This is a genomic window from Neptuniibacter sp. CAU 1671 (assembly GCF_029222905.1).
Taxonomy (GTDB): Bacteria; Pseudomonadota; Gammaproteobacteria; order Pseudomonadales; family Balneatricaceae; genus Neptuniibacter.
Window position 1 is genome coordinate 115343 of record NZ_JARHUE010000006.1, and the last position, 50056, is coordinate 165398.

At 51.7% G+C, this 50056-nt stretch carries 61 protein-coding genes and 5 tRNA genes (1 of these 66 only partly in view); 60 read left to right on the plus strand and 6 right to left on the minus strand.

The annotated features are described in order from the left end of the window. A protein-coding gene (locus tag P2G53_RS11460; RefSeq protein ID WP_275817340.1) for an NRDE family protein crosses the window boundary here: on the minus strand, nucleotides 1–20 show its start. It extends 787 nt beyond the left edge of the window; only the first 20 of its 807 coding nucleotides appear in the window; the start codon lies at nucleotides 18–20; its stop codon lies off the left edge, out of view. 90 nt (nucleotides 21–110) lie between these two features. Between P2G53_RS11460 and P2G53_RS11465 the strand changes: the two genes are divergently transcribed. After that, nucleotides 111–908: a sulfite exporter TauE/SafE family protein gene (locus P2G53_RS11465; RefSeq protein WP_275817342.1), complete on the plus strand. Its 798-nt coding sequence runs from the start codon at nucleotides 111–113 to the stop codon at nucleotides 906–908. Between the two features lie 18 nt (nucleotides 909–926). Next, complete coding sequence (lgt, locus tag P2G53_RS11470; RefSeq protein ID WP_275817344.1) at nucleotides 927–1721, plus strand: prolipoprotein diacylglyceryl transferase; 795 nt, start codon at nucleotides 927–929, stop codon at nucleotides 1719–1721. 26 nt (nucleotides 1722–1747) lie between these two features. On the opposite strand, the gene P2G53_RS11475 is transcribed toward lgt, so the two are convergent. From P2G53_RS11475 to P2G53_RS11485, 3 genes are all read right to left on the minus strand, one after another. After that, nucleotides 1748–2065 carry a cytochrome c gene (locus tag P2G53_RS11475; RefSeq protein ID WP_275817346.1) on the minus strand — a complete coding sequence of 106 codons (318 nt, stop codon included), beginning with the start codon at nucleotides 2063–2065 and terminating at the stop codon, nucleotides 1748–1750. A gap of 66 nt (nucleotides 2066–2131) precedes the next feature. Next, nucleotides 2132–3355, minus strand: coding sequence for a sulfite oxidase (locus tag P2G53_RS11480; RefSeq protein ID WP_275817348.1), 1224 nt, complete (start codon nucleotides 3353–3355; stop codon nucleotides 2132–2134). 223 nt (nucleotides 3356–3578) lie between these two features. Further along, on the minus strand, nucleotides 3579–4430 hold the full coding sequence (locus P2G53_RS11485; protein ID WP_275817350.1) for a thymidylate synthase: 852 nt from the start codon (nucleotides 4428–4430) through the stop codon (nucleotides 3579–3581). A 118-nt stretch (nucleotides 4431–4548) separates the two neighbouring features. Between P2G53_RS11485 and P2G53_RS11490 the strand changes: the two genes are divergently transcribed. The 51 genes from P2G53_RS11490 to P2G53_RS11740 all read left to right on the plus strand — a co-directional run bounded on the left by P2G53_RS11490 (nucleotide 4549) and on the right by P2G53_RS11740 (nucleotide 41222). Beyond that, nucleotides 4549–5052, plus strand: coding sequence for a dihydrofolate reductase (locus P2G53_RS11490; protein WP_275817352.1), 504 nt, complete (start codon nucleotides 4549–4551; stop codon nucleotides 5050–5052). A gap of 9 nt (nucleotides 5053–5061) precedes the next feature. Beyond that, complete coding sequence (gene birA / locus P2G53_RS11495) at nucleotides 5062–6036, plus strand: bifunctional biotin--[acetyl-CoA-carboxylase] ligase/biotin operon repressor BirA (RefSeq protein WP_275817354.1); 975 nt, start codon at nucleotides 5062–5064, stop codon at nucleotides 6034–6036. After that, entirely contained in the window at nucleotides 6033–6752 is a 720-nt protein-coding gene (locus P2G53_RS11500) for a type III pantothenate kinase (protein WP_275817356.1), read from the plus strand. Before birA ends, P2G53_RS11500 begins: the two co-directional genes overlap by 4 nt. Then, entirely contained in the window at nucleotides 6749–7441 is a 693-nt protein-coding gene (locus P2G53_RS11505) for a hypothetical protein (RefSeq protein WP_275817358.1), read from the plus strand. Before P2G53_RS11500 ends, P2G53_RS11505 begins: the two co-directional genes overlap by 4 nt. A gap of 25 nt (nucleotides 7442–7466) precedes the next feature. After that, nucleotides 7467–7542: transfer RNA gene (locus tag P2G53_RS11510), tRNA-Thr, on the plus strand. 25 nt (nucleotides 7543–7567) lie between these two features. Next, nucleotides 7568–7651 (plus strand) — tRNA-Tyr (locus P2G53_RS11515). 12 nt (nucleotides 7652–7663) lie between these two features. Further along, nucleotides 7664–7738: transfer RNA gene (locus P2G53_RS11520), tRNA-Gly, on the plus strand. Between the two features lie 9 nt (nucleotides 7739–7747). Next, nucleotides 7748–7822 (plus strand) — tRNA-Thr (locus P2G53_RS11525). A gap of 79 nt (nucleotides 7823–7901) precedes the next feature. Continuing rightward, nucleotides 7902–9125: an elongation factor Tu gene (gene tuf / locus P2G53_RS11530; protein ID WP_275817360.1), complete on the plus strand. Its 1224-nt coding sequence runs from the start codon at nucleotides 7902–7904 to the stop codon at nucleotides 9123–9125. A gap of 66 nt (nucleotides 9126–9191) precedes the next feature. Further along, a tRNA-Trp gene (locus P2G53_RS11535) sits at nucleotides 9192–9267 on the plus strand. Nucleotides 9268–9327: 60 nt separating this feature from the next. After that, nucleotides 9328–9696 (plus strand): preprotein translocase subunit SecE, encoded by a 369-nt coding sequence (gene secE, locus P2G53_RS11540; RefSeq protein ID WP_275817362.1) that lies wholly within the window; start codon nucleotides 9328–9330, stop codon nucleotides 9694–9696. 13 nt (nucleotides 9697–9709) lie between these two features. Beyond that, the gene (gene nusG, locus P2G53_RS11545) at nucleotides 9710–10243 is read left to right on the plus strand and encodes a transcription termination/antitermination protein NusG (protein ID WP_275817364.1); all 534 of its coding nucleotides are present in this window, start codon (nucleotides 9710–9712) and stop codon (nucleotides 10241–10243) included. 101 nt (nucleotides 10244–10344) lie between these two features. After that, nucleotides 10345–10779 (plus strand): 50S ribosomal protein L11, encoded by a 435-nt coding sequence (gene rplK, locus P2G53_RS11550; protein WP_275817366.1) that lies wholly within the window; start codon nucleotides 10345–10347, stop codon nucleotides 10777–10779. Then, nucleotides 10779–11474, plus strand: a complete 696-nt coding sequence (rplA, locus tag P2G53_RS11555) for a 50S ribosomal protein L1 (RefSeq protein ID WP_275817368.1) — start codon at nucleotides 10779–10781, stop codon at nucleotides 11472–11474. The genes rplK and rplA overlap by 1 nt, the downstream gene beginning before the upstream one ends. A 210-nt stretch (nucleotides 11475–11684) precedes the next feature. Then, nucleotides 11685–12176, plus strand: a complete 492-nt coding sequence (rplJ, locus tag P2G53_RS11560; RefSeq protein ID WP_275817370.1) for a 50S ribosomal protein L10 — start codon at nucleotides 11685–11687, stop codon at nucleotides 12174–12176. A gap of 67 nt (nucleotides 12177–12243) precedes the next feature. After that, nucleotides 12244–12618, plus strand: a complete 375-nt coding sequence (gene rplL, locus P2G53_RS11565; RefSeq protein WP_275817372.1) for a 50S ribosomal protein L7/L12 — start codon at nucleotides 12244–12246, stop codon at nucleotides 12616–12618. Between the two features lie 169 nt (nucleotides 12619–12787). Further along, nucleotides 12788–16888 (plus strand): DNA-directed RNA polymerase subunit beta, encoded by a 4101-nt coding sequence (rpoB, locus tag P2G53_RS11570; RefSeq protein WP_275817374.1) that lies wholly within the window; start codon nucleotides 12788–12790, stop codon nucleotides 16886–16888. A gap of 74 nt (nucleotides 16889–16962) precedes the next feature. Beyond that, the gene (gene rpoC / locus P2G53_RS11575) at nucleotides 16963–21183 is read left to right on the plus strand and encodes a DNA-directed RNA polymerase subunit beta' (RefSeq protein WP_275817376.1); all 4221 of its coding nucleotides are present in this window, start codon (nucleotides 16963–16965) and stop codon (nucleotides 21181–21183) included. 131 nt (nucleotides 21184–21314) lie between these two features. After that, nucleotides 21315–21689 (plus strand): 30S ribosomal protein S12, encoded by a 375-nt coding sequence (gene rpsL / locus P2G53_RS11580; RefSeq protein WP_275817378.1) that lies wholly within the window; start codon nucleotides 21315–21317, stop codon nucleotides 21687–21689. A 134-nt stretch (nucleotides 21690–21823) separates the two neighbouring features. Next, a complete protein-coding gene (rpsG, locus tag P2G53_RS11585) occupies nucleotides 21824–22294 on the plus strand; it encodes a 30S ribosomal protein S7 (RefSeq protein ID WP_275817380.1) in 471 nt (156 codons plus the stop codon). A gap of 18 nt (nucleotides 22295–22312) precedes the next feature. Continuing rightward, nucleotides 22313–24406 (plus strand): elongation factor G, encoded by a 2094-nt coding sequence (gene fusA, locus P2G53_RS11590; protein WP_275817382.1) that lies wholly within the window; start codon nucleotides 22313–22315, stop codon nucleotides 24404–24406. Nucleotides 24407–24444: 38 nt separating this feature from the next. Further along, the gene (gene tuf / locus P2G53_RS11595; protein ID WP_275817360.1) at nucleotides 24445–25668 is read left to right on the plus strand and encodes an elongation factor Tu; all 1224 of its coding nucleotides are present in this window, start codon (nucleotides 24445–24447) and stop codon (nucleotides 25666–25668) included. A gap of 193 nt (nucleotides 25669–25861) precedes the next feature. After that, nucleotides 25862–26173, plus strand: coding sequence for a 30S ribosomal protein S10 (gene rpsJ, locus P2G53_RS11600; RefSeq protein WP_127695088.1), 312 nt, complete (start codon nucleotides 25862–25864; stop codon nucleotides 26171–26173). Between the two features lie 120 nt (nucleotides 26174–26293). Beyond that, nucleotides 26294–26932: a 50S ribosomal protein L3 gene (gene rplC / locus P2G53_RS11605; RefSeq protein WP_275817385.1), complete on the plus strand. Its 639-nt coding sequence runs from the start codon at nucleotides 26294–26296 to the stop codon at nucleotides 26930–26932. An 11-nt stretch (nucleotides 26933–26943) separates the two neighbouring features. Next, nucleotides 26944–27549 carry a 50S ribosomal protein L4 gene (gene rplD, locus P2G53_RS11610; protein ID WP_275817387.1) on the plus strand — a complete coding sequence of 202 codons (606 nt, stop codon included), beginning with the start codon at nucleotides 26944–26946 and terminating at the stop codon, nucleotides 27547–27549. Further along, complete coding sequence (gene rplW / locus P2G53_RS11615; protein WP_275817389.1) at nucleotides 27546–27842, plus strand: 50S ribosomal protein L23; 297 nt, start codon at nucleotides 27546–27548, stop codon at nucleotides 27840–27842. The genes rplD and rplW overlap by 4 nt, the downstream gene beginning before the upstream one ends. Nucleotides 27843–27857: 15 nt before the next feature. Next, nucleotides 27858–28685, plus strand: a complete 828-nt coding sequence (rplB, locus tag P2G53_RS11620; protein ID WP_275817390.1) for a 50S ribosomal protein L2 — start codon at nucleotides 27858–27860, stop codon at nucleotides 28683–28685. A gap of 12 nt (nucleotides 28686–28697) precedes the next feature. After that, nucleotides 28698–28973 (plus strand): 30S ribosomal protein S19, encoded by a 276-nt coding sequence (gene rpsS / locus P2G53_RS11625; protein ID WP_275817392.1) that lies wholly within the window; start codon nucleotides 28698–28700, stop codon nucleotides 28971–28973. A gap of 11 nt (nucleotides 28974–28984) precedes the next feature. Continuing rightward, a complete protein-coding gene (gene rplV / locus P2G53_RS11630; RefSeq protein WP_275817457.1) occupies nucleotides 28985–29314 on the plus strand; it encodes a 50S ribosomal protein L22 in 330 nt (109 codons plus the stop codon). A 23-nt stretch (nucleotides 29315–29337) separates the two neighbouring features. Then, nucleotides 29338–30018, plus strand: coding sequence for a 30S ribosomal protein S3 (gene rpsC / locus P2G53_RS11635; protein ID WP_275817394.1), 681 nt, complete (start codon nucleotides 29338–29340; stop codon nucleotides 30016–30018). An 11-nt stretch (nucleotides 30019–30029) separates the two neighbouring features. Further along, complete coding sequence (gene rplP, locus P2G53_RS11640; protein WP_275817396.1) at nucleotides 30030–30443, plus strand: 50S ribosomal protein L16; 414 nt, start codon at nucleotides 30030–30032, stop codon at nucleotides 30441–30443. After that, nucleotides 30443–30634 (plus strand): 50S ribosomal protein L29, encoded by a 192-nt coding sequence (gene rpmC, locus P2G53_RS11645; RefSeq protein ID WP_275817398.1) that lies wholly within the window; start codon nucleotides 30443–30445, stop codon nucleotides 30632–30634. The genes rplP and rpmC overlap by 1 nt, the downstream gene beginning before the upstream one ends. A 1-nt stretch (nucleotide 30635) precedes the next feature. Continuing rightward, a complete protein-coding gene (rpsQ, locus tag P2G53_RS11650; protein ID WP_275817400.1) occupies nucleotides 30636–30899 on the plus strand; it encodes a 30S ribosomal protein S17 in 264 nt (87 codons plus the stop codon). Nucleotides 30900–30972: 73 nt separating this feature from the next. After that, on the plus strand, nucleotides 30973–31341 hold the full coding sequence (gene rplN / locus P2G53_RS11655; RefSeq protein ID WP_275817402.1) for a 50S ribosomal protein L14: 369 nt from the start codon (nucleotides 30973–30975) through the stop codon (nucleotides 31339–31341). Between the two features lie 101 nt (nucleotides 31342–31442). After that, a complete protein-coding gene (gene rplX / locus P2G53_RS11660; protein ID WP_275817404.1) occupies nucleotides 31443–31757 on the plus strand; it encodes a 50S ribosomal protein L24 in 315 nt (104 codons plus the stop codon). Nucleotides 31758–31771: 14 nt separating this feature from the next. Then, on the plus strand, nucleotides 31772–32311 hold the full coding sequence (rplE, locus tag P2G53_RS11665; RefSeq protein ID WP_275817407.1) for a 50S ribosomal protein L5: 540 nt from the start codon (nucleotides 31772–31774) through the stop codon (nucleotides 32309–32311). 12 nt (nucleotides 32312–32323) lie between these two features. Then, complete coding sequence (rpsN, locus tag P2G53_RS11670) at nucleotides 32324–32629, plus strand: 30S ribosomal protein S14 (protein ID WP_275817409.1); 306 nt, start codon at nucleotides 32324–32326, stop codon at nucleotides 32627–32629. A 78-nt stretch (nucleotides 32630–32707) separates the two neighbouring features. Continuing rightward, nucleotides 32708–33100, plus strand: a complete 393-nt coding sequence (gene rpsH / locus P2G53_RS11675; RefSeq protein WP_275817411.1) for a 30S ribosomal protein S8 — start codon at nucleotides 32708–32710, stop codon at nucleotides 33098–33100. Nucleotides 33101–33111: 11 nt separating this feature from the next. Beyond that, nucleotides 33112–33645, plus strand: coding sequence for a 50S ribosomal protein L6 (gene rplF / locus P2G53_RS11680; RefSeq protein WP_275817413.1), 534 nt, complete (start codon nucleotides 33112–33114; stop codon nucleotides 33643–33645). Nucleotides 33646–33658: 13 nt separating this feature from the next. Then, the gene (rplR, locus tag P2G53_RS11685) at nucleotides 33659–34009 is read left to right on the plus strand and encodes a 50S ribosomal protein L18 (protein WP_275817415.1); all 351 of its coding nucleotides are present in this window, start codon (nucleotides 33659–33661) and stop codon (nucleotides 34007–34009) included. 11 nt (nucleotides 34010–34020) lie between these two features. Beyond that, nucleotides 34021–34521, plus strand: coding sequence for a 30S ribosomal protein S5 (gene rpsE / locus P2G53_RS11690; protein WP_275817417.1), 501 nt, complete (start codon nucleotides 34021–34023; stop codon nucleotides 34519–34521). A 6-nt stretch (nucleotides 34522–34527) separates the two neighbouring features. Beyond that, a complete protein-coding gene (gene rpmD / locus P2G53_RS11695; RefSeq protein ID WP_275817419.1) occupies nucleotides 34528–34710 on the plus strand; it encodes a 50S ribosomal protein L30 in 183 nt (60 codons plus the stop codon). A gap of 13 nt (nucleotides 34711–34723) precedes the next feature. Then, nucleotides 34724–35158, plus strand: coding sequence for a 50S ribosomal protein L15 (rplO, locus tag P2G53_RS11700; protein ID WP_275817421.1), 435 nt, complete (start codon nucleotides 34724–34726; stop codon nucleotides 35156–35158). Beyond that, a complete protein-coding gene (secY, locus tag P2G53_RS11705) occupies nucleotides 35159–36487 on the plus strand; it encodes a preprotein translocase subunit SecY (RefSeq protein WP_275817423.1) in 1329 nt (442 codons plus the stop codon). Nucleotides 36488–36506: 19 nt separating this feature from the next. Beyond that, nucleotides 36507–36623 carry a 50S ribosomal protein L36 gene (gene rpmJ, locus P2G53_RS11710; RefSeq protein WP_007021200.1) on the plus strand — a complete coding sequence of 39 codons (117 nt, stop codon included), beginning with the start codon at nucleotides 36507–36509 and terminating at the stop codon, nucleotides 36621–36623. 159 nt (nucleotides 36624–36782) lie between these two features. Beyond that, complete coding sequence (rpsM, locus tag P2G53_RS11715; protein WP_275817425.1) at nucleotides 36783–37139, plus strand: 30S ribosomal protein S13; 357 nt, start codon at nucleotides 36783–36785, stop codon at nucleotides 37137–37139. A 25-nt stretch (nucleotides 37140–37164) separates the two neighbouring features. Further along, a complete protein-coding gene (gene rpsK, locus P2G53_RS11720) occupies nucleotides 37165–37554 on the plus strand; it encodes a 30S ribosomal protein S11 (RefSeq protein WP_275817427.1) in 390 nt (129 codons plus the stop codon). 15 nt (nucleotides 37555–37569) lie between these two features. Continuing rightward, a complete protein-coding gene (rpsD, locus tag P2G53_RS11725; protein ID WP_275817429.1) occupies nucleotides 37570–38190 on the plus strand; it encodes a 30S ribosomal protein S4 in 621 nt (206 codons plus the stop codon). Between the two features lie 25 nt (nucleotides 38191–38215). Further along, complete coding sequence (gene rpoA / locus P2G53_RS11730) at nucleotides 38216–39220, plus strand: DNA-directed RNA polymerase subunit alpha (RefSeq protein ID WP_275817431.1); 1005 nt, start codon at nucleotides 38216–38218, stop codon at nucleotides 39218–39220. 39 nt (nucleotides 39221–39259) lie between these two features. Next, complete coding sequence (gene rplQ, locus P2G53_RS11735; RefSeq protein WP_275817433.1) at nucleotides 39260–39649, plus strand: 50S ribosomal protein L17; 390 nt, start codon at nucleotides 39260–39262, stop codon at nucleotides 39647–39649. A 655-nt stretch (nucleotides 39650–40304) separates the two neighbouring features. Then, nucleotides 40305–41222, plus strand: coding sequence for a hypothetical protein (locus P2G53_RS11740; RefSeq protein WP_275817435.1), 918 nt, complete (start codon nucleotides 40305–40307; stop codon nucleotides 41220–41222). 117 nt (nucleotides 41223–41339) lie between these two features. Here the strand turns inward: P2G53_RS11740 and uvrA are convergent, their stop codons facing one another. Next, a complete protein-coding gene (uvrA, locus tag P2G53_RS11745; protein ID WP_275817437.1) occupies nucleotides 41340–44177 on the minus strand; it encodes an excinuclease ABC subunit UvrA in 2838 nt (945 codons plus the stop codon). Between the two features lie 156 nt (nucleotides 44178–44333). Between uvrA and ssb the strand changes: the two genes are divergently transcribed. Together ssb and rfbD are read left to right on the plus strand one after the other, a co-directional pair. Continuing rightward, on the plus strand, nucleotides 44334–44837 hold the full coding sequence (gene ssb / locus P2G53_RS11750) for a single-stranded DNA-binding protein (protein ID WP_275817439.1): 504 nt from the start codon (nucleotides 44334–44336) through the stop codon (nucleotides 44835–44837). 19 nt (nucleotides 44838–44856) lie between these two features. Next, complete coding sequence (gene rfbD, locus P2G53_RS11755; RefSeq protein ID WP_275817441.1) at nucleotides 44857–45771, plus strand: dTDP-4-dehydrorhamnose reductase; 915 nt, start codon at nucleotides 44857–44859, stop codon at nucleotides 45769–45771. Here the strand turns inward: rfbD and P2G53_RS11760 are convergent. Then, nucleotides 45762–46142, minus strand: coding sequence for a SirB2 family protein (locus P2G53_RS11760; RefSeq protein ID WP_275817443.1), 381 nt, complete (start codon nucleotides 46140–46142; stop codon nucleotides 45762–45764). The two genes, rfbD and P2G53_RS11760, sit on opposite strands and share 10 nt — an antisense overlap. Nucleotides 46143–46193: 51 nt before the next feature. Here P2G53_RS11760 and moaA point away from each other — a divergent pair, with 51 nt between their 5' ends. The 5 genes from moaA to P2G53_RS11785 all read left to right on the plus strand — a co-directional run bounded on the left by moaA (nucleotide 46194) and on the right by P2G53_RS11785 (nucleotide 49913). Beyond that, complete coding sequence (gene moaA, locus P2G53_RS11765; RefSeq protein WP_275817445.1) at nucleotides 46194–47198, plus strand: GTP 3',8-cyclase MoaA; 1005 nt, start codon at nucleotides 46194–46196, stop codon at nucleotides 47196–47198. A gap of 128 nt (nucleotides 47199–47326) precedes the next feature. After that, nucleotides 47327–48442, plus strand: coding sequence for a 1-acyl-sn-glycerol-3-phosphate acyltransferase (locus P2G53_RS11770; RefSeq protein ID WP_275817447.1), 1116 nt, complete (start codon nucleotides 47327–47329; stop codon nucleotides 48440–48442). Next, complete coding sequence (moaC, locus tag P2G53_RS11775) at nucleotides 48439–48918, plus strand: cyclic pyranopterin monophosphate synthase MoaC (RefSeq protein ID WP_275817449.1); 480 nt, start codon at nucleotides 48439–48441, stop codon at nucleotides 48916–48918. Before P2G53_RS11770 ends, moaC begins: the two co-directional genes overlap by 4 nt. A 2-nt stretch (nucleotides 48919–48920) precedes the next feature. Then, nucleotides 48921–49172, plus strand: a complete 252-nt coding sequence (gene moaD / locus P2G53_RS11780) for a molybdopterin converting factor subunit 1 (RefSeq protein ID WP_275817451.1) — start codon at nucleotides 48921–48923, stop codon at nucleotides 49170–49172. Next, nucleotides 49173–49913 (plus strand): lysophospholipid acyltransferase family protein, encoded by a 741-nt coding sequence (locus P2G53_RS11785; protein WP_275817453.1) that lies wholly within the window; start codon nucleotides 49173–49175, stop codon nucleotides 49911–49913. The last annotated feature ends 143 nt before the right edge of the window (nucleotides 49914–50056 follow it).

Consider the following 50056-nt stretch of genomic DNA (forward strand, 5'->3'; position numbering starts at 1 on the left):
GCAAAGACGATCAGACACATGATGGAAGTAAAAACGCTGTATTTTCGCTAAGATAGCACGCTCATACGGGTCCGATTAAATTTTTCGATGTCACTGATACAGGCTTTTTAATGTTACTGACGCTTATTACTTACCTTGTGTTGGGTGCTCTGGCAGGCACGGTTGCAGGCCTGTTCGGCATTGGTGGCGGTTTGCTGATCGTGCCGGTACTGATCTTTAGTTTTCAGGCGCAGGGTATGTCTGCAGAGGTGCTGACGCATGCTGCTGTGGCGACCTCCCTCGCCACTATCGTGATTACCTCGATCAGTTCGACACTGGCTCACAACAAAAAACGGGCGGTGCGCTGGGATATTTTCTGGCCCTTAGCATTTGGCATCCTGTTTGGCGCTGTGCTGGGTGTGAATACGGCTGTTCAGTTGCCCGGTGCATGGCTGCAGATTGCGCTGGGTTGTTTTGCGTTGGTGGTCGCGGTGCAGATGGCCTTGAACCTGAAGCCTGATGCAGGTGAAACCGCAGTCTCCAAACCCGGTCTGTCGGGTGCTGGTGTGGTGATTGGCTGGGCCTCGAGTATTTTTGGCATCGGTGGTGGTACCCTGACAGTGCCTTATCTGTCCTGGAAGCGGGTCGTAATGCAGCAGGCGGTAGCGACCTCCGCGGCTTGTGGTTTGCCGATTGCAATCACGGCAGCATTAACCAATATCTGGGTGGGATGGCATGCACCTGAGATGCCCGAGTGGAGCGCGGGTTATATTTACCTGCCTGCATTTGTGGGCATTGTTCTGACCAGTTCTGTATTTGCCAAAGTGGGCGCGAAACTGGCCCATAGCCTGCCACCTGTATTACTGAAACGGATATTTGCCCTGTTTCTGGTAGTCGTGGGCCTGCGTTTTTTACTCACCAATCTGTGATGACAAGGGAGAACAGCTGTGTGGGTGCATAATATTGATCCGGTGGCCGTGAATCTGGGGCCACTTCAGATCCATTGGTATGGCCTTATGTATTTGCTGGGTTTTGCTTCAGCCTGGTGGCTGGGCGTACAGCGTGCACGCCGTACCGATTCAGGCTGGACCGAAGAGCAGGTTTCGGATCTTATTTTCTGGGGCGCCATCGGGGTGATTCTCGGCGGACGTCTGGGTTATGTGCTGTTCTACAATTTTGGTCAGTTCCTGCAGGACCCGCTCTGGTTATTTGCGATCTGGGAAGGTGGCATGTCATTCCACGGCGGTCTGATCGGTGTCATCGTGGTGATGTATCTGTTTGCCCGTAAGCAGGGTAAGACCTGGATGCAGGTGACAGACTTTCTTGCACCGCTGGTGCCAATTGGTCTGGGTGCAGGGCGCATAGGTAATTTTATCGGGGGTGAGCTCTGGGGGCGAACAACAGATCTGCCCTGGGCAATTGTGTTCCCCCGCAGTGGCGATGGTATCCCCCGGCATCCATCGCAGCTGTATGAGTTTGCGCTGGAAGGGGTGCTTCTGTTCCTGATCCTCTGGTGGTTCTCAAACAAACCTCGTCCAACCCGGGCAGTCTCCGGTTTGTTTCTGTTGCTCTATGGAATGTTCCGGATTCTGGTTGAGTTTTTCCGTGAGCCGGATATTCAGCTTGGTTTTGTGGCGCTGGATTGGGTGACGCAGGGGCAACTGCTGTCGTTGCCTATGGTGGTGCTGGGCTGTGTTCTGTTGTGGCTTGCTTACCGCCCAATGACCCGGTTGGAGAAGTAACGCCGACCGGCTAAGTCACCCAGAATTTATTCGAGTCGGCTGGCGGTAGAGACATAGTGGGCGATGGCTTTGATCTCCTGAGCAGAGAGGGTTTCATCAAAGGCGGGCATCACCCCGCTACCGCCTGTGACCACATTGATCACCTGCTCTAAGCTGGGTTTCAATTCATTCAGGTTGGGTCCTACCTCACCACTGGCACCCGCTTCCTTTAGCGTATGGCAGATCGTGCACGAGGGTACCGCGCCTTCAGTAAAAAGCGCTCGGCCGGTTTCATACAGCGGGTCTGCGTTTATAACGCTGCTCAGCATTATGCTTGCCGCTGTCAGTATGCGAATGTATGGCATGTCTCCACCTATCTAGCGCTTTCAGAGAGGGGCACCCCAAGGGTGCCCTGATTCGTTCTGTCAGGTTCAGGTGACCTGCAGTGAAATGCCGTGATCCGACCAGCTGTTGTTGCCATAGCCGCGTTCATTATCCGTGCGGTTTTCAGGCTGGGTTGCGCCGTTGATATCGGTGGCGCGGCTGACAATCTGATAGGTGCCGGGTTTGAGGTCAGCTGTAAAGACAAACGGTCGCCAGGCATAGGGACCCATGTCGGCGCCGAGGAACCGACCTGGCTGCCAGTTCTTACCGCCATCAAAAGATAGCTCTATCGATTTAAGCGGCACGGTGCCGCCAAATGCCACGCCGTAAATCATATTGACGCCAGCTTTGCTGCTGTTTATTGGTGTGGTGATCCAGGATTTTACCGGCATCTCCCACATGGAGGGCTGATCGGGCGCGCCTTTCTGCCCGACTGCGCGGAGTCGATAACCAGAGGCCTGAATTTTGGCGCTGGTTTGTTGTTCTGTGAAGGCTATCTGTTTGACGTATTTGACATTATTTACCCCAAAATAGCCGGGAATCACGATACGCAGGGGGCCGCCATGTGCCAGCGGCAGGGATTCATCATTCATCTCCCAGGCGAGAATGGCATGGTCCAGCGCGCGCAGCGGGACTGAGCGTTCCACTACCACCGTCTTCGGATCAATGCCATCAGGCAGGGTTTCACCACCGGTGCTGGTGATATATTGCATGCCTTCGGTGTAACCTCCCAGTTTCTCAACAACATCACGCAGAGGGACACCGGTCCAGGCGACACAGCCAGCAGCGCCGGTTCCCCATTGGGTTCCACCTGGTCCGTGTTTGAAGAATGCACGGCCATTACCGGAACACTGCAGCACTGCAACCACGGTTTCAACCCCGATCGTTTTCAGCTCTGCAACGGAGAGCGTGGTCGGATTTTTAACTCCCGCAATGCTGACCTGCCAGGCATCGGGATTGTCCATCACAGCTGCATCGGGTTGCGGCAGGTTGTTTCGGACGTAAAGTCTGTCACTAGAAGTAATACCGCCGCTTCCGATGGCGTCCCGTTTGGTTTCAATGGTTTTCTTACTGTGCACAATGACGGCATCGGCTTCTTTCCATGCGGCATAGTCGGGAAGTGCCAATTTATCTTCAGCGCGAATCACCGGGGAGAAGGGGGCTAAACTCAGGGCCGCAAATGCCCCTGCGCTGCCCAGTAACACTTTACGCCGTTGCGGGTTGCCCAGACCGTCATCTGAGAGAGTGCTGTTTATGCTGGTGGTTTTCATTATTTTTATCCTCACGCTTTACGCAGCTCTATACAGGTCTTATTAGCTGTATTGAATATAAGTTTAGAAGCTGCGGCACTTCAGGCAAGCGAAGGATAAAATGTGTGCATGATATTTTTTCCAGCAAATGACAGATGCACTGGAAATGATTTTAAGAAAGCGGGACGGAGCAATGTGCTATTGCCCCAAAACAAGCAGCGGGGTGCGTGTTGGACTGTGCTTGTTATACCGAGAACGGGTACTGAATAGGGTCGTGATGCTGATAACCTTCAACGACAAAATCATCCACGGTGACCCAGGTTTCCAGATCTTCCAGCGTTTTGATATCTGGGTTGATCTTGAGCACGGGTAGATCAAGCGGCTCACGTTTTAACTGCACGTCCCGCATCAGGTCAATCTGGTCTTCATAAATGTGGGCGTTGACGATCTTGTGGTAAGCCTTGCCGGCTTTGTGGCCGGTAATCTGCGCCATGATGGCCAGCAGAAAGTAGACCTGAATCATATTAAAGGTGAGTCCAAGCGGAACATCGCAGCTGCGCTGAGTGCTGTTCAGGTAGAGGGTGTCACCAAGCAGAGAAAAATGATGGCTGTACATGCAGGGACGCAGGCATCCCATATGGAACGCACCCGGGTGGTAGAAGGTATAGATTTCACCCCGGTCATCGATGCCGTTACTCAGGTCATCGACAATCTTGCGGAGCAGGTCGATGCTGCCGCCATCGGGTTTGGGAAAGTTACGCCCGACTTTGCCATAGATGAAGCCGCAGTCATCGGTACCTTTGCGGTAGGGGTTAGCCAGCCAGTCAGCATTGTCATTGGCATTGGCATCCCATGTTTTGGTACCGATTTTGCGGAAATCAGCCGCATTATCATACCCACGCAGGTAACCCAGCATTTCTGCGATGGCTGATTTGTAGAAGGTTTTGCGGGTAGTGACCATGGGAAACTGGCCAGCGGCCACATCATAGGTCAGATCGGCGTTAATAACGGTCAGGCAGCGCTTACCGGTGCGCTTGTTTTCAACCCAGACACCTTCATCAATTATTCGCTGGCATAGATCAAGGTACTGTCTCATTGGTTTGTTACTAACACCTGTGGTTAAATTTGCGTTTACCTCGCCATGTTACCAAAGCTCTTTGATTTGACAAAGGTTGTAGCAGCGCGAAGCAGTGTCTGATCAGTTAGGAGTAGGTATGAAGCTGGCGATCATCGTCGCTCAGGCAAAAAATCGGGTCATTGGTATCAATAATACGTTGCCCTGGCATCTGCCGGAAGACCTGCGCTATTTCAAGCAGGTTACCATGGCCAAGCCGATCATTATGGGTCGCAAAACCTTTGAATCGATTGGCCGTCCGTTACCTGGACGTGAAAATATCGTGATCAGTCGTCAGGCTGACTATGCGCCTGCGGGTGTCAGAGTGGTGCCTTCCCTTGAAGAAGCCCGGGAGCTGGCCGAAAACCTATGTTTAATAAACGGTCTGGAAGAAGCCATGGTGATCGGTGGAGCGCAAATCTATGCACAGGCTTTGCCTTTGGCAGACCGGTTGTATATAACCGAAGTTGATGCGGTTATAGAGGGCGATGCCTGGTTTCCTGCATTCGACCCTGCAGATTGGCAGGAAGTGGGCCGCAAAGATTTTGCGCCCTCTGGGGATAATCCCTTTGCCTATAGTTTCGTAGTGTATGAAAAGGAGTAGGTGGCACGTATGACAATCCGTGCACTGCTGTCTGTGTTGGCAGACGGCAAATTTCACTCCGGGCAGGAGCTGGGGCAACATCTGGGCATCAGTCGCAGTGCGATCTGGAAGCATATGCGGCGCCTTGAAGAGGAAGGCCTTGAGATATACAGCGTCAAAGGGCGGGGCTACCGTATTCCCGGCGGGCTGGACCTGCTTAATCTTGATCTGCTCAATAAAAGCCTGTCTCCGGCGTTGCGGCAGAAACTCGGTGATATCGATCTGCAACTGAATGCCGCCTCGACCAATGCCTCGGCCATGCAGGACTGCCTCAGGGGCAACTGTCATGGCAATCTCTATCTGGCTGAACAGCAAAGCGCCGGTCGTGGCCGTCGGGGTCGGACCTGGGTCAGTCCCTTTGGTCGTAATCTTTATTTCTCTCTGGTATGGCGTTTTGAACAGGGCGTCGGTGCGCTTGAGGGCCTGAGTCTGGTTGTTGGGCTCGCGCTGGTGCAGGCGCTGGAAGAGATGGGTCTGGCGGGTGCGCAGTTGAAGTGGCCAAATGATCTGCTGGTCAATGGTCGTAAGCTGGCGGGCATTCTGCTGGAGATCAATGGCGAGACTTCAGGTGCCTGTCAGGTCGTCATTGGTGTCGGTATCAATGTAGCCATGCCTTATCAGCAGGGTGAACAGATTGATCAGCCCTGGACTGATCTGACAACCGAGATGCGCACTGAATCACTGTCCAGAAATGGAGTGCTTGCTGCCTGCCTGAATCAGCTGGTGCCCTTGCTGATCCAGTTCAGTGAAGGTGGTTTTGTGGAGTTTGCCCAGCACTGGCAAGAATATAATGCACATCAGGGTAAGTCGATTACTCTGCAGGTGGGTGATAATGAGATCAGTGGTGTATGCCAGGGTGTCGATGCATCCGGCGCATTGCTGCTTGATACCGGGCAGGGTGTGCAGACCTACCATGGCGGTGAGATCAGTATTCAGCGCGTATGATTCTTGAAATTGACGCCGGTAACAGCTTCGTCAAATGGCGCATTACTCAGGCGGGTGGTGCCGTTGTTGCTGCCGGTCGAAGTGTTTTCAGTGATCTTGAATCCCAACTGCCAGCCGCATGGCCGACTAAGTTAAGTGAGGTGCGTGTCGCATCCGTAGCTGGTGAGGTTAATAACCAGCAGCTACTAAACTGGCTACAGCCGCTTTCAGAACATCCTGTCTACTTTGCGCGTACAGCCGCCTGTTGCGCGGGGGTCGCTAACAGCTATGAGGATCCATCCCGGATGGGTGTGGACCGCTGGCTGGCGATGCTGGCTGCCTATAATGAGGCGCATTGCGCTTGCTGCGTTGTTGATTGTGGCAGCGCCATCACTGTCGATTACCTCACTGCCCAGGGGCAGCATATCGGCGGATATATCCTGCCGGGCTTGCGCCTGATGACAGAAAGCCTGCTCAAGGATACCGCCCGGGTGCGATTTGCCACTGAACAGATGCAGGGACATAACACCTCTCCGGGTACTGATACAGCCAGTGCTGTGGGGCATGGTGTGAACTATCTGTTCACTGCTCTGCAGGAAAAAATTATCAACGAACTGGCGCCGGATATGCGGTTGTTTATCACCGGTGGTGATGGGGCGCTGTTTCATACTCTGGCGGGGTGTGGTGAATGGCGTGAACATCTTGTGCTGGATGGCTTGCGCTGGAGTCAGTCATGATATTGCTGCGCTGGGGGTTGTTGTTCCTGGTGCTGGCCAATACGTTGTTGTTTTTCTGGTTCTCAATGCAAACGGGCCAGGGTGACCGAACACAGAATGAAGATGCTGAGCTGCAACGCCTGCGGCTATTGAATGAGTTCAACGCGGGAGAGCTGCGCCTGAAACAGGAAGCTCTTCTGCCATCCGCTGCGGGTGGTGAAGTGGCTGATACGTGTTATGAAGTCAGTGGTTATTCTGATGAACCTGCAGCGACCGGGTTACAGCAATGGTTGCATGCACGGCAGATAACGGCGTATATCGAATCGGAACGGGTAGTGTTGCCTGAACAATACAGGCTTACCCTGCCTGTCGTTATCTCTACCTCTGAACGCCTGAGATTGCTCGATCAGTTGCGCAGACACGGCCTGGAAGGGCAGCTGGCTGATATGTCAGAAATGCGCCAGACGCTGGCGGTGTATCAAAATCAACGGCGGGCCAACCAGGCGCAATCACTGCTTTCGTTGCTCGAAGTGTCGTCGGAAGTGAACCCTGTCAGTCCTTTTGAAACCCGCTCCAGAGTGCTGTTTGATGCCGCTATTGATGAAATTTTATTCAATAAAATCAAAGAAATAGTTGCAAACAGCCCATCTGAGTTAAAAATTACAAAAAAAACGTGCACAGGGGTTGAAAGCCTCAAACGTACTGAGTAATATACGCGCCACTTCGTTGTTGTGAGCCGGTATAGCTCAGTTGGTAGAGCAACTGACTTGTAATCAGTAGGTCCCGAGTTCGACTCTTGGTGCCGGCACCATTTCAACAGCGAGGCATCGATAGATGGTGAGGTTCCCGAGTGGCCAAAGGGATCAGACTGTAAATCTGACGCGCGAGCTTCGGTGGTTCGAATCCACCCCTCACCACCATTCGACAGCAAGGCGGGTATGGTATAGTGGCTATTACCTCAGCCTTCCAAGCTGAAGAGGCGGGTTCGATTCCCGCTACCCGCTCCAGCACGTTATGCTCAAGTAGCTCAGGGGTAGAGCACACCCTTGGTAAGGGTGAGGTCGGCGGTTCAATTCCGCTCTTGAGCTCCATATTTTAAGGGTAGATATAGAAATATATCTGCCCTTTGTTATATTTGGCGCTTCGTAACTCAAACGTAGAGAATTGATCATGGCTAAAGCACAATTTGAACGTTCCAAACCGCACGTAAACGTAGGCACCATCGGCCACGTTGACCACGGTAAAACTACTCTGACAGCTGCACTGACTCGCGTTTGTGCTGAGACTTGGGGTGGCAGTGCCGTTGCATTTGATGGTATCGACAACGCTCCAGAAGAGCGTGAGCGTGGTATCACCATCGCAACTTCTCACGTTGAGTACGATTCACCAGCACGTCACTATGCGCACGTTGACTGCCCAGGACACGCTGACTATGTGAAAAACATGATCACCGGTGCTGCACAGATGGACGGTGCGATTCTGGTATGTGGCGCGACTGACGGCCCAATGCCTCAGACCCGTGAGCACATCCTGCTGTCTCGTCAGGTAGGTGTACCTTACATCGTTGTATTCCTGAACAAGGCAGACCTGCTGGCTGACGACTGCGGCGGCGCAGACTCTGAAGAATACCAGGAGATGCTGGAACTGGTTGAAATGGAACTGCGTGAGCTGCTGGACACTTACGACTTCCCAGGTGATGACACTCCAATCATCCCAGGTTCTGCGCTGATGGCGCTGAACGGCGAAGACGAAAACGGTCTGGGTACTTCTGCAGTTAAGAAACTGGTTGAAACGCTGGACTCTTACATCCCAGAACCAGAGCGTGCAATCGACGGTGCATTCATCATGCCTATCGAAGACGTATTCTCTATCCAGGGTCGTGGTACTGTAGTAACTGGCCGTGTTGAGCGCGGTATCGTTAAAGTAGGCGACGAGATCGAAATCGTTGGTATCCGTCCAACTACTAAAACTACCTGTACTGGTGTTGAGATGTTCCGTAAGCTGCTGGACGAAGGTCGTGCAGGTGAGAACATTGGTGCGCTGCTGCGTGGTACCAAGCGTGATGACGTTGAGCGTGGTCAGGTACTGTGTAAGCCTGGTTCAATCAAGCCTCACACCCGTTTCGAAGGCGAAGTATACGTACTGAGCAAAGAAGAAGGTGGTCGTCACACTCCATTCTTCAAAGGCTACCGTCCACAGTTCTACTTCCGTACCACTGACATCACTGGTGCATGTGAACTGCCGGAAGGCGTTGAAATGGTAATGCCTGGCGATAACATCCAGATGGACGTTACGCTGATCAACCCAGTAGCAATGGAAGAAGGTCTGCGCTTCGCGATTCGTGAAGGTGGCCGTACCGTTGGCGCGGGTGTTGTATCCAAAATTGTTGAATAAAATTCGATAATTAGGTGTTGCTATCCCCTAGGGACGTCCATATAATGTGCGTCCCTATTAGGCAGTAGGCCAGTGGCTCAATTGGCAGAGCAGCGGTCTCCAAAACCGCAGGTTGGGGGTTCGAGTCCCTCCTGGCCTGCCAATTCATTCGGAATTGGCATCCAAAAAAGCCCAAGCTTATTGTTATCCAGAGGCCCAAGGCGTGAACGCGAAAGTGACTTCCGAAGGATCAAAATTTGATGCCCTGAAATGGGTAGTTGTTATCGCGCTCTTGGCAGCAGGTGTGGTGGGTAACTCGATGTACGCAGAGCATTCGCTGCTGTACCGGGTTGTTGCTTTGCTGGTGCTGGCGCTGGTGGCAGGGTTTGTGGCGTTGCAGACTGAAAAAGGCCGTGCTTTTTTCAAGCTGTTTAAAGAAGCTAAGTCAGAGATCCGTAAGGTTGTCTGGCCAACACGTCAGGAAACAGCTCAGACAACTGCGATGGTGGTTGTGGTGGTGCTTATTGTTGGCCTGATGTTGTGGGGTTTGGATTCCCTGCTCGGTTGGGTGGTTTCCGGGGTAATCGGTTAAAGGTATAGGTAGCATGGCTAAGCGTTGGTATGTAGTACATGCGTACTCCGGGTACGAAAAGCGCGTAATGAATACGCTGAAAGAGCGTATCAATCTGCATCAGATGCAGGATCTCTTTGGTGATGTGCTGGTGCCCACCGAAGAGGTGGTAGAGATTCGTGACGGCAAAAAACGCAAGTCCGAACGCAAGTTCTACCCGGGTTACGTGCTGGTAAACATGGATATGAATGATGAAACCTGGCACTTGGTGAAAGATACGCCGCACGTGCTGGGCTTCATTGGTGGTACCGCAGGCAAGCCTGCGCCAATCACTGAAGCTGAAGCAAACGAGATTCTTAACCGTGTAGAAAGCGGAGTTGATAAGCCGCGGCCTAAGACTGTATTTGAGCCGGGTGAGATGGTGCGTGTCACTGACGGTCCGTTTGCTGACTTCAACGGTGTGGTTGAAGAGATTAATTACGAGAAGAACAAGCTGCAGGTTGCGGTATTGATCTTCGGTCGCTCAACTCCGGTTGAGCTGGATTTCAGTCAGGTCGAAAAGGCCTGATAAAACGAATTCCGGAATAACCTCAGCGGCTGCTGGGGTTTTTCTGTCTTGTAAAAACGGGGAGCCTTCGGGCGTTATACCCACTAGGAGTACATTGAAAAATGGCTAAGAAAATTCAGGCGTACATCAAGCTGCAGGTTGCAGCTGGTGCAGCTAACCCTTCTCCGCCGGTTGGTCCTGCATTGGGTCAGCATGGTGTGAACATCATGGAATTCTGTAAGGCGTTCAACGCTGCTACACAGGGTCTGGAGCCAGGTCTGCCTACTCCGGTTGTGATTACAGTTTATTCTGATCGCAGCTTCACTTTTATTACTAAAACTCCTCCAGCGTCTGTATTGCTGAAAAAAGCAATGGGTCTGAAGAGTGGTTCCAGCCGTCCTAACACTGAGAAAGTGGGTACTGTTACCCGTGCTCAGCTGGAAGAGATTGCGACCGTTAAAATGCCTGACCTGACTGCTGCAGATATGGATGCGGCTGTGCGTACCATCGGTGGTACTGCGCGTAGCATGGGTCTGAGAGTAGAGGGTGAAGAGTAATGGCTAAGCTGACTAAGCGCCAGAAGGCGATCAACGAAAAGATCCAGCGCGGTAAAGCTTACGGTATCGAAGAAGCTGTAACTCTGCTGTCTGAACTGTCTGCTGTTAAGTTCAAAGAAACCGTTGATGTTTCTGTGAACCTGGGCGTTGATCCACGTAAATCTGATCAGGTTGTACGTGGTTCTACTGTACTGCCAAACGGTACTGGTAATGACGTGCGTGTTGCTGTGTTTGCTCAGGGTGAAAACGCTGAGAAAGCAAAAGCTGCAGGTGCAGACGTTGTCGGTTTTGAAGATCTGGCTGAACAGATGAAAGGCGGCGATCTGAACTTTGGTGTTGTTATTGCAACTCCAGATGCGATGCGCGTTGTAGGTCAGCTGGGTCAGGTTCTGGGTCCTCGTGGTCTGATGCCAAACCCTAAAGTTGGCACCGTGACTCCAGACGTTGAAACCGCTGTTAAGAATGCTAAAGCCGGTCAGGTGCGTTTCCGTACTGACAAGAACGGCATCATCCACGCGGGTGTTGGTAAAGTTGACTTTGAAGCAGCTGCTATCAAGCAGAACATCGAAGCACTGATCTCCGACCTGAAGAAGCTGAAACCAGCTTCTGCTAAAGGCGTGTATGTGAAAAAAGTTACCCTGTCGACCACTATGGGTCCAGGTCTGCTGGTTGATCAGTCCTCTCTGGACGCTTAATCAGTAATAAAGGTTTTTTGAGGGTCTTCTGAACCTGTTTTTCAGAGACGAAGGCCGTCAAAGACCGCAGGTGAGGGTCGCTTGCGGCCCTCTTAATGGGTAACCAGCCTGCGCAGACGGTGTGATGCTGTATTTGAATCAGACCACCGTACTCGTAGCCCCTCTGGGGCGGTTGGTAACAAGTCGAAAGACGAACTCCAGGAGTAAATTGTGGCATTAGGACTTGAAGATAAAAAAGCGATCGTCGCTGAAGTCCACGAAGCTGCTAAAGGTGCTCTGTCTGCTGTTGTTGCGGATTCCCGCGGCGTTGAAGTAGGCGATATGACTGCCCTGCGTAAGCAGGCGCGCGAAGCAGGGGTATGGCTGAAAGTCGTACGTAACACCCTGGCGCGTCGTGCAGTTGAAGGTACTGACTACGCATGCTTGCAGGATGCTTTCAAAGGTCCGTCTATCATTGCTTTCTCCACTGAGCACCCAGGTGCCGGTGCGCGTATCCTGAAGGATTTCGCGAAAGGTAATGACAAGTTCGAACTGAAAGCAGCAGCTTTTGATGGTGAACTGGTTGATGTTGCTGTGCTGGCAAGCTTGCCAACATACGACGAAGCCATTGCCAAGTTGATGGCGTGCATGAAAGAAGCTGCCGCCGGCAAACTGGTACGTACCATTGCTGCGATTCGCGATCAAAAAGAGCAGGCAGCCTAAGCGCTTTAGCCTTGTTTTTTGAAACTGTTTTAATGGCCTACGGGCTGACAAATATCAGGAATTTAAAATGTCTCTGACTAACGAAGATATCCTTAACGCTATTGCTGAAATGTCTGTAAAAGACGTTGTTGCTCTGATCGAAGCAATGGAAGAAAAATTCGGTGTAACTGCTGCTGTTGCAGTTGCTGCTGGCCCTGCTGCTGGTGGTGACGCTGCTGCTGCTGAAGAACAGACTGAGTTTGACGTTATTCTGGCCGCTGCTGGCGAGAAGAAAGTAAACGTAATCAAAGTTGTACGTGGTGCAACTGGTCTGGGTCTGAAAGAAGCTAAAGCTATCGTTGACGGTGCCCCATCCACTGTTAAAGAAGGCCTGAGCAAAGACGACGCAGAAGCTCTGAAGAAAGAACTGGAAGAAGCTGGCGCTACTGTTGAAGTTAAGTAATAGCTTCTTGCTACACCAGGCAGCTTGACTGCCTGAAGTGCTGATGGCTGGTGGCTAAATGCCACCGGCCTTTTTCCGTTATTTTGTGCTGTAAACGATAACGGTATATCAGACGCCAACCTTAATTGGCTCTGCCTGTACAAATTGGTGCACTTGCTGGGGATCACTGATGGCTTATTCATATACTGAAAAGAAACGCATCCGCAAGGACTTCGGTAAATTACCGCAAGTCATGGATGTGCCCTACCTGCTGGCAATTCAGCTCGACTCCTATAAAAAATTCCTGCAAACCGGCGTTGATTCGGTTGAACGGTTGGATGAAGGTCTGCATGCCGCATTTAACTCTGTATTCCCTATCGTGTCCTATTCCGGCAATGCATCGCTGGAATATGTCGGCTACCGTTTGGGCGAGCCGGTATTTGATGTGAAAGAATGTCAGGTGCGTGGTGTGACTTACCATGCGCCGCTGCGAGTCAAAGTACGCCTGGTTATTTATGACCGTGACTCCAGCACTAAAGCGGTAAAAGATATCAAAGAGCAGGAAGTCTACATGGGCGAAATGCCTCTGATGACTGAAAACGGTACCTTTGTTATCAACGGTACTGAGCGGGTTATCGTATCCCAGCTGCACCGCTCACCCGGCGTGTTCTTTGATCACGATAAAGGTAAAACTCACTCTTCCGGCAAACTGCTGTATTCCGCGCGTATCATTCCTTACCGTGGTTCATGGCTGGATTTTGAATTTGATCCTAAGGACAACCTGTTTGTCCGTATCGACCGTCGTCGTAAACTGCCAGCGACTATCCTGCTGCGTGCTTTGGGTTATGAAGCGCAGGAAATCCTGGAGATGTTCTTCGACAACACTGAATGGGATCTGGGCGCTGACACCATCAAGATGAAACTGGTGGCTGACCGTCTGCGTGGTGAAACCCTGTCTTTCGAAGTGAAAGATCCGGAAGGCAACGTGGTTGTTGAAGCAGGCCGTCGTATCACGCCGCGTCATATCCGTCAGATGGAAAAAGCGGGCATGGAATACCTGCCGGTACCAATGGAGTACCTGTGCGGTAAGGCCATGGCGAAAGATCTGGTTGATCCGTCAACCGGTGAGGTGATCTGCGAATCCAACGCTGAGATCACTGAAGATCTGGTTAAGAAGATGCGTGCAGCGGGTATCACTACGTTTGAAACCCTGTACACAAACGACCTGGATTGCGGCTCTTTCGTATCTGAAACCCTGCGTATTGACCCGACCCGCAATCAGCTGGAATCTCTGGTTGAGATCTACCGCATGATGCGTCCGGGCGAACCGCCTACCAAAGAATCGGCTGAAGCGCTGTTTGAGAACCTGTTCTTTACCGAAGAGCGCTACGACCTGTCTGCTGTAGGTCGCATGAAGTTCAACCGTCGTCTGGGTCGTGATGAAGTTGTCGGCTCCGGCGTACTGGATAAAGACGATATCCTGGCGGTGATGCACACCCTGATCGACATCCGTAACGGCAAAGGCACTGTGGATGACATCGACCACCTGGGTAACCGTCGTATCCGTTCCGTAGGCGAGATGGCTGAAAACCAGTTCCGCGTAGGTCTGGTCCGTGTTGAGCGTGCGGTGCGTGAACGTCTGTCCATGGCAGAATCAGATAACCTGATGCCTCAGGATCTGATCAATGCCAAACCTGTTGCTGCGGCGATTAAAGAGTTCTTTGGTTCCTCTCAGCTGTCTCAGTTTATGGACCAGAACAACCCGCTGTCTGAGATTACGCATAAGCGTCGTGTTTCTGCTCTGGGCCCCGGCGGTCTGACCCGTGAGCGTGCAGGCTTTGAGGTACGTGACGTACACCCGACTCACTATGGTCGAGTCTGCCCAATCGAAACGCCTGAAGGTCCAAACATCGGTCTGATCAACTCCCTGGCGGTGTTTGCCCGCACCAACGAGTACGGCTTCCTGGAAACGCCTTACCGTCGTGTTGTAAACAGTCAGGTAACTGATGAACTGGATTACCTGTCAGCGATTGAAGAAAACACCTTTGTTATCGCGCAGGCCTCTGCGGCGATGGACGAAGAAGGTCGTCTGACTGATGAGCTGGTAACTGTTCGTCACCTGAACGAAACCACTGTCATGTCACCAGAGAAAGTACAGTACATGGACGTGTCTCCACGTCAGGTTGTATCTGTAGCTGCTTCTCTGATCCCGTTCCTGGAACACGATGACGCGAACCGTGCATTGATGGGTTCCAACATGCAGCGTCAGGCGGTGCCGACTCTGCGTGCTGAAAAGCCACTGGTGGGTACGGGTATCGAGCGTAACGTGGCACAGGACTCCGGTGTGTGTGTAGTTGCACGTCGTGGTGGTGTGATTGAATCGGTTGATGCCAGCCGCATCGTTGTCCGTGTAAATGATGACGAAGTGGTGGCAGGTGAAGCCGGTGTCGATATCTACAACCTGACCAAATACACCCGTTCTAACCAGAACACCTGTATTAACCAGCGTTCTATCGTAAGCCCTGGCGACATGGTGCAGACCGGTGACGTGATGGCAGACGGTCCATCTGTGGACCTGGGTGAACTGGCACTGGGCCAGAACATGCGCATCGCGTTCATGCCTTGGAATGGTTACAACTTCGAGGACTCCATCCTGATCTCTGAACGTGTGGTTCAGGATGACCGCTTTACCACTATCCACATTCAGGAACTGACCTGTGTGGCGCGTGATACCAAGCTGGGTTCTGAAGAGATCACCTCTGATATTCCAAACGTAGGTGAATCTGCCCTGGCCAAGCTGGATGAGTCCGGTATTGTGCACATCGGTGCAGAAGTAGGTCCTGGCGATATTCTGGTTGGTAAGGTAACACCAAAAGGTGAAAGCCAGCTGACCCCTGAAGAGAAACTGCTACGTGCAATCTTCGGTGAAAAAGCGTCTGACGTTAAGGACACCTCCCTGCGCGTGAAGACCGGTACGATCGGTAAGGTTATCGACGTACAGGTATTCACCCGTGATGGCGTACAGAAAGATCAGCGTGCGCTGTCTATCGAGAAGTCTGAACTGGATGCAATCCGCAAAGACCTGAACGAAGAGTACCGTATTGTTGAACAGGCGACTTTTGAGCGTCTGAGCAAAGTACTGGTAGGTCTGAAAGCGGATGGTGGTGCTGGCCTGAAAAAAGGCGAAGAGATCACTGAAGCGTTCCTGGCTGAGCTGCCTAAAGCTGACTGGTTCAAGATCCGTGTATCTGATGATGCTGCAGCTGAACAGCTGGAACTGGCGCAGAAACAGCTGGAAGACCGTAAAGAGTCTCTGGAGCGTCGCTTCGAAGACAAAAAAGGCAAGCTGCAGACCGGCGATGATCTGGCACCGGGCGTACTGAAAATCGTCAAGGTGTATGTTGCGACTAAACGTCGTGTACAGCCAGGTGACAAGATGGCCGGTCGTCACGGTAACAAGGGTGTTATCTCCGTAATCATGCCGGTTGAAGATATGCCGTACGATGAAAACGGTGAACCGGTTGATATCGTACTGAACCCGCTGGGCGTACCGTCCCGTATGAACGTGGGTCAGATCCTTGAAACCCACATGGGTATGGCTGCCAAAGGTCTGGGTCGTCGCATCAATGAGATGCTGGAACAGGAACGCGCCCGTGCGGAAACCGTAAAAGAAGTACGCGGCTTCCTGCATCAGATCTACAACGCTGACCTGGGTGCTGGCATGAACAGCCGCACGGAAGATCTGGATAACTTCTCTGATGAAGAGATTCTGGAACTGGCCAACAACCTGACTGCAGGTGTGCCTCTGGCAACTCCGGCGTTCGACGGTGCCAAAGAGGTTGAGATCAAGTCTCTCCTGCGTCTGGCAGGTCTGAACGATTCCGGACAGTGTTTGCTGTTTGATGGCCGTACCGGTCAGCAATTCGACCGTCCGGTTACCGTTGGCTACATGTACATGCTGAAACTGAACCACCTGGTAGACGACAAAATGCATGCGCGTTCTACCGGTTCTTACAGCCTGGTTACTCAGCAGCCGCTGGGTGGTAAGGCTCAGTTCGGTGGTCAGCGCTTTGGTGAGATGGAGGTGTGGGCACTGGAAGCATACGGTGCAGCTTACACCCTGCAGGAGATGCTGACCGTGAAGTCCGACGACGTGAACGGCCGTACCAAGATGTACAAAAACATCGTGGATGGCGATCACCGGATGGAACCGGGCATGCCGGAATCCTTCAACGTGCTCATCAAGGAAATTCGCTCCCTCGGTATCGATATCGAGTTGGAAAACGAATAAGGGCATATCCGAACACCAGGCGGGGGTCGCCCACCGGCGGCCTCAAGCAAGAACTCCGTTAGGAGCTTGATAGAATGAAAGATTTGTTGAATCTGCTGAAGTCCCAGGGTCAATCTGAAGAGTTTGACTCTATTCGCATCACTCTGGCCTCTCCGGATATGATCCGTTCATGGTCCTATGGTGAAGTGAAAAAGCCAGAAACCATCAACTACCGTACCTTCAAGCCTGAGCGTGAAGGTCTGTTCTGTGCCAAGATCTTTGGTCCGGTAAAAGACTACGAGTGTCTGTGCGGCAAGTACAAGCGCATGAAACACCGCGGTGTGATCTGTGAGAAGTGTGGCGTTGAAGTCACGCTGGCCAAAGTACGTCGTGAGCGTATGGGTCACATTGAACTGGCGTCCCCAGTTGCACACATCTGGTTCCTGAAGTCCCTGCCGTCCCGTATCGGTCTGTTGCTGGATATGACCCTGCGTGATATCGAGCGGGTACTGTATTTCGAATCATTTGTTGTTATCGATCCGGGCATGACCACCCTTGAGCGCGGTCAGCTGCTGAACGATGAACAGTATTTTGAAGCACTGGAAGAGTTCGGTGATGACTTCGATGCCCGTATGGGTGCGGAAGCAATCAGAGAGCTGCTGTCTTCTATTGAACTGGAAGAGGAAGTTAATCAGCTGCGTGAAGAACTGCCGCAGACTAACTCTGAAACCAAGATCAAGAAGCTGTCCAAGCGTCTGAAACTGCTGGAAGCCTTCTACAAATCTGGCAACAAGCCAGAGTGGATGGTGATGGAAGTACTGCCGGTACTGCCACCTGATCTGCGCCCGCTGGTACCGCTGGACGGTGGTCGTTTTGCGACCTCTGATCTGAATGATCTGTACCGCCGCGTGATTAACCGTAACAACCGACTGAAGCGTCTGCTGGACCTGAACGCACCGGATATCATCGTACGTAACGAAAAACGTATGCTGCAGGAATCCGTGGATGCGCTGCTGGATAACGGCCGTCGTGGTCGTGCGATCACCGGTTCTAACAAGCGTCCGCTGAAATCTCTGGCTGACATGATCAAAGGTAAGCAGGGTCGTTTCCGTCAGAACCTGCTGGGTAAACGTGTTGACTACTCCGGTCGTTCTGTAATCGTAGTGGGTCCATACCTGCGTCTGCATCAGTGCGGTCTGCCTAAAAAAATGGCGCTGGAACTGTTTAAGCCGTTTATCTTCTCCAAGCTGGAACTGCGTGGTCACGCGACCACCATTAAAGCTGCCAAGAAGATGGTTGAGCGCGAAGAAGCACTGGTCTGGGATATCCTGGATGAGGTGATCCGCGAGCATCCGGTACTGCTGAACCGTGCACCAACTCTGCACCGTCTGGGTATCCAGGCATTCGAGCCGGTTCTGATTGAAGGTAAAGCGATTCAGCTGCACCCGTTGGTTTGTGCGGCGTACAACGCCGACTTCGACGGTGACCAGATGGCGGTACACGTACCGCTGACACTGGAAGCTCAGCTGGAAGCCCGTGCGCTGATGATGTCTACCAACAACATCCTGTCGCCAGCCAACGGTGAACCAATCATCGTACCGTCACAGGACGTGGTACTGGGTCTGTATTACATGACCCGTGAGCGCGTAAACGCTCAGGGTGAAGGCCGTGTATTTGCGGATATTGAAGAAGTGGAACGTGCACACGGTGCTGGCACGCTGGATCTGCAGGCCAAAATCCGTGTCCGTATCACTGAAACCATCCGTGATATCGAAGGCAATCTGGAAACCGTTACCAGTCTGAAAGAGACCACCGCCGGTCGTGCGCTGCTGTTTGCGCTGGTACCTGCCGGTCTGCCATTCGAACTGGTTGATCAGCCGATGAAGAAGAAGGCGATCTCTCGCCTGCTGAACGAAGCCTACCGTCGCTGCGGTCTGAAAGACACTGTGATCTTTGCTGACCAGCTGATGTACAAAGGCTTCCGTCAGGCCACCCTGTCTGGTGTGTCTATCGGTGTGAACGACTTTGAAATCCCTGCAGAAAAAACCGACATCATTGAAGACGCAGAATCCGAAGTAATGGATATCGAACGTCAGTTCTCTGAAGGTCTGGTAACCCAGGGCGAGAAATACAACAAGGTTATCGACATCTGGTCCCGCGCGAACGAGCTGCTGGCCAAGAAGATGATGGAAAACCTGAAAACCGAGCCGGTTATCACTAAAGAGGGTAAAGAGTCCGAGCAGGAATCTTTCAACTCTGTCTACATGATGGCCGACTCCGGTGCCCGTGGTAGTGCTGCTCAGATCCGTCAGCTGGCGGGTATGCGTGGTCTGATGGCCAAGCCGGACGGCTCGATCATCGAAACGCCAATCACCGCGAACTTCCGTGAAGGTCTGAACGTACTGCAGTACTTCATCTCGACCCACGGTGCGCGTAAAGGTCTGGCGGATACGGCACTGAAAACAGCGAACTCCGGTTACCTGACCCGTCGTCTGGTTGACGTGGCACAGGACGTGGTTATCACTGAGCACGACTGTGGCACCGATGACGGCGTACAGATGTACCCGCTGATTGAAGGCGGTGACGTGGTTGTTGCACTGGGTGACCGTGTACTGGGTCGTGTGGTTGCAACTGACGTGCTGGATCCAACCGGTAAAGACGTACTGATTGAAGCCGGTACCCTGATCGACGAAGCCTGGAAGTTCCGTCTGGAAAATGACGAGCAGTATTCCTCTATCGACGAAATTAAAGTGCGCAGTGCTATCAGCTGTCGTACCCGTCATGGTATCTGTGCCAAGTGTTATGGCCGTGATCTGGGTCGTGGTCATCTGGTTAACCCGGGTGAAGCAGTGGGTGTTATTGCGGCACAGTCCATCGGTGAGCCAGGTACACAGCTGACCATGCGTACGTTCCACATCGGTGGTGCGGCATCCCGGGCAGCAGCAGTTGACAGCATTCAGGTGAAAAACGGCGGTGAGATTCGTCTGCATAACCTGAAGTTTGTAGAACGTGCTGACGGCAATCTGGTGGCAACTTCCCGTTCCGGCGAGCTGGGCGTAACTGATGAGCACGGTCGTGAACGTGAGCGTTACAAGCTTCCATACGGTTCTGTGATCAAAGTACGTGACGGCAGTCAGGTTGCAGCGGGCGACATCGTTGCCAACTGGGACCCGCACACCCACCCAATCATTGCTGAGATGGCGGGTACTGTTGAACTGTCCGGTATTGAAGACGGTATTACCGTTAAGACTCAGACAGATGAGCTGACCGGCCTGTCCACCACTGAGGTGCTGGAAGGTAAAGATCGTCCACAGGCGGGTCGTGATATCCGTCCGATGATCAAACTGATGGATGGCGATAAAGAAGTCATGCATCCGGGTACCGATTCTCCGGCGCAGTATCTGCTGCCTGAGAAAGCGATTATGAACCTGTCCAATGGCGCAGCGGTTCAGGTGGGTGACGTGCTGGCACGTATTCCACAGGAAGGCTCTGTGAACAAGGACATCACCGGTGGTCTGCCACGTGTAGCTGACCTGTTTGAAGCACGTAAACCTAAAGAGTCTGCGATTCTGGCGGAAGTGTCCGGTGTGGTTGGTTTCGGTAAAGAAACCAAAGGTAAAAAACGTCTTCTGATCTCTCCGGCGGATGCGGATCCGGTGGAAACCATGATTCAGAAATGGCGTAACCTCAACGTGTTTGAAGGTGAGCAGGTAGAGAAGGGTGAGGTGATCTCTGATGGTCCGTCTAACCCGCACGATATCCTGCGTATTCAGGGCGTTGAAGAACTGGCTAAATACATCGTTGGCGAGATCCAGGACGTTTACCGTCTACAGGGTGTTGTGATCAACGATAAGCACATCGAAGTGATTGTGCGTCAGATGCTGCGCAAAGTTGAGATCACTACTTCTGGTGATTCCAGCTTTATCCCGGGTGACCAGGTTGAATACATGGCAGTGATCGCAGAAAACGAAGAGCTGGAAGCAGCAGGTAAGATTCCAGCTAAATTCGACCGCGTTCTGCTGGGTATCACCAAAGCATCTCTGGCAACTGAGTCCTTCATCTCTGCGGCGTCCTTCCAGGAAACAACCCGCGTACTGACTGAAGGTGCAGTGACTGGCAAGCAGGACTTCCTGCGTGGTCTGAAAGAGAACGTGGTTGTGGGTCGTCTGATCCCGGCCGGTTCCGGTCTGGCGTATCACGATGAGCGTAAGCGCAAACGTGCTCAGCCAGCTGAATCTGCAATGACCGTGAGTGCGGAAGAAGTGCAACAGGCATTGACCGAAGCTTTGAATGCTTCAATGCCTGATAGTGAATAACGATTGATTAAATCCTGTTCACTGATTGCGAACCGGGCCGGAATTGATTAAAATTCCGGCCCCTTTGTGACTGGATCGAAAAAATCCGGTCTTTTTGTTGGTGTTAACTAAAAAAACGTGGAGTTTGCTTAATGGCAACGATTAACCAGTTGGTACGTAAACCACGTAAACGCAAAGTTCAGCCTAGCGATGTTCGTGCATTGCAGGGTTGTCCTCAGCGTCGTGGCGTATGTACCCGTGTTTACACCACTACCCCGAAAAAACCGAACTCTGCACTGCGTAAAGTGTGCCGTGTTCGTCTGACCAACGGCTTCGAGGTTGCTTCCTACATTGGTGGTGAAGGTCACAACCTGCAGGAGCACAGCGTTGTTCTGATTCGTGGTGGTCGTGTTAAGGACCTTCCAGGTGTGCGTTATCACACAGTACGTGGTGCTCTGGACTGCTCTGGCGTTAATGAACGCAAACAGGGTCGTTCTAAGTACGGTACTAAGCGTCCTAAATCTTAATCGTCGTCCCTGCGGCGCGGCACAGCAGCGATCTTGATAAGAGGCTGCCGGGCTAACCCGGAAACACGGTAAGAGTAAGGCCAGGCCTATGCCTGGAAAACCTGAAGACCTTTTAATGAATTGAGGGCTTATCAATGCCTAGAAGACGCGTCGCTGCAAAGCGCGAAATTCTGCCGGATCCAAAATTCGGTAACACTGTTCTGGCTAAATTTATCAACCATGTAATGGTAAGCGGCAAAAAATCTGTCGCTGAGAAAATTGTTTACGGTGCCCTGGATAAAATCCAGCAGCGTACAAGCCAGGATCCACTTGAACTGTTTGAAAAAGCCCTGGAAGCGATCCAGCCTGCGGTGGAAGTTAAGTCCCGTCGCGTGGGTGGTGCTACTTATCAGGTGCCTGTAGAAGTGCGTCCATCCCGTCGTATGGCTCTGGCTATGCGCTGGATTGTTGATGCCTCTCGTAAACGTGGTGAGAAGTCCATGGCGCTGCGTCTGGCCGGCGAGCTGGTCGATGCTTCTGAAGGTCGCGGTGCGGCTGTGAAGAAACGTGAAGACGTGCATCGTATGGCTGAAGCGAACAAAGCATTCGCTCACTACCGTTTCTAATCTACAGAGGATTGAGTCGTGGCTCGTAAAACACCTATCGCACGCTACCGTAACATCGGTATCTGTGCGCACGTAGACGCAGGTAAAACCACCACTACAGAACGTGTGCTGTTCTACACTGGTCTGTCTCACAAAATCGGTGAGGTTCACGACGGTGCAGCTACCATGGACTGGATGGAGCAGGAGCAGGAGCGTGGTATTACCATCACTTCTGCAGCGACTACCTGTTTCTGGAGTGGTATGAACCAGCAGTTCGATGAGCATCGTGTCAACATCATCGACACCCCCGGGCACGTTGACTTTACCATTGAGGTAGAGCGTTCACTGCGTGTTCTTGATGGTGCTGTAGTTGTACTGTGTGCGTCCTCCGGCGTACAGCCTCAGACTGAGACTGTATGGCGTCAGGCGAACAAATATGAAGTACCTCGCATGGTTTTCGTCAACAAGATGGACCGTGCTGGTGCTGACTTCTTCATGGTTGAGCGTCAGCTGAAACAGCGTCTGGGTTGTACTGCTGTGCCGATTAACTTCCCAATCGGTGCTGAAGACGAGTTCAAAGGCGTGGTTGACCTGATTCGCATGAAAGCCATCATGTGGAACGAAGCCGATCAGGGCATGACCTACGAGCTGGAAGAGATCCCAGCTGATCTGCAGGCTAAAGCCGAAGAGTTGCGTGAAGCAATGATTGAAGCGGCTGCAGAGGCCAATGAAGAGCTGATGGAAAAATACCTTGAAGAAGGTGAGCTGTCAGATGATGAAATCAAAGCGGGTCTGCGTGCGCGCACCCTGGACAACGACATTGTTCTGATGCTGGCAGGTTCTGCCTTCAAGAACAAAGGTGTTCAGGCGGTTCTGGACGCTGTTATCGAGTACATGCCTTCTCCGAAAGAAGTTAAGGCAATTGAAGGTACTCTGGATGACGCGGCTGGCACTGTTGCTACACGTGAAGCTGATGACGATGCGCCTTTTTCTGCGCTGGCATTCAAGATCGCGACTGACCCATTCGTGGGTACCCTGACGTTCGTTCGTGTTTATTCTGGTGTTCTGAACTCTGGCGACAGCGTTATGAACTCTGTGAAGAGCAAGAAAGAGCGTGTGGGCCGTATGGTGCAGATGCACTCTAACCAGCGTGAAGAGATCAAAGAAGTACGCGCGGGTGACATTGCGGCTCTGATCGGTATGAAAGACGTAACCACCGGTGACACTCTGTGTGCCCTGGATAATGTAATTATTCTGGAGCGTATGGAATTCCCGGATCCGGTAATTTCTGTTGCGGTTGAGCCTAAGTCCAAAGCGGACCAGGAAAAAATGGGTATTGCGCTGGGTAAACTGGCTCAGGAAGACCCGTCTTTCCGCGTAGAAACCGATCAGGAATCTGGTCAGACCATCATCTCCGGTATGGGTGAGCTGCACCTGGACATCATCGTTGACCGTATGCGTCGCGAGTTCAAGGTGGAAGCTAACATCGGTAAACCTCAGGTAGCTTACCGTGAGAAGATCCGCAGCTCTATCGATGCAAACCACAAGTTTGCGCGTCAGTCTGGTGGTCGCGGTCAGTACGGTCACGTTGTGATCGAGTTCAGCCCGTCTGATGAAGAAGGTCTGGAGTTCGTGAACGAAATCGTGGGTGGTGCTATTCCGAAGGAATACATCCCGGCGATTCAGAAAGGTATCGAAGAGCAGATGAAGAACGGTGTTATCGCCGGCTATCCGCTGATCGGCCTGAAAGCCCGTCTGCACGACGGTTCTTTCCACGAAGTTGACTCCAACGAGATGGCGTTTAAAATCGCAGCATCTCAGGCTCTGAAGAAGTATGCGCAGCAGGCTAGTCCTTGTCTGCTTGAGCCAATGATGAAAGTGGAAGTTGTGACTCCAGAAGAGTACATGGGTGACGTAATGGGCGACCTTAACCGTCGTCGCGGCCTGGTACAGGGTATGGAAGACAGCTCTTCCGGTAAGGTGATCAACGCTCAGGTGCCGTTGGGTGAAATGTTCGGTTACGCAACCGATCTGCGCTCTGCGACTCAGGGTCGTGCAACTTACTCTATGGAATTTTCTGAATACGCTGAAGCACCAAATAATATTGCTGAAGCGGTTATTAATCAGAACTAATTTTTTCGCCTAATTACTTGTTTAAGAGGTAATAAAAAGTGGCTAAAGCACAATTTGAACGTTCCAAACCGCACGTAAACGTAGGCACCATCGGCCACGTTGACCACGGTAAAACTACTCTGACAGCTGCACTGACTCGCGTTTGTGCTGAGACTTGGGGTGGCAGTGCCGTTGCATTTGATGGTATCGACAACGCTCCAGAAGAGCGTGAGCGTGGTATCACCATCGCAACTTCTCACGTTGAGTACGATTCACCAGCACGTCACTATGCGCACGTTGACTGCCCAGGACACGCTGACTATGTGAAAAACATGATCACCGGTGCTGCACAGATGGACGGTGCGATTCTGGTATGTGGCGCGACTGACGGCCCAATGCCTCAGACCCGTGAGCACATCCTGCTGTCTCGTCAGGTAGGTGTACCTTACATCGTTGTATTCCTGAACAAGGCAGACCTGCTGGCTGACGACTGCGGCGGCGCAGACTCTGAAGAATACCAGGAGATGCTGGAACTGGTTGAAATGGAACTGCGTGAGCTGCTGGACACTTACGACTTCCCAGGTGATGACACTCCAATCATCCCAGGTTCTGCGCTGATGGCGCTGAACGGCGAAGACGAAAACGGTCTGGGTACTTCTGCAGTTAAGAAACTGGTTGAAACGCTGGACTCTTACATCCCAGAACCAGAGCGTGCAATCGACGGTGCATTCATCATGCCTATCGAAGACGTATTCTCTATCCAGGGTCGTGGTACTGTAGTAACTGGCCGTGTTGAGCGCGGTATCGTTAAAGTAGGCGACGAGATCGAAATCGTTGGTATCCGTCCAACTACTAAAACTACCTGTACTGGTGTTGAGATGTTCCGTAAGCTGCTGGACGAAGGTCGTGCAGGTGAGAACATTGGTGCGCTGCTGCGTGGTACCAAGCGTGATGACGTTGAGCGTGGTCAGGTACTGTGTAAGCCTGGTTCAATCAAGCCTCACACCCGTTTCGAAGGCGAAGTATACGTACTGAGCAAAGAAGAAGGTGGTCGTCACACTCCATTCTTCAAAGGCTACCGTCCACAGTTCTACTTCCGTACCACTGACATCACTGGTGCATGTGAACTGCCGGAAGGCGTTGAAATGGTAATGCCTGGCGATAACATCCAGATGGACGTTACGCTGATCAACCCAGTAGCAATGGAAGAAGGTCTGCGCTTCGCGATTCGTGAAGGTGGCCGTACCGTTGGCGCGGGTGTTGTATCTAAAATCGTTGAGTAATTAATACTCTCCGATGCAAAAAGCCCTCTTCGGAGGGCTTTTTTGTGTCTGCTGCTGGCAGTTTCACAGGATTGTCTAAATAAACAACAAGTTTTGTTGACCTGTTCTTTTCCTGCCAGTAGAATTTGCGTCCCTCTCATTGTAGGGGGAGGTCGGCTATGCCGTTTTTAAACATATTGGAAATGTGATCGAAATGCAGAATCAGAAAATTCGTATTCGTCTGAAAGCCTTTGATCATCGCCTGATCGACTCGTCCACGCAGGAAATCGTTGATACTGCTAAACGGACTGGTGCTCAGGTGCGGGGCCCGATCCCGCTTCCTACCCGTAAAGAGCGCTACACAGTGCTGATTTCACCGCACGTCAACAAAGACGCCCGCGATCAGTATGAAATCCGCACTCACAAGCGTGTTCTGGACATCGTTGAGCCAACAGAAAAAACTGTTGACGCACTGATGAAGCTGGATCTTGCTGCGGGTGTTGAAGTGCAGATCAGCCTCGGCTAATTAAGGCAGCTGCGCAGAATTAATTTATTAATGAAGCGCTTATTTTGTGTGGAATGCTCTGGAAAGGGCAGCCGTAGTGGGTAACAGCCCCGTACACAACTGGCAAGAGGTTTTAAAACAATGTCTGTAGGTCTTATCGGACGTAAAGCGGGTATGACTCGCGTCTTCAATGAAGACGGCGTATCCGTGCCAGTCACTGTCATCGAAGTGGAACCGAACCGTGTTACTGCAGTTAAATCTGCAGATACCGACGGCTACGCGGCTGTGCAGGTGACCACCGGTGCTAAGAAGGCTAACCGCCTGTCTAAGCCGGAAGCTGGTCAGTTTGCGAAAGCAGGTGTCGAAGCAGGACGTGGTTTGTGGGAGTTCCGCCTGTCAGGTGGCGAAGAAGTCAACGTTGGCGATGAGCTGACTGTTGCGCGCTTTGAAGCGGGTCAGAAGGTAGACGTAACCGGTCGTTCTAAAGGTAAAGGTTTCCAGGGCGGTATCAAGCGCTGGAACTTCAGCATGCAGGACGCTACTCACGGTAACTCGCTTTCTCACCGTGCTCCAGGTTCTATTGGTCAGTGTCAGACTCCTGGTCGTGTTTGGAAAGGCAAGAAGATGGCAGGTCACATGGGTGATGAGCGTGTAACCGTTCAGACCCTGGAAGTCGTTCGCGTTGACGCTGAACGTAACCTGTTGTTGATCAAAGGTGCTGTTCCAGGCGCAACTGGCGGTGACGTAATCGTTAAACCGGCCGTTAAAGCCGGCGCCTAAGGGGGTTTGAAATGAATCTGAATTTAGCTGGAGCTAAAGGTTCGGTTGAAGTTTCCGACCTGGCTTTTGGTAAAGAATTCAACGAGACGCTGGTACACCAGGTTGTGACTGCATACCTGGCTGGCGCTCGTCAGGGCACCAAAGCCCAGAAAAACCGCTCTGCGGTATCTGGTGGTGGTGCTAAACCATGGCGTCAGAAGGGTACTGGTCGTGCCCGTGCGGGTACTACCCGTTCTCCGCTGTGGCGTACCGGTGGTGTAACTTTCGCAGCTGCACCACGTGATCACGCTCAGAAAGTGAACAAGAAAATGTATCGTGCTGCGATGCGTTGCATTCTGTCTGAGTTGGTACGTCAGGATCGCCTGGTTGTTGTTGAAGATTTCGCTTTGGAATCTCCAAAAACTAAACAGTTTGTGGCCAAGCTGAATGAGCTTGAGCTGAATAATGCACTGCTGATTACTGAAGACGTAGAGCAGAACCTGTATCTCGCTTCTCGTAACGTACCACACGTGGACGTTCGTGATGCTGCTGGCCTGGACCCTGTGTCTCTGGTTGGCTTTGAGAAAGTACTGGTTACCGTACCTGCGCTGAAGAAAATCGAGGAGGCGCTGGCATGAATCAGGAACGCATCTACAAAGTGCTGCTGGGTCCGCACATCTCCGAGAAAGCTACTATCGTAGCTGATGGTTCTCAGCAGGTTGTTTTCCGTGTGGCAAAAGACGCTACTAAACCAGAAATCAAAGAAGCTGTTGAGCAGCTGTTTAACGTCAAAGTAAAAGGCGTAAACGTGCTGAATGCTAAAGGCAAAACCAAGCGCACTATGCGTGGTATGGGCAAGCGCAGTGATGTGCGTAAAGCCTATGTTTGCCTGGCCGATGGCTCCGAGATTGATTTCCTCGGTGGCGAGTAATAGAGGGTTATAAAAATGGCAGTGACTAAAACTAAGCCGACCTCTGCTGGACGTCGTCATGTAGTAAAGGTATCTAATGCCGAGCTACATAAAGGCAAGCCATATGCGCCACTCGTTGAAAAGAAAAGCAAAAACGGTGGTCGTAACAACAATGGTCGCATTACCACTCGCCACGTTGGCGGTGGTCACAAACAGCAGTACCGTTTAATCGATTTTCGTCGCAACAAGGACGGCATTCCAGCGACTGTTGAGCGCCTGGAATACGATCCTAACCGTTCTGCGCATATTGCACTGGTTGTGTATGCGGACGGTGAGCGTCGTTACATCATTGCACCTAAAGGCGTAGCTGCAGGTGCAAAAGTTCAGTCCGGTGAATACGTAGACATCAAACCAGGTAACTGTATGCCTCTGCGCAACGTGCCTGTGGGTGCTGTTGTTCACTGTATCGAACTGAAACCAGGTAAAGGTGCGCAGATCGCTCGTTCAGCGGGTACTTCTGCACAGCTGGTCGCACGTGATGGTGCCTATGCAACGCTGCGTCTGCGCTCTGGCGAGATGCGTAAAGTGCTGGCCGAATGTCGTGCAACTCTGGGTGAAGTGTGCAACAGCGAGCACAGCCTGCGTCAGCTGGGTAAAGCCGGTGCAACGCGCTGGCGTGGTGTTCGTCCTACTGTACGTGGTGTTGCGATGAACCCGGTAGATCACCCGCATGGTGGTGGTGAAGGTCGTACTTCTGGTGGTCGTCATCCGGTGACCCCATGGGGTGTTCCGACCAAGGGTTATAAAACTCGTAAGAACAAGCGTACCGATAAACTGATCGTACGCCGTCGTAACGCTAAGTAAGAGGATACAGCTGTGCCACGTTCACTTAAGAAAGGTCCTTTTATCGACCTTCACTTGTTGAAAAAGGTAGAAGCTGCAGTTGAAGCTAACGACCGTCGTCCAATCAAAACCTGGTCACGTCGTTCTACAGTTTTTCCAAACTTTGTAGGTTTGACAATTGCAGTTCATAACGGCCGTCAGCATGTTCCGGTATTCATTACCGAAGACATGGTTGGTCATAAACTGGGCGAGTTTGCTGTGACCCGTAATTACCGCGGTCACGCTGCAGACAAGAAAGCCAAGCGATAAGGAGTTAGATGATGGAAGTTGCCGCTAAACATACTGGCGCCCGCATCTCTGCACAGAAAGCCCGTCTGGTTGCTGACCAGATCCGTGGTAAGTCTGTCGGCGAAGCTCTGAATATCTTGGCGTTTAGTCCTAAAAAAGGTGCGGCGCTTGTTAAGAAGGTACTGGAATCTGCGATTGCTAACGCAGAACACAATGAAGGTGCTGATATTGACGAGCTGCGCGTTTCAACTGTCTTCGTTGACGAAGGCATGACGATGAAACGCATTAAGCCGCGTGCGAAGGGTCGCGCTGATCGTATCTTGAAGCGCTCCTGTCACATCACTGTTAAAGTGGCCGACTGAGCTGACTGCTAGGAGAGTTCATTATGGGTCAGAAAGTACATCCGACCGGTATTCGTCTTGGCGTTGTTAAAGACCACACCTCTGTGTGGTATGCCGACAAGAATGAATACGCAAGCAAGCTGCTGAATGATCTTCAGGTACGTGAGTACCTGGATGAGCAGTTGAAGAACGCATCTGTCAGTCGCATCGAGATCGAGCGCCCTGCACAGAACGCAAAAATCACCATTCACACTGCCCGTCCAGGCATCGTGATTGGTAAAAAAGGTGAAGATGTTGAGAAACTGCGTAACACCGTATCAGACATGATGGGTGTTCCTGTTCACATCAACATCGAAGAGATTCGCAAGCCTGAACTGGACGGTCGTCTGGTTGCGCAGAGCGTTGCGAGTCAGCTGGAGCGTCGTGTTATGTTCCGTCGCGCTATGAAGCGTGCGGTGCAGAACGCAATGCGTCTGGGTGCCAAAGGCATCAAAATTCAGCTTAGCGGCCGTCTGGGTGGTGCCGAAATCGCGCGTACTGAATGGTACCGTGAAGGTCGTGTGCCTCTGCACACCCTGCGTGCTGATATCGATTACGCCACTTATGAAGCTCATACCACTTATGGTGTGATCGGCGTAAAAGTATGGATCTTCAAGGGTGAGATTCTTGGCGGCCTGGATCAGGTTCGCGCTGAGAAAAATGCGCCCAAGAAGAAATCTAAGTGAGGTAGACGTCGATGCTTCAACCAAAACGACTTAAGTTCCGCAAAATGATGAAAGGTCGCAACCGCGGCCTGGCACAGCGCGGTAGCACTGTAAGCTTTGGTGAGTTCGCGCTGAAATCCACCGGTCGTGGCCGCATTACTGCGCGTCAGATCGAGGCTGCGCGTCGTACCATGACACGTCACGTAAAGCGTGGCGGCAAAATCTGGATTCGCGTGTTCCCGGACAAGCCAATCTCCAAAAAGCCGCTCGAAGTACGTATGGGTAAAGGTAAAGGTGCTGTTGAGTATTGGGTTGCTCAGATCAAGCCTGGCAAAATCCTGTTCGAAATGAGCGGTGTGCCAGAAGACCTTGCGTCTGAAGCGTTTAACCTGGCTGCGGCGAAACTGCCGGTAGCTACCACCATTGTTAAACGGACGGTGATGTAATGAAAGCAATTGAACTACGTGATAAGTCCGTTGATGAGCTTCAGCAGGAACTGCTGGGTCTTCTGAAAGAGCAGTTTAATCTGCGCATGCAGAAGGCAACTGGCCAGCTGGCGCAGACTCACCTGATCGGTCAGGTACGTCGCGATATCGCCCGCGTGAAGACAGTACTCAACGAAAAGGCAGGTAACTAATATGAGCGCCGAAAAACGTACCCGGACTGTGACCGGTCGTGTGGTCAGCGATAAGATGGATAAAACCATCACTGTGCTGATTGAGCGTAAGGAAAAGCACCCAATCTATGGGAAGTTCGTTAAGCGCTCATCAAAACTGCACGCTCATGATGAAAAGAATGAGTGTCAGCAGGGTGATCTGGTGACCATCGCTGAAAGCCGTCCTCTGTCCAAGAACAAGACCTGGACTCTTGTTCGTATTGAAGAGCGTGCAGCAAAGGTGTAAACTTACGCGCCTTTGCTCCATTAGCCGGTCCGTTTGCCTGGCAAGCGGACCCTAAAAGTTTCTGGAGTAGACCATGATTCAAACTGAATCGATGCTTGATGTTGCTGATAACAGCGGTGCCAAGCGTGTGCAGTGTATTAAGGTCCTGGGCGGCTCTCACCGTCGCTACGCCCGTGTGGGCGACATCATTAAGGTGTCAGTTAAGGAAGCAATTCCTCGTGGCAAGGTGAAAAAAGGTCAGGTTCTTAAAGCTGTCGTAGTGCGTACCCGTAAAGGTGTTCGTCGTCCTGATGGTTCCCTCATCCGCTTTGATACTAACTCTGCGGTGTTGCTGAACAACAACGACGCTCCTATCGGAACTCGTATCTTCGGCCCAGTAACGCGTGAGCTTCGTACTGAGAAGTTCATGAAAATCATTTCCCTGGCGCCTGAAGTGCTGTAAAGACCAGACAAAAACAGTCTGGTTTATGTAAAAACGCTAACTCCGAGAGGGGTTGGCGTTTTTGAGCATGAGAGGGTAGCAGGAAGCGATATAGGTAAATTATGCGCAAAATTAAACGTGACGATGAAGTGATTGTCATCGCAGGTAAAGACAAGGGCAAGCGTGGCAAAGTCATGCGTGTTCTGGACGACCGTCTGGTTGTTTCTGGTATCAACATGGTGAAGAAACACACCAAGCCTAACCCAATGCTGGGTAAGCCTGGTGGCATCGTTGAGAAAGAAGCAGCGATTGCTGTTTCCAACGTTGCAATCTTCAACCCGCAGACTGGTAAGGGCGACCGTGTCGGCTTCAAGACTCTTGAAGACGGTACTAAGGTGCGTTTCTTCAAGTCTACCGGCGAAGTCATTGGCGGATAAGGGGAGCTGATATCATGTCTAGACTGAAAGCGCTTTATAACGATTCTGTTAAGCAGCAGCTGAAAGATGAGCTGAACTGCCCTAACGTTATGGCTGTTCCACGTGTTACCAAAATCACCCTGAACATGGGTGTAGGTGAAGCGTTGGGCGATAAAAAAGAACTGGAAAATGCTGTTGCGGATATGACTGCAATCGCAGGTCAGAAGCCGGTTGTAACTCTGGCACGTAAATCCATCGCGGGCTTTAAAGTTCGTGAAGGTTGGCCAATCGGCTGCAAAGTGACTCTGCGTGGCGAACGGATGTGGGAATTCCTGGACCGTCTGGTGGACATCTCTATTCCGCGTATTCGTGACTTCCGTGGCCTGAACCCAAAATCATTTGATGGTCGTGGCAACTACAGCATGGGTGTTAAAGAGCAGATCATCTTCCCTGAGCGTGAATACGACAAGGTAGATAAGCTACGTGGTTTGGATATCACCATTACCACTACTGCTCAGACTAACGATGAGGGTCGTGCCCTGCTGGCTGCCCTGAACTTCCCATTCCGCAAGTGATAGGGGTATATCATGGCTAAGGAATCAATGAAGGCACGTGAAGCAAAACGTGCAAAGCTGGTTGCAAAATTCGCTGAGAAACGCGCTCAGCTGAAAGCAATCATCTCTAACCCTAATTCAGCTGAAGACGAAATCTGGGATGCGACTATCGCATTGCAGAAACTGCCACGTGATTCTAGTGCTTCACGTCAGCAGCGTCGTTGTCAGTTGACCGGTCGTCCACACGCTGTTTATCGCAAGTTCGGCATCTGCCGTAACAAACTGCGTGAAGCTGCAATGCGTGGTGATGTTCCGGGTCTGAAGAAAGCCAGCTGGTAACAGCGGGTTCAACGGTAAGCACGGTGGACTGGGCCAGAAACGGCTACCGCACCGTGCTGCACAAGAGGAAGTAAATGCATGAGCATGCAAGATACACTCGCGGATATGCTAACTCGCATCCGCAACGGTCACATGGCTGAAAAGCAGGCCGTATCTATGCCGTCTTCCAAAGCCAAAGTAAACGTAGCAAAGGTGCTGAAAGAAGAAGGTTACATCACTGATTTCGCTGTAGAAGGTGATGTTAAACCTGTTCTGACCATCGAGCTGAAGTACTTTGAAGGTAAGCCGGTAATCGAAGAGATCAAACGCGTAAGTCGTCCAGGTCTGCGTATCTACAAGAACGCATCTGAACTGCCGAAAGTGGCAGGCGGTCTGGGCATCGCAATTATCTCTACCAGTAAAGGTGTCATGGCTGATCGCGCTGCACGCGCTGCAGGCATCGGCGGTGAAGTAATCTGCACGGTATTCTAAGAGGTATTTCAATGTCCCGTATTGCGAAAAACCCCGTAGTTGTACCTGCAGGTGTGGAACTGAAGCTGGATGGTCAGTCCATCAGCGTTAAAGGCTCTAACGGTCAACTGTCTCTGGACGTGCATCCTTCTGTTGAAGTGAAGCAGGAAGAGGGTACTTTGACTTTTGCAGCCCGCGACGGCTCCAAGCTGGCGCGTTCCCTGTCCGGTACGACCCGTTCTCTGGTGAACAACATGGTGGTGGGTGTCACTCAAGGTTTCCAGAAAACTCTGCAACTGCAGGGTGTTGGTTACCGTGCTGCTGCCAAAGGCGAAACACTGAATCTGGTGCTGGGTTACTCCCACCCGATCGACTATGTGTTGCCTGCAGGCATCAAGGCTGAAACTCCTAACCAGACTACCGTGGTTGTCAGCGGTGCTGACAAGCAGACAGTAGGTCAGGTAGCTGCCGAAATTCGCGCGTTCCGTCCGCCAGAGCCTTATAAAGGCAAAGGTGTTCGTTACGAGAATGAATATGTTCGCCGTAAAGAAGCGAAGAAAAAGTAAGTAGGGCAGGGTTATGAACACTAAGAAACAAGCTCGAATTCGTCGTGCTCGCCGCTCCCGCCTGAAAATGCGTGAGCTGGGTGCAACACGTCTGTGTGTGACTCGTACTCCGCGTCACATCTACGCCCAGGTAATTTCTGCTGATGGCGGCAAGGTTCTGGCCTCTGCTTCCACCGTAGAAAAAGATCTGCGTACAGCTGGCACCGGTAACGTTGCTGCTGCTGAAAAAGTGGGTCAGCTGATTGCTGCTCGCGCGCAGGAAGCCGGTGTAACTGAAGTGGCTTTTGACCGTTCTGGTTTCCAGTATCACGGTCGTATTAAAGCCCTTGCTGATGCGGCCCGTGAAGGCGGCCTGAAATTCTAAAGGGATCGAATATGTCAAATCATGAACAGAAAGACGGCGATCTGCAGGAGAAGCTGGTTCAGGTTAACCGCGTCGCTAAAGTAGTTAAAGGTGGTCGTATCTTCGGCTTTACCGCACTGACTGTTGTTGGTGATGGTAAAGGTCGTGTTGGTTTCGGCCGTGGTAAAGCACGTGAAGTACCTGCTGCCATCCAGAAAGCGATGGAACAGGCACGTCGTAACATGATCCAGGTGGATCTGAACGGTGACACGCTGCAGTACCCAGTTAAAGCACGTCATGGTGCTTCAAAAATTTACATGCAGCCTGCCTCTGAAGGTACTGGTGTAATCGCCGGTGGTGCGATGCGTGCGGTACTGGAACTGGCTGGCGTCCACAACGTACTGGCCAAGTGCTATGGCTCAACTAACCCGGTAAACGTGGTACGTGCGACTGTTAAAGGTCTGGCGTCCATGAAATCTCCGGATGATGTTGCAGCTAAGCGCGGCAAGTCCGTAGACGAGATCCTGGGGTAATCGACAATGGCTAAGACTGTAAAAGTAACTCTGGTACGTAGCCCGATCGGTACTCTGCCTAAGCACAAACTGTGCGTAAAGGGTCTGGGTCTGCGTCGCATTGGACACACAGTTGAAGTGGAAGACACTCCATCTGTTCGTGGCATGATCAACAAAGTCAACTACATGGTTCGTGTAGAAGGCGAGTAAGGGAGTTCACAAGATGCGTCTGAACACTCTGAGCCCTGCAGACGGTTCCCGTCCAGCCCGCAAACGCGTGGGTCGTGGTATCGGTTCCGGCCTGGGCAAAACTTGTGGCCGTGGTCACAAAGGTCAGAAATCCCGCTCTGGCGGTTCTGTGAAGCCAGGTTTTGAAGGCGGTCAGATGCCGTTGCAGCGTCGTCTGCCAAAATTCGGTTTCACCTCCCGTGGTGCGCGTTATGTTGCTGAGATCCGTCTGAGCGAACTGGCCGCAGTGCAGGCTGATGTTATCGATCTGGCTGCGCTGAAAGCGGCAGACATCATTAAGGAAGAGATTAAATCTGCCAAAGTGATTCTGTCCGGTGAAATTACTAAATCTGTGACACTTAAAGGTCTTCGTGTGACCAAAGGTGCACAGGCTGCTATCGAAGCTGCAGGCGGTAAAGTCGAGGCGTAAATGGCTAAGAAAGGAACCATGCCGGCAGGTATGCAGAGCGGATTGGGTGAGCTGAAGTCTCGTCTGTTATTCGTTCTGATCGCGATTGTGGTTTACCGTATCGGTGCACATATTCCTGTGCCCGGTATTAACCCTGATCGTCTTGCCGCACTGTTTGATCAGAACCAGGGGACCATCCTGAGTCTCTTCAATATGTTCTCCGGTGGAGCACTGGAGCGCATGAGTATTCTGGCGCTGGGTATCATGCCCTACATCTCTGCATCTATTATCATGCAGTTGATGTCGGTGGTGAGTCCCTCCCTGGCGCAGTTGAAGAAAGAAGGTGAGGCAGGTCGTCGTAAAATCAACCAGTACACACGCTATGGCACAGTGATCCTCGCGACCGTTCAGTCGTTTGGTATGGCTGTTGGCCTGGCGAATCAGGGCGTAGCCTTTACTACCGGTGCCAGCTTCTACTTTGTAGCAGTTGTCACGCTGGTAGCAGGTGCCGTGTTCCTGATGTGGCTGGGTGAGCAGGTCACTGAACGGGGTATCGGTAACGGTATTTCGATTCTGATCTTTGCCGGTATTGTTGCTGGACTGCCAGGTGCCATCGGTCAGGCGTTTGAAGCCGCGCGTCAGGGGGATTTGAACATCCTGGCGCTGCTGGTGATCGCCTTCATGGCGGTGGTGACTGTGGGTTTTGTGGTGTTTATGGAACGCGGCCAGCGCCGTATCACCATAAACTATGCCAAGCGTCAGCAAGGCAACCGCGTATATGCTGCCCAGACCAGTCATCTGCCGCTGAAAGTGAACATGGCCGGTGTTATTCCGCCGATCTTCGCCTCCAGTATCCTGCTGTTCCCTGCGTCTATGGGGCAGTGGTTTGGTCAGAGCGAACGTATGGAGTGGTTGCAGGACGTGGCGCTAGCGCTGGGTCCAGGTCAGCCGCTGTATATCCTGTTGTTCTCGGTAGCCATTATTTTCTTCTGTTATTTCTATACCGCGATTGTATTTAATCCAAAAGACGTCGCGGATAACCTGAAGAAATCTGGTGCATTCATTCCGGGTATTCGTCCGGGTGAGCAATCAGCACGGTACATAGATACTGTGTTGGGTCGTCTGACGCTGTTTGGCGCGCTGTATATTACAGCCGTATCGCTGATGCCACAGTTCCTGGTGGTAGCAGCCAACGTACCGTTCTATTTCGGTGGCACCTCACTCCTGATCGTCGTAGTTGTCGTGATGGATTTTATGGCTCAGGTTCAGTCCCATCTGATGTCTCATCAGTATGAGTCCTTGATGAAGAAATCTAATCTCAAAGGTGGTGGTGCAGGTCTGCTGCGCTGATCACTATCTGGAGTAGATCATGAAAGTACGTGCATCTGTTAAAAAGATCTGTCGTAACTGCAAAATCGTGCGTCGTAACGGTTCAGTTCGCGTGATCTGCAAAGTAGAGCCGCGTCATAAACAACGTCAGGGCTAAGCGTAGGCTTGCACTGACCTTTGGCCGCAGAGGTACGCAACTATGCTTGATTTGTTTTTGATCAACGTGTAGTATTGCGCGCCTTCTGCGAACAGAACATTTATTTTTTTATGGTGTCGGTTAATAACAACCGGACACCACTGAAAACGGAGTAATAGAATGGCCCGTATAGCTGGCGTCAATATTCCTGACAATAAGCATGCGGTAATTTCTCTGACTTACATTTACGGAATTGGCCGCACGACTGCGAGCAGCATCTGTAATGCTTGTGGTATTACACCAAGCACCAAGATTGCTGATCTGTCTGAAGAGCAGCTGGACAACGTTCGTGGAGAAGTTGCCAAGCTGACTGTTGAAGGCGACCTGCGTCGTGAAGTGTCTATGAGCATTAAACGTCTCATGGACCTTGGTTGTTTCCGCGGTCTGCGTCATCGTCGTAACCTGCCGGTTCGCGGTCAGCGCAGTAAGACTAACGCGCGCACTCGTAAAGGCCCGCGTAAGCCGATCCGTAAGTAAGTGGTAAGCGATAGGAATTCCGAATATGGCAAAGCCAGGTAATCGCACACGCAAAAAGGTGAAGAAGCAAGTAGCTGATGGGTTCGCCCACATCCACGCTTCTTTCAATAACACGATCATTACAATTACTGATCGCCAGGGTAATGCTTTGTCCTGGGCAACTTCAGGTGGCTCCGGCTTCCGTGGTTCCCGTAAAAGCACCCCGTTCGCCGCTCAGGTTGCTGCTGAGCGTGCTGGTCAGGCTGCGCTTGAGTACGGCCTGAAAAACCTCGACGTTTTTGTGAAGGGTCCTGGACCCGGCCGTGAGTCCGCTGTGCGCGCACTCAATGCATGCGGCTATAAAATCGCAAATATCACGGACGTAACACCCATTCCTCATAATGGTTGTCGTCCGCCGAAGAAACGTCGCGTTTAATCTGGAGACGGTAATATGGCTCGTTATCTTGGACCTAAGTGCAAGCTGTCTCGTCGGGAAGGCACAGACCTTTTCCTGAAGAGTGGCGTTCGCGCACTGGACAGCAAGTGTAAAGCTGAGACTGCTCCAGGTGTGCACGGCGCTCGTCGTGGTCGTTTGTCCGACTATGGCTTGCAGCTGCGCGAAAAGCAGAAAGTTCGTCGTATCTACGGCATTTTGGAACGTCAGTTCCGCAACTACTACAAAGAAGCGGCTCGCCGCACTGGTGCTACTGGTGAAAACCTGCTCCAGCTGCTGGAAGGTCGTTTGGACAACGTTGTATACCGGATGGGATTCGGCACTACTCGTGCAGAAGCTCGTCAGATCGTATCGCACCGTTCTATCACCGTTAATGGTCAGGTTGTGAATGTTCCTTCCTACCAGGTGAAAGCGGGTGATGTGGTCGCAGTTCGCGAAAAAGCCAAAAACCAGCTGCGCATCAAACACGCACTGGAACTGGCTGGTCAGCGTGCTCCTGTTGAATGGGTAGATGTTGATTCAGGCAAAATGGAAGGTACTTTCAAGTCCCTGCCAGAGCGCTCTGAGCTGTCTGCTGAAATCAACGAGCAGTTGATTGTAGAGCTGTACTCGAAGTAATTCTTAATCTTTTATTGGTGGAAATATGCAGCGTTCGGTAAATGAATTTCTCAGTCCACGTCATATTGACGTACAGGAAATCAGCAAAACACGCGCCAAGGTGACTCTGGAACCACTGGAACGTGGCTTTGGCCATACGCTGGGCAATGCGCTGCGTCGTATTTTGCTCTCCTCTATGCCGGGTTGTGCGGTAACCGGAGTTGAGATTGACGGCGTTTTGCATGAGTACAGCACAATTGAAGGGGTTCAGGAGGATGTCATCGAGATCCTGCTGAACCTGAAAGGTGTTGCTATCACTATGTTCAATGGTGATCAGGCAACACTGACTCTGAGCAAAAATGGCGCGGGTCCTGTTACCGCTGGTGATATTCAGCTGAACCAAGATGTTGAAATCGCTAACCCGGACCACGTCATCGCTCACCTGAACGACGGTGCGAGCCTGAACATGCAGCTGACTGTTGAACGTGGCCGTGGCTACGTCCCAGCGGATGCACGTTTGTCTGATGAAGATGAAACTCGTGCCATTGGTCGTCTGCAGCTGGACGCTACGTTCAGCCCAGTACGTCGCGTTTCCTACGTTGTAGAAAGCGCACGTGTTGAGCAGCGTACTGACCTGGACAAGTTGGTTATCGATATCGAATCCAACGGTACTATCGACCCAGAAGAAGCGATTCGTCGCGCAGCTACAATCCTGCAGCAGCAGCTGGTTGTGTTTGTAGATCTGGAAGACGGTGCAGACCAGGCCAAAGACGAACCAGCAGAGCCGGAAATTGATCCGATCCTGCTGCGTCCGGTAGACGATCTGGAGCTGACTGTTCGTTCCGCTAACTGTCTGAAAGCAGAGCAGATCTACTACATTGGTGATCTGATTCAGCGCACAGAGGTTGAACTGCTGAAAACTCCGAACCTGGGTAAAAAGTCGCTGACCGAGATCAAAGACGTGCTGGCTTCCAAAGGCCTGTCCTTGGGCATGCGTCTAGAAAACTGGCCGCCGGCTAGCCTGAAGAATGACGATAAAGTCGCTTCATAATTCAGGCATCTAAACTGACAAGTTTGGTAGGGATTTAACATGCGTCATCGTAATTCTGGTCGTAATTTCAGCCGTACCAGTGCGCACCGCAAAGCGATGTTCAAGAACATGGCAGTTTCTCTGTTTGAGCACGAGTTGATTCGTACAACTCTGCCTAAAGCAAAAGAACTGCGTCGCTATGCTGAGCCGCTGATCACGCTGGCTAAGAACGACACCGTTGCAAACCGTCGTCTGGCGTTTGCTCGTACTGGCAGCAAACAGGCTGTTGGTAAACTGTTCAACGAACTGGGTCCACGTTATGGCACCCGTCCTGGTGGTTACCTGCGCATCTTGAAGTGCGGTTTCCGTCCAGGTGACAACGCGCCAATGGCGTACGTTGAACTGGTTGATCGTCCTGCAGGTCTTGCTGCTGACGAATCCGAAGATTAAGTTTTCTTGATCATCAAAAACCCGGCCTTGTGCCGGGTTTTTTTGTGCCTGTTGGAAATGTTTGCCTTTGTGGATGCCGGTGTTTTCGGTTACTGCGGGATAATTTCATCTTTTCTGTTTCCACCTTAAGGTGGGTCAAGGGGGCTGCCGCCAGCCCCCTTAACAATCCCCGGCCGCCCCTGCTGCTGGGGCGCTACGCGACTTCCCTGCGGGCTTCAGTAACAAGCGCGGGCGAAAAACTCGGCCTGCGGCCTCAAACAGTTCCGCCCTTGTCTCGCTTGTGACTTCCAGTCCTCGGCTGCGCAGAAGGGGGGTGGGTCCGTGCCATCCGAAGTTAAAGTATAAGATTTGATCTGGACACATACTTACTTCTACTGGCTTAGGGTTATGAAATGGTTCACTATCAATCCAATTATGGGTATTAGGTTGCGGAACTCTGCGCACGGCCTTGCGCTCAATCCGTATGCTTATTGTCAACGGAAGATCATGTCTGTGATATTTCTTCATTTAACACGCACTAAGCCAGCCTTCCGTTTTCTTCATTTGAAAAAGTACTGATACGATCAATCAAACTGATAGATGACCTATGCAGATGCACCATTCCTATGGCAAGCAAGCTTTTGAAGATGATTCCTGCTTTTTATGCGGTAAATGCATGGATGACGAGAATAGTGTCGAACATGTATTCCCTAAATGGCTTCAGAACCGTTATGAATTATGGGATCAAAAAGTAGGTCTGCTTAATTTATCATTCCTGGCTTATCGACAATTGACGATACCGTGTTGTAAGGCATGCAATAACCAGCATTTGTCTCAATTAGAAGGTGAAGTTATTGCAGCGGTACGAGGTGGTTTTGAGAAGGCTGTCCAGCTTCCAAGTAAAACTTGGTATTTGTGGGCAGGGAAGATTTTCTACGGACTACTAAGAAAAGAACTCTCTCTTCTTTTAGAAAGATCGAATCCGAATCGAGGAACGATAGCTACTCCAGAGATTCTGGAGTCATTTTCTAATCTTCATCTTTTCATGCAAGGGCTCAGAGGCAGGCATAAATTCATTGGTGATGTACCATATTCTGTACTTGTTTGTAATTTACATGAATTTGGTAGTTTATATGATTTTCGGGATAATTTATTCGCCTTCACGCTTGCAATCCGGATGGGCGAGATAGGTCTCATCGTATCATTTGAAGATGGTGGGCTAATACGGAATTCATATGAAAAGTATGTTGATGAAGTTGGGGGAAGAAAACTGCACCCAATCCAATTTTATGAATTATATGCAAAAGTAAGCTACCAAGTGACGTTACCTCAGTCCCCTGTATATTACTGGACGCAATCACATGTAGATGGACACTATATTGCTACGACAGAATTAGCGAAATCCTCCATGTTTTTGGCTGATTGGGACCAAGAAGAATACGTTAAGCTGCTTCGATTTCACGTTTCTCATTGTTTAGCTGAAAATTCAGAAGTCGTCTTCGAGCCTCCTGATAGAGTTTCTAGCTGGATGATCGATGAGAAAGGAGAACTTCTATTGCTCTCAAAAGAGGCTTGGGAAAGTCTCACCCAGTAAAAGCATTCGATGCCATAAACGACTCATTTGCTTTCAGAGTAATGCCTTTTTAGAATCACATGAGTATGTGGTTGGATAAACCTTTAGTGACTTAAACCACAACTTTCCCACAAATATTCAACTTTTCCCTATATCAAACAGCATCGGCTTAAGAAACCGTCCGGTATGTGATGCGGGATTATCCGCCACCTGTTCCGGGGTGCCTTCGGCGATGATTTGGCCGCCTTTGACGCCGCCTTCCGGTCCGAGATCGACAATCCAGTCTGCAGTTTTGATGACATCCAGATTGTGTTCAATCACCACAATGGTATTGCCGTGGTCACGCAGGCGGGTCAGTACTGTCAGCAGTTGCTGGATATCGTGGAAGTGCAGGCCGGTAGTTGGCTCATCCAGAATATACAGGGTTTTGCCGGTGTCGCGTTTGGAGAGTTCTTTGGCCAGTTTTACCCGTTGGGCTTCGCCGCCGGAGAGCGTTGTGGCTGCCTGACCGAGTCGGATATAGGACAGGCCTACATCAATCAGGGTTTGCAGGCGGCGTGCCAGTGCCGGGATTGCATCAAAGAATACGCGGGCATCTTCCACGGTCAGTTCCAGCACTTCATGAATGTTTTTGCCCTTGTATTTCACTTCCAGGGTTTCACGGTTGTAGCGTTTACCTTTGCAGACATCACAGGGCACATAGATATCTGGCAGGAAGTGCATCTCTACCTTGATCACACCATCGCCCTGACAGGCTTCACAGCGGCCGCCTTTGACGTTGAAACTGAAACGGCCGGGCTTATAACCACGGGCGCGTGCTTCCTGGGTACCGGAGAACAGTTCGCGTACTGGTGTGAAAATGCCGGTGTAGGTTGCAGGATTCGATCTTGGTGTACGCCCGATGGGGCTCTGATCAATATCGATAACTTTGTCGAAGTGTTCCAGTCCCTTGATGGCCCGGTAGGGGGCGGCATCGAGGGTGGTGGCATGGTTCAACGTGGTTGCAGCAACCGGATAGAGGGTGTTGTTAATCAGGGTGGATTTACCAGAACCGGATACACCGGTAATACAGGTAAAGAGGCCGACAGGCAGGGATAGATCCACCTGCTGCAGGTTATTGCCTGTTGCTCCCAGTAGCTGTAACTGTTTTTTGCTGTCGGGTTTGTGCCGTTCTGCCGGGATCTCTATGGCCCGGGCGCCGCTCAAAAACTGCCCGGTGATTGAATCGGGTGCGGCCATAATATCTTCAGGCTTGCCTGCTGCGATAACTTCACCGCCATGCACGCCGGCGCCGGGGCCAATGTCCACCAGAAAATCAGCCATACGGATGGCGTCTTCATCATGTTCAACGACGATCACGGTATTGCCCAGATCACGCAGGTGGATGAGTGTTTTCAGCAACCGTTCGTTGTCGCGCTGGTGCAAACCAATTGAGGGTTCGTCGAGAATGTACATTACGCCGACCAGCCCCGCGCCAATCTGGCTGGCCAGCCGGATGCGCTGTGCTTCGCCGCCGGAGAGGGTGTCGGCGTTGCGATCCAGTGACAGGTAGTCCAGACCAACATTGACCAGAAATGAAAGGCGTTCACGTATCTCTTTCAGGATCTTTTCAGCAATCGCGCCCTGTTTACCGGGCAGGTGAAGCTGATCAAAGTAGGCCAGACTCTCGCCAATCGGCAGCGTTACCAGATCCGGCAGGCTGCGGTTATCGATATAGACATGGCGTGCATCTCGGCGTAAGCGGCTGCCCTCGCAACTTGGGCAGGCCTGTATATTCAGGTATTTGGCCAGATCTTCGCGTACGGTTTCTGATTCTGTTTCTTTGAAGCGGCGCTCCAGATTGTTCAGCACACCTTCAAAGGCATGCGCTTTGCTGATGATATCGCCGCGATCATTCAGATAGCGGAAGGGGATGCTTTCACGGCCGCTGCCCTGCAGGATTATTGCCTGATGTGCCGGTTTCAGATCTTTGAATGGGGTATCGATATCAAACTGGTAATGTTCTGCCAGCGCTTTCAGTTGCTGGAAATAATAGAGGTTGCGTCGGTCCCAGCCACGAATCGCGCCTTCTGACAGCGTCAGGCTGGGGTCGGCCACCAGTTTTTTGGCATCAAAAAACTGCTTAACGCCCAGGCCGTCGCAACTGTTGCAGGCGCCATGCGGGTTGTTGAAAGAAAATAACCGGGGTTCGAGTTCCTGAATACTGTGGCCGCACTGTGGGCAGGCAAAGCGGGATGAAAACACCAGCTCATCGCGCTGCTCATCCATGTAGGCAATGCGCGCGACGCCGTCGCTTAACTGCAGGGCGGTCTCAAACGATTCAGCCAGGCGGTTTTGCAGATCGGAACGTACCTTAAAGCGGTCAATGACCACCTCAATGTCATGTTTTTTGTTTTTATCCAGTTCTGGCGCGCTGTCCAGGTCTACCACGATGCCATCGATGCGGGCGCGGATATAACCCTCTGCCCGCAAGTTGCTGATGGTATGTAAGTGCTCACCTTTACGACCCTGAATCACCGGGGCCAGCAGCATCAGTTTGCTGCCTTCTTCCAGTGCCAGCACCTGATCGACCATCTGGCTGATGGTTTGCGCAGCCAGCGGTAAGTCGTGTTCAGGACAGCGAGGTTCACCTGCGCGGGCAAACAACAGGCGCAGGTAATCATAAATCTCGGTAATGGTGCCCACGGTTGAACGTGGGTTGTGCGAGGTGGATTTTTGTTCAATCGAGATTGCCGGAGAGAGACCTTCGATATGGTCTACGTCCGGTTTTTCCATCATCGACAGGAACTGGCGCGCATAGGTGGAGAGTGATTCGACATAACGACGTTGCCCCTCTGCGTAAAGGGTGTCGAAGGCGAGAGAGGATTTGCCGGAACCAGATAATCCTGTGATAACGACCAGTTTATCCCGCGGGATATCCAGGTCGATATTTTTAAGATTATGGGTACGGGCACCCCTGACTAAAATCTTTTCCATGTGCGCACTCAGTGGGCCAAAAACGTACCATTATAAATTGCTTTGTACCTGGGCAGAACCATCAAATTTGGTGGGATAGCCTCAGGTCGCATGGTAAGCTATGTGGTTAATACAAACGGACTTTGAGCCGTTGTTTCACGAATAATGGAGAGAGTCATGGCGCGTGGCGTAAATAAGGTGATTCTGGTGGGTAACCTCGGCGGTGATCCCGAAGTAAGGTATATGCCAAGCGGCAATGCGGTAACCAATGTAACTCTGGCAACGTCTGAATCCTGGAAAGACAAACAAACCGGTCAGATGCAGGATCGTACCGAGTGGCACCGGGTGGTGTTTTTTAACCGCCTGGCTGAAGTCGCCGGCGAATACCTGCGCAAAGGCAGCAAAGTTTATGTTGAGGGCTCGCTGCGAACCCGTAAGTGGCAGGATCAGAGCGGTCAGGACCGCTACACCACAGAGATCGTTGCCAGCGATATGCAGATGCTGGACAGTCGTGGTGGTGAAGGTGGCGGTGGCTTCTCTGGCGGTAACTATCCCCAGCAGGGCCAGCCGCAGCAGGCTTCGCGTCCAGCCCCGACTCAGGCGCCTTCTCAGCCGCAGTCTTCTGGTCCGGCTGCGCCACCGCCTGGATTTGATGACTTCGATGACGATATCCCATTTTGATTGAATGGATCTGGGGCAGTTGCTAACGCCAGCTAAAGTGCTGGTCACGGGTGCCAGCGGTCAGGCTGGTGCTGCTCTGTGTCAGCAACTCGCTGATGATCCGTTTTTCGAGCTGGTGCCGCTGAAGCGACAGCAGCTCGATATCTCCTCTCCTCAGGCAGTAAGCGCTGCGCTGCAGGAACATCAACCCTCCTTTGTGGTCAATTGTGCAGGTATTACGCGTTTCAGTGATCATGACGATGTGGCTGAACGGGCGTTTGCTGTTAACTGCGAAGGCGCGGCTACTCTGGCTGAGGCCTGCGCCAGGGCTAAAGTGCCTCTGTTGCATCTCTCGTCCGATGCGGTATTCGACAATCACTACGCCAGTGGTTACACCGAGCTTGATGAGGTGGCACCTCAGGGCGTGTATGGTGAGAGCTTCTGGCAGGGTGAGGAGCGTATTCGTGCATCGCTTGAACAGCACATTATCTTGCGCGTCAGTTGGTTGTTCAGCGCCTGCGGCAATAACTTTCTGACCCAGACCGTCAATGCGGCACGGACGGAAGACTCGCTGGAAGCGTTTAGTGATCATATTGGTTGCCCAACATCGGCCCGGGATGTGGCGAGGGTGGTGTCCGCGATTATTAAACAGATTTCCAATGGTGCTCAGGCCTGGGGTACATACCACTATTGTGGGGCTGAGATCATCAGCAGCTATGACTTCTGCAAAGAGATTCTGATTGCTGCCAGCGAATATGAGAATTTTAAGGTCGAAAAGCTGATCGCTCTGCTGGCTGAGGAAGATCAGCAGGAAGACAGCCTGCCCGGCAGTTCGGTGTTAATCTGTAAGAAGGTGCTCAATATTTTCGGTATCCGACAACGCCCCTGGCGACAGGAGCTGAAGTCGGAGATGCGAGCGCTGTATCAACTTTATCAGGGCGGTACTCAACCCTGAAAAGGCAGGGCTGAATGCTGCACGGCGACCGCCACTATATAAGCGAAGCACAGCAGTGAAGCACTGGCAGAAACAGCAATGCTGGTGCGGGTGGTGGCTTTTTTCAGTGTCCACATGCCTAACATGATATAGACCAGCAGGAGCAGTAGCTTGGTGGTCAGCCAGGCATCGACAAACGGGTATTGCTGGATCAGGATGGCCAGCCCGGCTGCGCTCACCAGCAGGATGGTGTCGTTGATGTGAGGCAGGATACGTAACCATTTTGGCAGTTGCTGTTGTGGATTGAGCCAATGCATACCGGCCCGCAGGATAAACAAGGTCAGGCTAATGGCGACGGTTGTCATGTGCAGATGTTTGATAATCAGATACATACCGGTAGTTACCGTATCAATTGAAGAAGCGTCCGATAGTAACTGTGAGTTATGAATAAATCAGCAGAAACAGGCAATGTATTGATCGACCGCTTCGGACGTCGGGTGGACTATGTGCGCCTGAGTGTGACCGATCGGTGTGATTTTCGTTGCGTTTACTGCATGTCTGAAAATATGCAGTTTCTGCCGCATGCCCAGGTATTAACGCTGGAAGAGATCTTTCAGATTGCACAGGCATTTACTGAATTGGGTGTTAAACGGATCCGGTTGACCGGCGGTGAACCGCTGGTTCGCAAAAACGTAATGGCACTGATGCGGATGCTGGGTACGCTGGATGTGGAGCTCTGTCTGACCACCAATGGTTCTCAATTGTCCCGCATGGCGGAAGATCTTGCTGCAGCGGGCGTTGATCGCCTGAATATCAGTCTGGATAGTCTTAATCCTGAGCGGTTTCATGAACTGACCCGCACCGGCAAGCTGGCGCAGGTGCTTGAGGGAATCTCCGCCGCCAAGCAGGCGGGTTTCAAACGAATCAAACTGAATGCGGTGATTCTGAAAAACCGCAATGATGACGAAATTCTTGGCCTGCTTGATTTTGCCCGGACCGAGGGGCTGGATATTAGTTATATCGAAGAGATGCCGCTGGGGGTTATTTCAGAGCATGATCGGGCCGAGGCGTATTGTTCCAGTGATGAGGTCAAGGCGCTGATCGAACAGCGTTATCCGCTGCAGGCACTTGAAGCCCGCACCGGTGGTCCTTCCAAGTACTACGGCATGTCTGACAGTGAGTCACGGGTGGGTTTTATTTCGCCGCATAGTCATAACTTCTGCGGAGATTGTAACCGGGTGCGGGTGACTGTTGAGGGACGTCTGCTCCTGTGTCTGGGTAATGAACACTCCATGGATCTGCGCGACGTGATTCGCAGCCATCCGGGTGATCAGGAAGCGCTGAAAGCGGCCATTATTCAGGCGATGGATCTGAAACCTGAAAAACACCACTTTAATCTGGATGAAGCGCCGCAAATCATTCGTTTTATGAATATGACCGGCGGCTAAATGGTGTTTTAGTTGCCTTGTAGTAAGACGATGGTGCGCTTTGTTGATGGCGCTACGCAAATAAACTGCAGGGGCTGTCGGAAATAGGTAAAATACCGCCTGAATTTTAGCCAGGCTGTAGAGGAAATATGGTCGACCAACAGGATCCCTTTAAGGAGATCAGGCCTTACCGTGACAACGAAGTGGCCGATGTGCTGAGCGGTCTGCTCAATAATTACGAATTTATCTCCGCTGTCACCCAGTATCAGTTTCCGAAATGGTCTCCCAGACTGGGTTGGTTGCTGCGTCCGCTGGTACGTCTGGCGCTGGCTGGCAAGGTGGGTGAGGTTGAGACCATCCGTGATTTCCAGGAACTGGTCGCCGGTTATATGCGCAAAATGATCAGCCGCACCACGACTCGCCTGACCTGTAGTGGCATTGATCAGCTGGATCCCGAAGAAGCTTATCTGTTTATTTCCAACCACCGCGATATTGCGATGGATCCGGCCTTTGTGAACTGGGTACGTTATCAGTACGGCATGGATACGGTGCGTATCGCCATCGGCGATAACCTGCTACGTAAGCCCTATGTGTCCGATATCATGCGCCTGAATAAAAGTTTTATTGTTAACCGTTCGGCGGCCGGTCGCGAAATGATGAAAGCGCTGACGCAGTTATCAGAATACATTGATCACAGTATCCAGTCCGGTGAGTCAATCTGGCTGGCGCAAAGGGAAGGGCGTGCCAAAGACGGCAACGATAAAACCGATCCGGCGATTCTGAAAATGCTCTACATGGCGCACCGTAAAGCGCGCAGTTTTTCTGAACAGGTTAAGCGGCTCAAAATCGTACCTGTTTCGATTTCGTATGAGTTTGATCCCTGTGATGCGCTCAAGGCAAATGAGCTTCATGCCAAGGCAACTCAGGGTTTCTATGAAAAAGCCCAGTTCGAAGATATTGAAAGCATCGTCAAGGGTATTACCGGTGATAAAGGTCATGTGCATGTTGCGTTTGGCGATGTGATCGAAACCGACTTTGAAACGCCTGAACTGCTGGCGCAGGAGATTGATCGTCAGATTCTGTCTAACTATCACCTGCATGCATCTAATAAGATTGCGGCGGGAGTATCTGATGGCGTAACCGCGACCGAACAGGCGCAGTTCAATGATCGTTTAGAAAGAGTCGCAGACGGCGCGCAGGATGTGTTGCGCAAGATGTACGCGAATCCGGTATTTAACAAAAGGGCACTGCAGGACTCGGTATGAAACAGGGTTTAACCCATCTGGATGCGCAGGGTAATGCGCAGATGGTGGATGTCTCCGCTAAGGAAGTCACGGTGCGAGAAGCGACCGCGGAAGCGCGTATCACCATGCAGCCTGAAACGCTGGAGATGATTATCCAGGGCGGGCATGCCAAAGGCGATGTGCTGGCGGTGGCGAGAATTGCCGGTATCCAGGCGGCCAAAAAAACCAGTGATCTTATCCCGCTTTGTCACCCACTAATGCTCAGTAAGGTGAGTGTTGAGTTGATGCCGGATCTGGCGTCCAGCAGCGTTGTTGTTACGGCTTACTGCAAACTTGCGGCGCAAACCGGTGTTGAAATGGAGGCCCTGACAGCGGCGTCCGTTGCCTGCTTAACCATCTATGACATGTGCAAGGCCGTGGACAAAGGGATGGTCATTTCATCCGTCCGGCTTCTGGAAAAAAAGGGTGGCCGCAGCGGCCACTGGCAGGCGGAGTAAATATGCTCAAGATCGTTTTTTTTGCCAGTCTTAAAGAGCAGTTAGGTGTTGACGCTCTTTCCCTGAAACAGCCTGATAAGGTTAACGATGTTGCAGGGCTGGTGACGTTTCTGATTACCGAAAATCCGAACTGGCAGGGTTTGTTGGATGCGCCCAATATCCGCATTGCGCTGAATCATGAAGTGTGTGATTCAGATGCGCAGTTGACGGGTGATGAAGAGGTTGCTTTTTTTCCGCCGGTGACGGGGGGGTAAATGAAACAACGTCCTACACCCTTTCTGCGAGTTCGTGCTGCTTTTTATTACGCCGGATTTTATGCGGTCACGCTTGTTTATGCCTGTGTCTGCCTGCTGATAGCGCCCTTGCTGCCTTTTCGGCCAAGGTTTGTCCTCATTACCGGGATTAATTATTTCTATCTCTTTTGGTTAAAAGTCTGTTGTGGTGTCAGCACGCAGGTTGAAGGGCGTGAGCATCTTCCCAAATCCGGCGCCTATGTAGTGGCGGCTAATCATCAGAGCGAATGGGAAACATTGTTTCTGCAAACGCTGGTGCGGCCGCAGTCTGCGGTGCTCAAGCGGGAATTGCTAAAAATCCCATTTTTTGGCTGGGTGCTGGCTTTGCTGAAACCCATTGCGCTCGATCGGAGTAAACGGCGCGAAGCCCTTAAACAGTTGCTTAAGCAGGGTGGAGAGAGGCTGCAGGAAAATATTCCTGTGCTGATCTTTCCTCAGGGCACGCGTGTCGCGGTCGGCAAGCTGGGCAAGTTCAACAAAGGCGCGGCTATGCTGGCGGTGAAGAATCAGGTGCCCCTGATTCCCCTGTACCACAATGCGGGTGAATACTGGCCGGGTAAGAGTTTTGTTAAATACCCGGGGCAGGTCAAAGTCATCGTGGGTGAACCCGTTGATGTGCATGGCAAGTCAGTTGATGAGGTGCACGAGCAGGTCGTGACCTGGCTCGAGGCCTGTTTGGCTGAACAGGCTACCGGCGAATAATTTCAGTTTTATTTCCTTTCTCCTGTTGACCTAAAAAGTGTGGGGTGTAGAATGCGCCTCCCTGACCTGACGAGGGCACTGCTAAGCAGGCTTTTGAAGTACAGGTCAGGCCTTAGTAACTGAATGAAATTGTTTGTTTTTTG

Coding starts and splice junctions, on each gene's coding strand:
- secY (WP_275817423.1), top strand. CDS start 35,159: ATGGCTAAGAAAGGAACCATGCCGGCAGGTATGCAGAGCGGATTGGGT.
- rplA (WP_275817368.1), top strand. CDS start 10,779: ATGGCTAAGCTGACTAAGCGCCAGAAGGCGATCAACGAAAAGATCCAG.
- P2G53_RS11770 (WP_275817447.1), top strand. CDS start 47,327: ATGGTCGACCAACAGGATCCCTTTAAGGAGATCAGGCCTTACCGTGAC.
- rplO (WP_275817421.1), top strand. CDS start 34,724: ATGCGTCTGAACACTCTGAGCCCTGCAGACGGTTCCCGTCCAGCCCGC.
- moaD (WP_275817451.1), top strand. CDS start 48,921: ATGCTCAAGATCGTTTTTTTTGCCAGTCTTAAAGAGCAGTTAGGTGTT.
- rpsN (WP_275817409.1), top strand. CDS start 32,324: ATGGCTAAGGAATCAATGAAGGCACGTGAAGCAAAACGTGCAAAGCTG.
- P2G53_RS11785 (WP_275817453.1), top strand. CDS start 49,173: ATGAAACAACGTCCTACACCCTTTCTGCGAGTTCGTGCTGCTTTTTAT.
- rpsK (WP_275817427.1), top strand. CDS start 37,165: ATGGCAAAGCCAGGTAATCGCACACGCAAAAAGGTGAAGAAGCAAGTA.
- P2G53_RS11485 (WP_275817350.1), bottom strand. CDS start 4,430: ATGAGACAGTACCTTGATCTATGCCAGCGAATAATTGATGAAGGTGTC.
- rplK (WP_275817366.1), top strand. CDS start 10,345: ATGGCTAAGAAAATTCAGGCGTACATCAAGCTGCAGGTTGCAGCTGGT.
- rplP (WP_275817396.1), top strand. CDS start 30,030: ATGCTTCAACCAAAACGACTTAAGTTCCGCAAAATGATGAAAGGTCGC.
- rpmJ (WP_007021200.1), top strand. CDS start 36,507: ATGAAAGTACGTGCATCTGTTAAAAAGATCTGTCGTAACTGCAAAATC.
- rplB (WP_275817390.1), top strand. CDS start 27,858: ATGGCAGTGACTAAAACTAAGCCGACCTCTGCTGGACGTCGTCATGTA.
- moaC (WP_275817449.1), top strand. CDS start 48,439: ATGAAACAGGGTTTAACCCATCTGGATGCGCAGGGTAATGCGCAGATG.
- rplE (WP_275817407.1), top strand. CDS start 31,772: ATGTCTAGACTGAAAGCGCTTTATAACGATTCTGTTAAGCAGCAGCTG.
- P2G53_RS11475 (WP_275817346.1), bottom strand. CDS start 2,065: ATGCCATACATTCGCATACTGACAGCGGCAAGCATAATGCTGAGCAGC.
- rplD (WP_275817387.1), top strand. CDS start 26,944: ATGAATCTGAATTTAGCTGGAGCTAAAGGTTCGGTTGAAGTTTCCGAC.
- rplV (WP_275817457.1), top strand. CDS start 28,985: ATGGAAGTTGCCGCTAAACATACTGGCGCCCGCATCTCTGCACAGAAA.
- rplX (WP_275817404.1), top strand. CDS start 31,443: ATGCGCAAAATTAAACGTGACGATGAAGTGATTGTCATCGCAGGTAAA.
- rpsG (WP_275817380.1), top strand. CDS start 21,824: ATGCCTAGAAGACGCGTCGCTGCAAAGCGCGAAATTCTGCCGGATCCA.
- rplR (WP_275817415.1), top strand. CDS start 33,659: ATGAACACTAAGAAACAAGCTCGAATTCGTCGTGCTCGCCGCTCCCGC.
- ssb (WP_275817439.1), top strand. CDS start 44,334: ATGGCGCGTGGCGTAAATAAGGTGATTCTGGTGGGTAACCTCGGCGGT.
- rpsM (WP_275817425.1), top strand. CDS start 36,783: ATGGCCCGTATAGCTGGCGTCAATATTCCTGACAATAAGCATGCGGTA.
- rpmC (WP_275817398.1), top strand. CDS start 30,443: ATGAAAGCAATTGAACTACGTGATAAGTCCGTTGATGAGCTTCAGCAG.
- rpsQ (WP_275817400.1), top strand. CDS start 30,636: ATGAGCGCCGAAAAACGTACCCGGACTGTGACCGGTCGTGTGGTCAGC.
- rpmD (WP_275817419.1), top strand. CDS start 34,528: ATGGCTAAGACTGTAAAAGTAACTCTGGTACGTAGCCCGATCGGTACT.
- rpoA (WP_275817431.1), top strand. CDS start 38,216: ATGCAGCGTTCGGTAAATGAATTTCTCAGTCCACGTCATATTGACGTA.
- rplC (WP_275817385.1), top strand. CDS start 26,294: ATGTCTGTAGGTCTTATCGGACGTAAAGCGGGTATGACTCGCGTCTTC.
- tuf (WP_275817360.1), top strand. CDS start 7,902: ATGGCTAAAGCACAATTTGAACGTTCCAAACCGCACGTAAACGTAGGC.
- rpsJ (WP_127695088.1), top strand. CDS start 25,862: ATGCAGAATCAGAAAATTCGTATTCGTCTGAAAGCCTTTGATCATCGC.
- birA (WP_275817354.1), top strand. CDS start 5,062: ATGACAATCCGTGCACTGCTGTCTGTGTTGGCAGACGGCAAATTTCAC.
- nusG (WP_275817364.1), top strand. CDS start 9,710: ATGGCTAAGCGTTGGTATGTAGTACATGCGTACTCCGGGTACGAAAAG.
- rpoB (WP_275817374.1), top strand. CDS start 12,788: ATGGCTTATTCATATACTGAAAAGAAACGCATCCGCAAGGACTTCGGT.
- rpsL (WP_275817378.1), top strand. CDS start 21,315: ATGGCAACGATTAACCAGTTGGTACGTAAACCACGTAAACGCAAAGTT.
- uvrA (WP_275817437.1), bottom strand. CDS start 44,177: ATGGAAAAGATTTTAGTCAGGGGTGCCCGTACCCATAATCTTAAAAAT.
- rpsH (WP_275817411.1), top strand. CDS start 32,708: ATGAGCATGCAAGATACACTCGCGGATATGCTAACTCGCATCCGCAAC.
- rplF (WP_275817413.1), top strand. CDS start 33,112: ATGTCCCGTATTGCGAAAAACCCCGTAGTTGTACCTGCAGGTGTGGAA.
- P2G53_RS11740 (WP_275817435.1), top strand. CDS start 40,305: ATGGATGACGAGAATAGTGTCGAACATGTATTCCCTAAATGGCTTCAG.
- P2G53_RS11505 (WP_275817358.1), top strand. CDS start 6,749: ATGATATTGCTGCGCTGGGGGTTGTTGTTCCTGGTGCTGGCCAATACG.
- P2G53_RS11465 (WP_275817342.1), top strand. CDS start 111: ATGTTACTGACGCTTATTACTTACCTTGTGTTGGGTGCTCTGGCAGGC.
- P2G53_RS11480 (WP_275817348.1), bottom strand. CDS start 3,355: ATGAAAACCACCAGCATAAACAGCACTCTCTCAGATGACGGTCTGGGC.
- rplW (WP_275817389.1), top strand. CDS start 27,546: ATGAATCAGGAACGCATCTACAAAGTGCTGCTGGGTCCGCACATCTCC.
- P2G53_RS11760 (WP_275817443.1), bottom strand. CDS start 46,142: ATGTATCTGATTATCAAACATCTGCACATGACAACCGTCGCCATTAGC.
- rplN (WP_275817402.1), top strand. CDS start 30,973: ATGATTCAAACTGAATCGATGCTTGATGTTGCTGATAACAGCGGTGCC.
- rplQ (WP_275817433.1), top strand. CDS start 39,260: ATGCGTCATCGTAATTCTGGTCGTAATTTCAGCCGTACCAGTGCGCAC.
- rplL (WP_275817372.1), top strand. CDS start 12,244: ATGTCTCTGACTAACGAAGATATCCTTAACGCTATTGCTGAAATGTCT.
- P2G53_RS11500 (WP_275817356.1), top strand. CDS start 6,033: ATGATTCTTGAAATTGACGCCGGTAACAGCTTCGTCAAATGGCGCATT.
- P2G53_RS11490 (WP_275817352.1), top strand. CDS start 4,549: ATGAAGCTGGCGATCATCGTCGCTCAGGCAAAAAATCGGGTCATTGGT.
- rpsE (WP_275817417.1), top strand. CDS start 34,021: ATGTCAAATCATGAACAGAAAGACGGCGATCTGCAGGAGAAGCTGGTT.
- rpsD (WP_275817429.1), top strand. CDS start 37,570: ATGGCTCGTTATCTTGGACCTAAGTGCAAGCTGTCTCGTCGGGAAGGC.
- rpoC (WP_275817376.1), top strand. CDS start 16,963: ATGAAAGATTTGTTGAATCTGCTGAAGTCCCAGGGTCAATCTGAAGAG.
- moaA (WP_275817445.1), top strand. CDS start 46,194: ATGAATAAATCAGCAGAAACAGGCAATGTATTGATCGACCGCTTCGGA.
- rpsC (WP_275817394.1), top strand. CDS start 29,338: ATGGGTCAGAAAGTACATCCGACCGGTATTCGTCTTGGCGTTGTTAAA.